The following is a 40,495-nucleotide window of genomic DNA, read 5'->3' as shown; positions in this document are numbered from 1 at the left end:
GGCTTATGATTTCGTCTCCCAAGAATTACGGGCGGCGGAAGACCCAGAGTTTGAAACTTTCTATACCAAAAACATTTTGCTGAATGAGGGTATCCGCGCTTGGATGGCTCCTCAAGATCAACCCCACGAACAATTTGTATTCCCTGAGGAAGTTCTACCTCGCGGTAACGCTCTCTAATATTAAAAGCCGACCATAACCTAAATAGGGTTGTGGTTGGCGAGAATTGACACCACCCAGATTAAATAATTTCTTGTTATGAGCCAAGAAGGTGTTAATCTTCCCCATTCTCCAGTAGTCTCCTGCCTTTTGGTGGGAGATTTTTTTATGTATATGGTTAACCTCTCTAAATTTATGTGTTATATTAGATAAAGATTATAAGCACAGAGCAAAATGCTCTTTTGAAACTAAGACCGCTTAGGCAACAAGGAGGTGATGCCCATGATAGAAAGTAGTATAACCATGGGTCATCAGGTTGCAGTTAGCCGGCTGTGCGCCGGGGCTGTTCTCTAAAAGTCAGCTTTAGTCATCTTGAGAGACTAAGTAAGCTCAAGTAGCTAGGCAAGCTCGGAGTTCCTTCCGGCAGTCTGGTTGCAACCTGAAGACCCGCTAGACCGCTCTAATTTAGATCATCTGATCTGAATTAGAGCGGATAGTTGTTTATAGGTGATTTTTGTTTTATCAATGGTTACTTTTGAAAACTTAGATAACGATGCCTGCGGGGCAAAGCCAACGCATTAAAGTTTTCTTAAAAAAAATATATTGCATCAAACCTTGGTAACTGGCCAGATGTGAGCAGTAGCGTCTATCTACCAAGTATGATTTAAATATGCATACACGCATTATGCCTCAACTTATACTCCCATACTTTCTGTGTGGAGAACAAAACGGATTTGGCTTTGTAAGATCCAAGATGTAATAACTATATAAAAAATAGGAATTTTTTGATATGGCACAACTATTGACTGAAGCGGAAATTCAAGAACGAGCAAAGGTTCTGTCAGGTTGGACTGTTGAAGACTCGAAGTTGCAAATCAGCCGCACATTCAAGAATTTTATCCAAGCAATAGAGTTTGTCAATAAGTTGGTAGAACCGGCTGAGTCAGCAGGACATCATCCAGATATAGAGATTTCGTATAACAAAGTGAAGATTGCACTTACAACACATGATGCAGGTGGGCTGACACAGAAGGACTTTGATTTAGCTGAGAGGATTTCCCAAATCAACTAAGTGATTTACTCTGACATCTTGTACTAGTACACAAACAAAACCAGCGTAGGCGGGTTTTAAATTCTTGGAGTCCGGGGGCTCAGAACTTCCCCCTATCGAACATACTACGTGAACGGGGCAGAATTCGTTTGTATAGGCGCGAATTCCATTCGTCAGGTATGTTTGCAAAATTGAGATGCTTCCGGTGAAGAGTGCTTGCTCCGAAAATTATTGAGTAGGGATTAGCGAATGCCCTAAACTTACTCCCTACTTAGATATTCAGATAACTATGTGTGACAGTTACTAAGGCGATCGCTTCAATCTTGCCATCTAAATTAAATGTTTTATAATCTTAGGATATAAAGATATGTTTTTGCATAAGTTAATCAAATAATTTTTTAACCCTGAGTTAATCGTTTATTAGCTTTGCAAAAACTAAAATTATAGTATAGGGCGCTATGCCTCATCGACAGGTTTCGCTAAGATGTCGCATTTTTGAGAATTAGGTGCAACGAAGAGAATTGTCTAAACAAGGTGTGAGGAGTAAAGAAAAGATGTCTAATCTATTGTGGAAATCCTTAGTGGTTAGCCCAGCAGTTTTGGGAGCAACATTGTTAGTTTCGGCAACAGCAATTGCTTCACCAAACAAAATCACTGAAATACCATCAGCCGAGCAACCTTCTGTGACTGAAGCTGCTCAACAGCCAGAAATATTGGCTCAAACAACGATAGATCAAGTTAATCGCTACAGTAACGAAGGCAACCAAAATAACTCGCAGTCCCAAGTAACATCGGTTTCTCAATTTTCCGACGTACAACCTACCGACTGGGCATTCCAAGCATTGCAGTCTTTGGTTGAACGCTATGGTTGTATTGCAGGTTATCCCAATGCCACCTATCGCGGTAACCGTGCTTTGACTCGTTATGAATTTGCCGCTGGTTTAAATGCCTGTTTGGATCGGGTTAACGAATTGATTGCAACAGCAACAGCTGACTTGGTGACCAAACAAGATTTAGCTACCTTACAACGGTTGCAAGAAGAATTTTCCGCAGAATTGGCAACCCTACGCGGTCGTGTCGATTCTTTAGAAGCGCGGAGTGCTGAATTGGAAGCTAATCAGTTCTCCACTACCACAAAACTAGTCGGTGAAGCTATTTTTGCCGTCACTGATGTTTTTGGTGGTAACACTGGTGATAACAATAATACTGTATTCCAAAATCGGGTACGTTTAGACTTGCAAACCAGTTTCACGGGTAGAGATGTTTTACATACTCGTCTCGCAGCAGGGAATGCAACAGCCTTTACACAATTTGATAACCTTGGTAATCAGATAGGTGCTGTTGAAGGTATACCAACTACTGCTGAAGGCACACAAACATTTCAAGTTGGTGCTGGCGATGGTAACAACAGTGTCAAAATAGATCGTTTGACCTATCAAGCTCCCATAGGCCCAGCCCAAGTTTACCTCGCAGGTAGTGGCGGACGACATAGCCATTATGCTGCTGTCAATAACCCTTACTTTTTCGATAAAACTGACGGTGGTAATGGTGCATTGTCTACCTTTGCTTCTGAAAGTCCCATCTATCGGATTGGTGGCGGTGCAGGTATAGCGCTCAATCTGCCCCTTGGTAAAGGTGGCGGCATTCTGGGAAATAGTTCAATCACTGCGGGTTACTTAGCATCGCAAGCTAATAATCCTGGTGTTGGTCAAGGTCTGACCAACGGTAACTATGCAGCTCTTGGACAGTTAAACTTTAGTGTAGGCGATCGCGTGGCTTTAGCTGCTACCTACGTCCACGGATATAGCGCAGGTGGTGCTTTATTCAACTCCGGTTCCACGTCAAACCCAGAAATTGTCGCTGTAGGTACTGGACAAGCTAACACTTTATTAGGTGCTGGTGCCAGCAACTCCTACGGTGTGTCGGCTGCATTTAGACCTAGCGACAAGCTGTCAGTTAGTGGCTTCGTCTCTTATCATGATGTCACCGGCTTTGGTGTAGGTGATGATTATGAAGCCTGGAGCTATGGTCTTGGAGTCGCCTTACCTGATTTTGGTAAAAAGGGTAACGTATTAGGTATTTTTGCTGGTGCAGAACCCTATTCCTTTAACCGACCAGGTTTTGGCGGTAATAATGATATACCCTATCACTTTGAAGGCTTCTACAAGTATCGTGTGTCGGATAACATCTCTGTAACCCCAGGTGTAATCTGGTTGACTTCACCTGGTCAGAGCAGCGATAACGATGATGCGATTATTGGTACGCTCAGAACAACTTTCACCTTCTAGACTGTTGACTATTTACCGATAATTTGGAATTTTTTTCCTCCCCGCCATCAGGCGGGGCTTTTTTGTCAGCAACAGCAAGGAGCAAACCCCAGTATTTAACCGGAGTATAATAGAAAAGTCAGGGTACAGACGCGATTAATCGCGTCTGTACCCTGACTCCTTCCTAACTTATTGCTGCTTGTGGAAATATCGTGTAAATCTGAATACGCAATTCTGGCCTTACTAGAGATGGCTACCCATTACGAAAGCGGCGAACCGCAGCAAATTAGACAAATTGCAGCCCAACAAAACATACCCGATCGCTATCTGGAACAGCTATTAGCAACCTTGAGGCGTGGAGGTATAGTTAAGAGTCAGCGTGGATCAAAAGGTGGCTATCTGTTAACGCGAGAACCTCGGAAAATCATCCTTTTTGAGATTTTGGAATGTTTAGAAGGGTTAGAGGTGCAAGCCTGTGAAGAAGACATTAATTCTAAAAGGGTAGACAGTTTTCTCATAGAAGAAATTGGGCAAGAAGCAAGTCGCGCCGCAAATTTAGTGTTACAAAAATATACGCTCCAGGATCTCTGTGAAAAACGAGATTCCCGGCAGCAGTTGGATATTATGTACTACATTTAGTCAAGAGTCAATTGTCATTAGTTCAGTTGTGAATTGTCTAATGACCAAGGATTAATAACTAATAACTAAGGACTAAATTATGCGAATTGCTCGTAACATTACAGAACTGGTTGGTCGTACTCCCCTAGTGCAGTTGAACCGTATTCCCCAAACGGAAGGATGTGTTGCTGACATTGTGGTGAAACTGGAAAGTATGAACCCATCGGCATCAGTCAAAGACCGGATTGGGGTGAGTATGATTAACGCTGCTGAAGAGGAGGGGCTAATTACTCCAGGGAAGACAGTGTTAGTAGAACCCACCTCTGGGAACACAGGAATTGCCCTAGCAATGGTAGCAGCAGCTAAAGGTTATCGGTTAATTTTGACAATGCCAGAGACGATGAGTGGAGAGCGACGAGCAATGTTGCGGGCTTATGGAGCAGAACTGGAACTAACACCAGGAATGGAAGGGATGAGTGGGGCGATTGGGCGGGCACAGCAGATAGTAAATAGTACACCAAATACTTATATGTTGCAGCAGTTCCGCAATCCGGCTAATGCAAAAGTGCATCGGGAAACTACAGCCATTGAAATTTGGGAAGATACCGATGGACAAGTAGATATGATTGTGGCAGGAGTGGGTACAGGTGGTACGATCACTGGTATAGCAGAAGTGATAAAAGCACGCAAGCCTAGTTGTAAGGCGATCGCTGTTGAACCAGCCAATAGCCCAGTTTTATCTGGGGGATCACCAGGTTCTCACAAAATTCAGGGAATTGGGGCTGGGTTTATTCCACAAGTACTAAAGATTAAATTGATTGATGAAGTGATTACCGTCACCGATGAAGAGGCGATCGCTTATGGTCGGCGTTTGGCAAGAGAAGAAGGACTACTATCTGGCATTTCCAGTGGAGCAGCTTTATGTGCAGCCATTCGTGTTGCTCAACGTCAAGAAAATAAGGGACGTTTAATTGTGGTGATTCAGCCCAGTTTTGGTGAGAGGTATTTGAGTACACCGTTGTTCCAAGACCTGGAGGCAAGGGTAGCCGCTAGCGTTAGTTAACGATACATTGAATTAATGATCAATTCTAAGCACGTTTCTAACCACTACGAAACGCTCAAAGTTAGTCCAAGTGCAAGCCTTGCGGAGATTAAGCAAGCTTATCGCCGCTTGGTTAAGTTGTTTCACCCTGACAGTAACGAGGAAACAGCCGATCACGAGCAGATTATCCGCATCAATGCAGCTTATGAGGTTTTAGGTGACAACCAAAATCGCCGTAATTATGACGAACAACTGCAAGATAACTCTCAAAAATTAAATAGCGATCGCCAACAGCGTACAGCATCAGCGCAAAAGCATTACCAGACAAGACGAAAAACCGGACGGGAAGTTGACGAGCAAGTTGAAGAATGGCTGCGCCAAGTTTACCAACCAGTAAATCGCTTCCTTTGTAACATTCTTTATTCTCTAGAAGAACAAATGGAGCAATTAGCCGCTGATCCCTTTGATGATGAGTTGTTAGATGAATTTCAGGAATACTTAAAAACCTGTAAAGATGACCTCAAGCAAGCACAAATTACTTTTCGCTCATTGCCGAATCCTCCCAGTTTAGCAAGAACAGCAGCTCACCTCTACTACAGCCTCGATCAAGCAGCAGATGGGCTCGAAGAGTTGGCTTATTTTCCTTTGAGCTACGATGAACGTTATTTGCACACAGGTCAAGAACTATTCCGCATAGCTACGAGATTACACTGTGAGGCGCAACAGTCTGTAAATAGTTAATAGTATATTGGGTATGGGGCATGGATGAATTTCGCTGGATGACTAAGGACGGATAACACGTAACTTAGGAATTAGTTTATCCTGGAAGCGGAGAAAGATTAAGAAATTTTAAATTCTGCTCCTAGTGTACTCATGCAATGTATTGTTAATCGCCGTGCCCAGTTTTCGGCAAGTCATCGCTATTGGTTGCCAGAACTGAGTGAAGCTGAGAATATTGAGAAATTTGGTGCTTGCTCTAGATTTCCGGGACACGGACATAATTATGTCTTATTTATCTCCCTAGCTGGGGAATTGGATAAATATGGCATGGTGCTGAACTTGTCTGATGTGAAACACGTAATTAAACGGGAAGTTACCAGTCAATTAGACTTTTCTTATCTCAACGATGTGTGGACAGAATTTCAAGAAACTCTGCCCACTACTGAGAATATTGCACGGATTATCTGGCAACGGCTAGCACCGCATTTGCCTCTAGTCCGTGTGCAGTTGTTTGAACATCCTGAACTTTGGGCAGATTATATGGGAAACGCAATGGAAGCCTATCTCACTATCAGTACTCACTTTAGCGCCGCCCATCGGTTAGCTCATCCGAACCTCAGTAACGAAGAAAATACTGAAATTTATGGTAAGTGCGCTCGTCCCAACGGTCACGGACACAATTATCATCTAGAAGTCACTGTCAAAGGGGAAATTGACCCACGCACTGGCATGATTGTCGATTTAGGTGCTTTGAATCAAGTGGTAGAAGATTATGTGTTAGAGCCATTCGATCACACCTTTTTAAACAAAGACATTTCTTACTTTGCTGAAGTTGTACCCACTGCTGAGAATATCGCACTTTACATTAGTAATTTAGTGCGATCGCCTATTCAGGAATTGGGAGCTAAACTTTACAAAGTGAAACTGATTGAAAGTCCCAATAACTCCTGCGAAATCTACTGTACTGAGTCAGAATCAAATTCAGTCAGCGTAGCCGTCAGTCAGCCAGTATTAGCACGAGTTTAGGCAATTGAAAATCTAGGCATAGGACATAGGGAATTTATATCATCCCCATGCTCCATGCCCAATGCCCAATGCCCAACTAAAAAAGTTTACTAACTAAGCAGTTGAAACCAGGTAGCAAAGGACTTGTCAATTCATCTTGACTAAATAAAGTAACTGCTAACTTTAATGCAGCCTGCTCACGACGATAAACTTCAACTTTCTTTTGTATAGAATCGCAAATCCAATATTCCTGAACCCCTTGCACTGAGTAAAGCTTTAGCTTTGTTTCTCGGTCGCGTTTCTCATTTTTTGCACCGGGAGATAAAACCTCTACTACTAACTCTGGTGCACCCGTCAGGTGTCCAGCTTCATCTAGCAGGTATTTTAAGCGTTCGTGACTTGCCCACACCACATCAGGGATCACATTGTCAGAATCTGAGAAAATAATTCCAGGTGCGATCGCAGCTTTACCTAAATCAGTTTCATCTGACCAATTATTAAGAACTGTAACAATATTGCCGCAGCTTGTTTGATGATCCCAGTTAGGTGCTTTAGTCACAAATAGCTCTCCATCAATAATCTCATAGCGATTCCTGCGATCGCTAGCAAAGAACTCTAGATCAGCAGTCGTCCAACGCACTGGAGTCGTTTGCATAGAAACCCCCTAGCATTTTCCTAAATCATATTTTAAAAATACCGACGACGGGCGGAATGTCGCAAATAACGATAAATGCCCCAAGCTAAAACTCCAAAAAAGAGATTTAGCAAAAACCGAGTAAGTATAAACCACAAAATATCACTGTCAAAAAGCTTCGACGGACTTAAAGGACTAAGAGTTCTGGCTAACAGAAATAGCCCAAAAATAGCATTTCCACCCAGCACGAGAGCAAACAGTACTAAACTCCTTTGTAAATAACGAAGCTGGGGTGTACGGTTTGAAATCAGGGTAATTACAGGTTTACCTTGCACTTTTCGCAGTAATTGTTCCAGTCGCCAAAACATCCACAATAGAAACGGAAATAAACCATAAGTAAGGAAACGTAGGGGTATTGAGTAACGTCCAGCACTAGATAGGACATTAACTAGGGCATGACAGATTACAGAATTTAGCCAAGCCCAAAAAATGAAATTCCTGTCTCGATTTAACCGAGTGTGGGAAGAAATATAGATTCCTAAAGCATATCCCCAAGGTGCAGAAAACATGACGTGGACTGGTGTGCCGATAATCCGGTCAAGAATTGATGCGGTATCGTGGAAAAGGTAAATCCAGTTCTCTTCGGCAGTGAATCCAAGGGCAACGGCTATGGTGAAAAGGAAAACAGTAGACTGAAATAATCTATACCTGCGTTGTAGATAACAAGTTGGGACAACAACTGCTGCCAATTTGCAGCCTTCTTCAATTGAACCTACTTCCACAAGCTGGCGCAAGGCTATACCAGGAAGCCAACGTTCGATCTGATGCCAGTCAACAAAAGAGTTGGCTACGATTTCAAAAATCCATTCGAGGCTAAGGGCTAAGATGCCAGATATTGCCCCGATGATCAAGAACATCAGTAAATATAACAGAGGTGGAGCGAATGCCACCCGGTAATAGTAGTAGCCTAGCAGCAGCAACGGTGGTGTTGCTGCCCACAGTAGTAGAGAAAAATCAACCACTCACCTGAGCGATCGCTGTACGATGACGGTGGCTATTGTTAGTGATAATAGGAGTTTGGAAACCCGCCTCAACAATAGTCTGCTCAATATCCAAAGCGAAATATTCATCTAAATACGGTTCAGTACTTTTGAGCAACGTCAAAATGTAAGCTGGCATCTTCTGGTAAACTTCAGATTTGGGATTCATGTCCATGATTGCCAAGTATCCACCTGGACGCAGCACGCGCCGCATTTCAGCTAAAATCTGTCGGGTTGCTGATTGCGGTAATTCGTGGCACATCAGGAAAATCGAGACTAAATCAAACGAGGCATCGGGTAGTCCCGTAGATTCAGCTTGGGCATGAAGCCAGTTTATTTTAGCTTGACGTTGTTGGGCGCGGTAATTGGCAACTGCTAAGAAGTAAGAAGATAAGTCCAAGCCGGTAATTTTAGCTTGAGAATAAACTGCTTGTAGGGCAAAACTACTCAAGCCAACACTACACCCGACATCTAAGATATCTTGCGGCTCATTCGGGATTTGACTTTTCAGGATATTGTGGTAACTTTGGCGCAGCATGGGATCACCCTGCGCTTGAGCGCCCTGCCAAATCTTAGCGTGAACAGCGTAGGCAGCAGGTTCTACCTCAAAAGCGGCTTGCCAACTGAGATTTCCGGTTTCGTAGGCATGGAATGAGCTGAGGTAGTATTCTGGGTAGGAAAGCTGAGGATTTTCTACTTGAGCTAGATCAGCCTTCCAATCACGCGCTTGTAGTGTTTCGACTTCTTGCGTCCAAGGCACACCAATTTTCTCGGCACGTTTAATCATCATTTGTCTAGCTTGATGCTTGGCTAGGTTGGCTAAAGGCTGGATTGCCAGTATGCCATTCACCAAGCGGGAAGCTAAACCAAGATTAGTGTTTACAGCAGCAGTCATAAATCAGTTTGCAGTTAACAGCCTTTTGTACTTATGACATACTTGCTGGACAGTAGTCTAGATGCAAATTGAAACTTGACATCTGGCGCGCCGAGCTTCGCATCTCCAAAGGCCGATACAACGGGATTGTTAGATCGTGACAGACTTCGCAATCTTCGCAAGCAATCGTAATGCTTCATTGACGGAAGCCGAATCTCGAAATATCTCTGCTACATCTGGATCAAGAACCACAACATTACTTGATTGCACATAAGCTTCATAGTACTTGCCACGAACACCGCCGGAGAAATCGTACTCAGCTCTCATCTCATCATTGGCTGTTATTTCAGGTTCCTGACTCATAGCTTCTTCTTTCCTGTCGAGTGGCTAAACGAGCACTAATTAATCGCACCTCACCCTCTCGCTCCGTGTGGGACACAACCAAAAGCCTTTGCAACCTCGACTGACCTGTCGTAATAAGACGGAATTCACCTATTGAGTGGTCAGGGTCAGGAATTGTAACAGCTAGTGGATCTCCGAAAATTGTGACAGCTTCTTCAAAAGACACACCATGTTTCTTGGCATTGCTACTTGCTTTGTCTGAATCCCACTGAAACTATTTTGGAGTATTCGGCTTGAGAGCTAACAACATCTCCAATTCACTAGTAGATTTATCGGGGCTAGTGGCGGTAACACCAAAACCACGAATGGAACCCAGGATGGTAATGGTATCGGGGTTAGATGAGATCAAACTATTGAGCATGGGTACAGTTTTAGTTTTGTCCATATCTAGATAGAAATAACCACCGTTGGGCTTTTGCAAAGAACCAGTAACGGCTTTGAAAGCGTCGCTATTGTCGAGAGATGTATTTTTGCCATCGCCCATCGCCTCAGCAATTGGGCCACCAACAGCTACAAATACAGTATCTTGATCCAGCCAACCATGAGCTAATAAAGCTCCTTGTCGGGGGATTTGCCATTCAGTTACGTCTTTACCACCGATACTTCTGTTGGCGATGTTGATTTGTTGGGTTTTGGCGAGGCTATCCAATTTTGTCAAGGTGGCTTCGGCAGTTTTGCGATCGCTAGTATCAAATACTAAAGCACCTCCAAAACCAACACTCGCTAACACTCCTTGATTTGATGGAATCGCCCCAAAGGCAAATTCTCCATTCATCCAGCCAAAAATGTCTTTATCTAGGTCAATATTGACAAATTTCAGTTGTCCGCGCACTTGTTCCAGAGCTTGCTTCATTTCTGGATAATCTTTTGACTGTTCTACTACCGTTGTCCAACCACGGCTGATGCCATTTCCGCTAATCAGAGCAAAGGTATCAATCGGAAATTGCCCAACTATATTCCCAGGACTTGATTGATACTGAAATTTATTTAGTTGCGGATCTAAATTAGCGATCGCTTTTACCCGCACTCCTGCATCATCAACCCCAACACCTGCCACCACAGATTTTATCTGCTTGAGTTGCGTCAAGGTTTGTGGGGGTAACTGCTTTGCCTGTGGACTTGCGGCGATTAATTGCTGTACCATCCCTGCATAGTCTGGTATATAAATTTGGGCGAGGCTGTTTTTGACATCCACTCCTTTGCTGAGAATAGTACCAGCACCTTCTTTACTAGCAAAAGAAGACTGTCCCTTAAATGTGTCAATTGCTTTTTCTACAGCTTGCTTTTCGGGGGCTAATACCAACTGGCTATTATTTAAAACTACGCTATACGTCGGCTTACCTTTTTCTGTAGTTTCGACAATTTTTTCACCTTGGTAGTCAGATTCCTGGAATTTCACCCCTTTTTGTGACTTCAATTTATTAGCAAAATTCAAGGCACTGAGTTTGTCCTTGATTCCCACCACGATCAGGATATTTGATTGCTGCTGTAAATTTGTTGGTACATTAGGTGTCTCAGACGGCACAGTTAACTGCGCCGGTTTGACAGGATTTGGTGGCAGTAGAGCAATCATTACACCACCAGCCCAAGGCTTTATGTCTTTTTCATAAGAAACGTTACTCTCACTGAACATTTGCTTATTGAAATCTTCCAGACCTTTTGCCACTAACTTTTGAGCTTCTGGAGTGCCAAACTGTTGTAACTTTGCCCAAGCTTCAGTATCAGTAGTAATATAAGCTGCCATCAACGCTGTTGAAGGTACTACTTTAGCACTGGCTAGAGCGTCTGAACTACCTGATGATGGGCTTTTAAAATATGTATAAGCCGCTATACTTCCTGCTACAACTACAGCAGCGCCAACAGCAGGAATGAGAAATTTTGATTTACTTTCAGGCATTTTATTATCCTCTTTTACTCAGATTGTCACCGAGATTTATACAAGTGTCATTGTAGAGTTTTCGGATTTATTAATAATTTTCGATAATCCATCGGTATTTACTGATAAAATTAGAAGTCCTATAAGTTAGCGGTCTAAAATTACTCCAAAAAATACTTTAATGGGATGAGGAGCCAGTCAGCAAATGATATGCTGTTCATCTTAAACAAATATGCTACTCAATAGCGACAAGCTATCCTAAGTTATAAGAATAATTAGGAGTATTTGTACTTAATGAGAATCTATCGAGGTGCAAGAGACTCTTGACTCGATGACAAAAAAGTGCAAAATATCAGGAAAAATGAAGAGTGCTGAGTTGAAAGACCGCCCACAAGGGGCTAAAACCAAAGTACACAAATCCTGGGTACTTCTTAATTCACTCAGGACTCAGGACTCAGCACTCAGGACTACATCCACCAGCCAAGCCAGACTTTTCAGGATTACAAGGTCAGTAAGGATCAATGTCGAAGTATTATTTTGATACAGATAATAACGAACAAAAAGCTTTTGAGTTACCGGGAGCAAGACCACACTACAACCCCGATCGCCCCGGACAGGTAGAGCATATTTTTCTCGATCTCAGCTTGGATATTCCAAAGCTTTGCTATCAGGGCAGTTGTAACATTCGCCTTTTACCAATTCGTAATGGCATTGATCGATTGATTTTGGATGCTGTCAGCCTGAATATCGAGTCTGTGCAGGTGGATGAAGTGCCACAAAATTTTGACTACGACGGGGAACAGCTTTCCATCCAACTTTCTGAAGCGACCCAAATTGGTAAACGCTTGCTGATTGCGATCGCCTACTCGGTGGCAAAACCACAACGCGGCATTTATTTTATTCAACCAGACAAGCACTACCCAAACAAGCCCACTCAAGTTTGGACTCAGGGCGAAGACGAAGACTCTCGCTTTTGGTTCCCCTGCTTCGACTATCCAGGACAACTGTCTACTTCGGAAATTCGCGTGCGTGTTCCCAACCCTCTCGTTGCGATTTCCAACGGCGAACTGATTGACACCACAGAAGATGCTGATTACAAAATCTACCATTGGTTACAGCAACAAGTTCATCCCACCTACTTAATGACTTTGGCAGTAGGTGACTTTGCGGAGATTCGGGATGAGTGGAACGGGAAACCAGTCACTTACTACGTAGAAAAGGGACGGGAAGAAGATGCTAAACGCAGCATGGGCAAAACTCCCCGCATGATCGAATTTTTGAGCCAAAAGTATGGTTATCCATATCCTTTCCCGAAATACGCCCAAGTTTGCGTCGATGACTTCATCTTTGGCGGCATGGAAAACACTTCCACAACTCTGTTAACAGATAGATGCTTGCTGGATGAACGCGCCGCCTTAGATAACCGTAATACTGAAAGTTTAGTCGTCCACGAACTCGCACACCAGTGGTTTGGTGATTTGGTGGTAATTAAGCATTGGTCTCATGCTTGGATTAAGGAAGGAATGGCTTCCTATTCTGAGGTAATGTGGACGGAACAGGAATATAGTCTCCAAGAAGCAGCTTACTATCGTTTATTGGAAGCTCGTCGTTACATTAGTGAAGATAGCAGCCGGTATCGCCGGCCAATGGTAACGCACGTTTACCGAGAAGCTATTGAACTTTACGATCGCCACATTTACGAAAAAGGGTCTTGTGTTTATCATATGATTCGATCCCAATTGGGAGATGAGTTGTTTTGGCAGGCAATTCAAACATTTGTCCAAGATAATGCCCACAAAACTGTAGAAACAGTAGACTTACTCAGGGCGATTGAAAAGGCAACCGGACGTAATCTTTTGTTTCTCTTTGACCAATACGTTTATCGTGGCGGTCATCCCGATTTTAAAGTGGCTTACTCTTGGGATGGGGATGCTAATTTGGCAAAAATTACAGTAACTCAAACGCAAGCTGCTGAAGATAAAAATGTCAGTAAGGATTTATTTGATTTAAAAATACCTATCGGTTTTGGCTATACCGAACAAGAAGCGAAAAGTGAGGAGTTAGAAGTTAAAAATAATTCCAAATTCAGCACTCAGGACTCACTACTCAAAACTTTTGTAGTGCGGGTAAATGAACGTGAACAAAGCTTCTATTTTCCTCTAGAAAATAAGCCCAAATTTATCAGTTTTGACGTTGGAAATAATTACCTGAAAACAGTAACTTTAGAGTATGCAATACCGGAGTTAAAGGCACAGTTAGAATTTGATCCCGACCCGATTTCGCGCATTTATGCAGCGGAAGCTTTGGCGAAAAAAGGCGGGTTAGAAGCTACCATTGCACTGTCTGCGTCACTAAAAAATGACCCGTTGCGGGGTGTACGTGTGGAAGTAGCGAAACAACTAGCCCAAATTAATTTAGACCAAGCCTTTGATGGCTTAGTTCCTGGGTTAAAAGATAAAAATGCTTATGTGCGACGATCTGTAGTAGAAGCACTTGCTCAAATCAAAACTGCTGAAAGCTATAAAGTTGTGAGAGGGCTGTTGCAAAAAGGCGATCCCAGCTACTACGTGGAAGCAGCAGCTTCTCGTGTGATCGGAGCAATCGCCTCATCAAACTTAGAAGAAAAACCCAAGGAAGACAAGGTATTAAAGCTGCTGAAAGGCGTTTTAGAAGAAAAAGCGGGTTGGAATGAAGTCGTGCGGAGTGGTGCAGTTGCTGGTTTAGCTGAATTCAAAACCTCGGAAGCAGCTTTAAATCTGTTGATCGAATACACCAAACTCGGTGTACCACAACCCCTACGTTTAGCCACAATTCGCGCCTTAGGAAAGATTTCTGTAGGTCAAAGTCCAGTTAATTTAGAACGGATTTTAGAAAAATTAACAGAACTAGCCAAAGAAACCTTCTTTTTAACGCAAGTGTCAGTAGCAGCAGCATTAGGACAAATGGAAACACCCAAAGCAGTCGGGATTTTGCGATCGCTAGTCGAACAAACAGCCGATGGGCGTGTACGTCGCTATGCTGAAGAAGAAATTTCCAAGGTGCAAAAAAACATTGGCTCAGAAAAAAACCTGCGTCAATTGCGTGAAGATTTCGACCAACTCAAACAACAAAACCAGGAATTGAGAAGCCGTTTAGAGAACTTGGAGGCCAAATCTAAATAGCAGCTAATTGGTAATTGGTAATTGTGGCAAAACCACTACCAATTGCCAAAGTTGTGCTTAACGCTGTAATTTTTATTATAAATTTGCATCACATAATCAATCAAAAAGCTTCTAAATATACACTCTTTGGCAAAAGTTTATTTTTATTTGATGGTTATTGTGGACACATAGAATATTTTATTTTCTACTTAAGTAGATAGGTGTAAATAAATATAATACCAAGATTCCCTGAGCGTTTTATGTTTAATTAAGTTGACCTACTTACTACTGCTATATGTAGCTAATAGCAAACATGGTTACTCAGTTATTACATCCTCCTTAAATTTGTATACATAGGTAAATATTTATATCTACATAAAATATAGTTAAGAAAATATAAAATCATCTGAAACTTGGATAAGTAGTTGTAGTTTTATAAAGTATAATTAAGAATAAAGATAAACAAATCTAGGCACTAACATAGGCTTTAATCGCCTCGAGCAGCATCCCAAAAGGGTAAAGTTCTAGTTGTTTTAGATAAAAGACTACCGTTATCCTGTAACTACAACTAATTTGTGGGGCAGGAGACAAGCAATCATTGTAAACTTCCCAGTTGAAGAGGCAAATAAAGGCGTGGGTCAGTATCAACCTGCCGAGCTAAAACTCTATAATCCAGATGCGATCGCTCGCTACTATAGTTACCGTCCCTGGCTAGCCTGGGGGCGACTGCTGAGAATTAGCTGGTCTTTTGCAGGATTTATATTCAGTCTCAAGTGGGACGAATGGCAAGATAAAGTTGAGCAAAACAAGGGTAAGCGAGCTATCCAGTTGCGAGAACTGCTCACCCGCCTCGGACCGACTTTTATTAAAGTTGGTCAATCTCTTTCCACCAGACCTGACCTAATACGCAAAGATTTCTTACAAGAGCTGGTGAAGTTACAAGACCAGTTACCAGCTTTCGATAATGCGATCGCTTACCAGATTATTGAAACTGAACTAGACCGTCCCATCCACGAAAATTTTAGTGAGTTGTCACCTAACCCAGTAGCTGCTGCTAGCTTGGGTCAAGTATATCGTGGTCGTCTGATCAGCGGCGAAGAAGTTGCAGTAAAAGTCCAACGCCCCAACTTACGCCCGCTCCTCACACGCGACCTCTATATATTCCGGTGGGCTGCGAGTTGGGTAGCTCCTTGGTTGCCTCTCAATCTTGGACACGACCTAACTTTAATCGTGGACGAGTTTGGCACGAAGTTATTTGAGGAAATCGATTATATTAATGAAGGCCGCAACGCCGAAAAATTTGCTAGCAACTTCCGCAACGACCCCCAAGTTAAAGTTCCAGGCATTTACTGGCGTTATACAAATACCCACGTTTTAACCCTGGAATGGATTAATGGCTTCAAGCTGACAGATACTGAACGCATCCGCGAAGCAGGTTTAGACCCAGAGACGATCATCCAAATTGGCGTTACCTCAGGATTGCAACAGCTTTTAGAACACGGCTTCTTCCATGCTGACCCCCATCCAGGCAATTTGTTTGCTGTACCTGATGGTCGTATGGCCTATATTGACTTTGGCATGATGGATCAGTTGGACGAAACCACCAAAGAAACACTGGTGGATGCGCTAGTACATTTGGTGAATAAAGACTACACCGACTTAGCCGAAGATTTTGTAAAATTAGGGTTTTTGGCTCCAGACACAAATATTTGCCCGATTGTGCCAGCATTAGAAGCGGTGCTAGGAAACGCCATTGGTAAAAACGTCAAGGATTTTAACTTCAAAACTATTACCGATGAGTTCTCGGAACTGATGTACGAATATCCTTTCCGAGTCCCGGCGAAGTTTGCTTTGATTATTCGTTCCCTTGTTACGCAAGAAGGTATTGCCCTTAGCCTCAACCCAAATTTCAAAATTGTTGAAGTGGGTTATCCCTACATAGCACGGCAGTTACTGACAGGAGAATCGCCCCAATTACGGCGACGATTATTGAATGTGTTATTCAAAGATGGTAAATTTCAGTGGCAGCGATTAGAGAATTTGATTGCGATCGCTCGTAGTGATAGCAACTTTGATGTGTTGCCCACAGCACAGATGGGGTTCCAATATTTAATGTCGGAAGAAGGCAAGTTTCTCCGGCGACAACTAGTGCTTGCTATTACCGAAGATGACCGCCTTCACACCGAAGATATCCAACGTCTGTGGAACCTGGTTAAAGATGACTTAAAACCGGATCGTTTATTAAATATAGCGATCGGTATTTTGACAGAGTTATCTAGAGAAGGCGCAGCGGTTATCCTCCCAAAAGCTCCATTCCTTGAGCCTTTTGCTGGAAACCAGTCAGCAAACAAAAAGTAAAAAATCTTTAATATAAATCAGGAGTTTTAATGTACTATTTTCCTCTGCAACCACCTTATTTTCTGTTACTTGTTGGCTTTCTAACAGCATTAACATCTGGTTTGGCATTATCTGGTACTTTGAAAGTAATTGTGCAGGAATGGCCAAGCGAGCGCACAGAAAATACTAAACCGCGTTCTTCGCTGAAACAATTGTTGGTGCCATTTATCGGCATAACTGGCGGTACTTGTCTATTTCTCTCTTCAGGCTTAGAGATATTTGGCTTTCCTTCCTCATTGGCTTTAGGAGTAGGTCTACCAATTAGTCTGTTTACTTGTTTATTAGTGTGGTTGCAGTTGGGAAGTATGATGACATTTATAGAACGCGAAGGAATGCAATCTCTAGACTTAGATTCAATGTCATAGATTTAAAGCAATATGGTTAAGTTCTGATTAACTGAACTGTATTCATATCTATGACACTTTACTAATATACAAATCGACTCAAATGCTCACTATTAATGGTGAGCATTCACATTTTTTGAATGAGGATTTGTCAAGGCTTTGTAAAGATTCCATTAATCACGTCCTTACATCTATTATGGCTTGGATGGGATTTAGTAATCCGACAAAAACAAGTATTATTACGGTAGTCAGTACCCATATTGTGTATGTAAATATAGTGTTTGATTAAAATCGGAACAAGCAGTATGATTCTGCTGTCTTTAAACGTATTCTTGAGCTATTTTTTTAAACATATTATTTGTAACTAAAGATTAAAATCATGAAACTTAAAGTCTTTTTGATATGTACAGGTCTTGGTCACGTTATGCGGGGATATGAGTCTTTTGCTGAACAAGCATTTCAGACACTATCAAAAGAACCTTCTCTAGATATAATCCTTTTTAAAGGTGGTGGAAAAGCAAAAGCAAAAGAAATTCCTTTGTGGAATTTACCCCGTTATACTACAACAGCCTGTCGGATAGCTAAGTACACTAAAACTAGTTCCTATATTGTAGAGCAAATATCCTTTTTTTTCAGTCTTATACCACACATCCAAACAGAGAAACCAGATGTAATTTACTTTAGTGATAACGATATTGGTGATTTCCTCGCACATTGGCGGCGTTTTACCAAACAAAGCTATAAATTACTCTTTTGTAATGGTGGCCCACTCGGATCAAAGTCTCCCATTTTTGCCAACTGTGACCTAATACAACAAGTTGCTCCTCAGCATCTTCAGAATTGTTTAAAAGCAGGGATACCTGCTCAAAAACAAACTCTAGTTACTGCTGGGATGGAAATACCTGCTGAGTTACAAATACTTTTGCCTGATCAAAAAGAGGCTTTAAGAAATAAACTAGGATTACCTGAGAAAACACCTTTAATTCTTTCAGTAGGTTATATCAGCAAAAAGCATAAGCGCATGGATTATTTAATTCGTGAAGTTGCTAGTTTACCTGAACCACGTCCTTACCTTTTGCTGCTAGGACAACAGGATGGAAGTACACCCGAAATTATTGAACTGGGTAACAGCTTATTGGGTGCTGAAAATTTTCAAGGCAGAAGCGTAGCCTCTCATGAAGTTGCAGACTACTATAAAATTGCAGATGCTTTCGTGTTAGCTTCCCTCCACGAAGGACTAGCAAGGGTGTTTTTAGAGGCAATGTCATACGGCTTACCCTGTATAGTTCATGATTATGGCGTCACCCGTTACACCTTTGAAAATGAAGGGTATTTTGGCAATTTTAAACACGAAGGAAGTTTGGCAGATTTAATTAGTCAAGTACTATCTAAAAATGGAGATAAATCTGAATTTTATCAGCGTCATCGTTTCATTTATGAGCGTTTTAGCTGGGATAAATTGCTGTCAAGCTATGTTGAGATGATTCACATGGCAGCTAATTGAATAAAAAACTTTTAAGTTAATTTTTGCTTAATTATTTAGTAATTCTATCCTTGAAGTTACGATAGTTAAGCTTAATATTGTTGACTTTTTGATTTAAAAAACTTGTAGTAGTCTTTTGCAGACGAATTAGTGGACTCTCACGCTTAAAGCTTTTGGGTCTTTTTTCTGGCGACTTTAAATATCTATAATGCAAAAACACATCTCGATATGGAATATTAACATCTTCACCAGCGCAAAGCCTCGTAAAATCTGAAGAAGATACACTCATATAGTGAATGTAGGTCAGAGGTTGTCCTTGGTCGTAAAGAATATTATCTATCACATCAAATTTAGAAGTCCAGTGGTTACCAGTCGCTGAACCGTGTTTGGCGTAATTATAGTAAGAGATTCTACTTCGTAAAACTAAATAGTTGAGAACTGTTTGATCGGAATCTGCCCACGCCAGTGCATCAGCTTCACCTGCTTCTAAGTTTTCTAGTAGGTTTGCTAACATTGCATCGTCAAAAACACCCTTTTTAGAAGCAAACCAACCAGAACAAAAAATATGCTTACGAATGTTTTCTAGGGAAAAAACTTTTTCTAGCTTATCTTCTGTCCAGTTAAAAATATAATCCAAATCCGATTTATATTGAAAGTCATTTGTGACCCAATCATATTCATCTAACTTTTGATAAATATCATCGAGTGGTTTCATCAACAGCGTATCTCCGTCAAAGAAGATAAACTTGTTAAAAGGACCATCCAGACAGCAAAGTTTTCGATGCCTTTCTATGCGATAGTTTTCTGGTAAGCCATATTCTTGCCACAGTTTTAACGCTCTTGGATGAGCTTTCCAGATCCGAGTGCCAAAATTCTCCCAGCGAGCTATGGAAGCAGAGTCTTCAAATAAGGTGACATTATCTCTAGCTGCAACCTCTGCCTTTACCTTGTCTAACCGCTCATTATATGGAATTACACAAACAGGAATTTGTCTACCAGCATTAGCTTCTATACTATTAAGTAAAGCAACTAGTTGGTCATACACAACATCATTCGCTAGGACGTAAATGCCATCAATCATTGGGATACTCCTAATATTAAGTGCGGGCAGGAACAAAAGGAAAGAAACGGCGAGTTAGTTTAGAAAAGAAAGCAAATTTACCCTCATGGAGATAGCGATAGTGTTCCCACAATTGCCAGTAGGGACTACCAGCTTTCATCCGCGTACCAGCCCAGTGCAGATATTTTAGTCGTTGTCCTCGGTCATAGAGAGCGTATTCTTGCTGTTGAAAACTTTGCGAACCTGCCCAACTACCAGGTCCTCCCCCAGGGATTTTGACGAGATTACCACGTTTGGAAATTAGTTTGAGTACAATATAATTTATAATTGGTTGATCTGTAACTCCTTCAGAAAAATCGAAATATTCGCGGTGTATTGCACATTCGCGCAAAGCTTCATCCATCTGTTGTTCGGTAATTGTCCCTTTTCTCGAAGCCCAAAAGCCGCTGTTGAAAACGTCTTGAAGTTGAGCATCTGAAAAAATTTGCTGCTCTTTCACAAATGGGGAAAAGATATTTCGCAGTTTGTCATTGGCATGATGGTAATCACAACAGAAGAAATCGACTTCTGAAAGTTTGTCTAAATTGTCGGCAATTTTTTCAAAAACGACAATATCCGTATCAATATAAATAAATTCATCTAAAGGACCAAACCACGCCACCAGTTTACGCATTTTGTTGGGTAAGGCAAGGAAATCTCGATCAAAAATTTCTCCGATGCGTTTGGTAAATGTATCAATAAGATCCAAATCTGGGAAAATTTGGACGTTGTGTAAAGTAGCAAGCTGTTGTGCTACCTTGTGATAATTGTCATTAAAAGGTATAAGATAAACGGTTACTTCTGGGTCAAAGTAACGAATGCTATTGAGTAAAGCGATCGCATTATCGATAACACGATCATTGGCAACAATATAAATTCCTCTGCTCATAAATTATCCTTGGTTAATTAATTTAAGTTTTTGCAAAGCTCTTGTAAGTAAATTTGGTGTTGGAGCGTTATTATAACTCTTAGGAGGATTTTTAAAGACTGGACGCTTCTCTGGTTCGTGCAAATAACGATAGTAGAGAAATAAATCTCGATAGGGAAATTCAATATTTTCTCCAGCACAGACTGCTTGATTGATATTAGGAGGAATACCAATGTAATGGAGATAAGTTAGTCGATTACCTTTGTCATAAAGAAGATGTTCTCGTTCCTCGAAGTGCTTAGAGGTGGCAGAGCATCCTGTTTTTTCATTATCTGGTAGTTGCCGAGCAAAGTTATAAATAGAAAGATTAGACCTCATTACCATGTAATTTATTAGTGGTTGTTCGCCAGCCCCACTATACAAAATTTCCGCTTCACCATTTTGTAAATTTGATATCAGCCAATCTCTTTGTTCAGAGTTAAAAACTCCCCGTTTTGCGCCATAGAAGCCTGAGCAAAATATTTCAGAATCAATGCGTTTTTGCTCGAAAAGTTCTAGTAATTTTGGAGAATTAACATTATATATTTTACTAACGTCTTTAAATTGGAAATCGTAGACAACAAAATCATAACTATCTAGCTTTTCAAACACTGTCGCTAGTGAGTCCATCACCAAGGTATCTGCATCTAAATAGATAAACTTATCGAAAGGCCCATCAAAAGCGCAAAAACGACGGTGAGCGCCATAAAGGCGGGATTTACTGCGATTCAATCGTTCTGGTGCTGCTGTCAGCATAAATTGATCCCAGCGGTTGATTGATTCTTGATTATCGTAGAGAAATACATTAGGACGTTTAGCTATTTCATCAGCAATTCGCTGTGTCTGATCATCGAAAGGATAGATACAAACAGGAGTTTCTGCGCCCAATATTACGTCAATACTGTTGAGCAAAGCCACCAGTTGATCGAAAACATAATCATTGCCAAGGGTACAAATACCATTCATAATTTATGAGTGTTGATCAACAAAGTTTGACAACCAGTTAAGCAGGTTTAATTTGTGTAAGATGATTTGACGTGCTTCGGCGATCGCATCTTTGGCAGCATACCAAGCATCAGGTGTAGCTGTCACTTCTTGGATGTAAGCAATGCCTTTTTCATCTAAACTTGGCAACCGCAAAAAACTCCCAGGTGGCAATAATTTATCAGCAGCCGGGCCACCATAGTAAATTGGTAGACACCAAGCAAGCAAACTATCCCAAAGTTTCTCACTCACATACCAATTATTATCAGCATAATTTTCAATTGCCAGATTGTAATAGTATGGTGCCATGCCATACCATTTGTTACCTAGTTCTCCCGACTTTTTAGCCCATTCTGGTAAGTTACGCCCATACAAATCAAATTTCATGCCACTAGATTGTAGAGACTGCAAAAAGTCTAAACGCTGGCGATGGTTGACTGTGCGGCTAATTCCTGAAGTAATCCAACTACATGGGGCAACCTTTTGGGGCGGTGGCATTTCATTTAAATCTTGAAATGAATTTGAGTGATACCAAATAGCAGGCATATAGTTGGGAGTGGGAGCAAAGTCATCTGGGCCAGAAACATAGCCACAATACTTCTGGGCTTGTTGGTAATTATAATTAGTTGTTTCGACAACTTCATCTAAAGGCGGTTCTCTTAGTGAATAAATAATCCGTTCTTTGTTGACACCACGCAGTAGAGAATCAACATTTACTACTGATTTTTGCTGCCGTTTGCGAAAACTATCTAACCAAGATTTTTGTGGCGATGCTTGGGGAAAATCAAATTGATACATCAGCAGAAAATCTGGTTTGTCTGCTAGTGCTTGCATTTGGATATTGCCCCAAACTCCAAATTGATTTGGGGTTTGTTGCCATAGCCAATCGGCTCTGGTTTCTAAACCTTGATAGCTGCTAATCATACCTACTGTTTTCATAGTCATTTTAGTTATTATTTTTCATGAGTTATTTTCCCTAATCTCACCGATTTTTCCTTACGCAATAAGTTGGGGAAGTAGAGATTCATCAACATAACTAAGGATTTTTGCCGCTCGATTTTCCCAAGAAAACTGCCTGACAAATTCGATACTATCTGGATAACCTTCTATCTTTCTGGGATGAGTTTCTAAAACCCGCTTTAGACATTCGGCAAATTTGCTGGGGTTATCTGGCTCACACCAAGCAGCGATCGCCTGAGTATCTTGAAATTCAACTAATGATGGAATTTCCGTCGAGACAATGGGAGTTCCAGAAGCGAAGTAGTCAAATAGCTTTAAGGGAGATGTAAAAGTTGCCGCTTTTCCCGAACAATGAGGGTGAGCTAAAATATCGGCTGCTTGTAGCAAAGATGCTAACTCATTATGCAATACATAACCCAAAAACTTAATATTATGAACCTGTTTTTCTTTTACCAATTGCTGATAATATTCGACTTCTGTTGGCTTACCACCTGCACAGGCAAATTGCACATTAGGCATTTTATTAGCCACATCAATTAGTAAATCAATACCTTTAAATTGTTGTAGCGCCCCCGCATATACTACCAAATATTGATTTTCGTCTTGTAATAGTTTTTTACGCCATTCTGCTGCTTTTTCTGGTTGTCTCTGCATAAATAATCTATTAAACCCATTGTGCAGCTTAATTACTTTTTCTGGTGGCATACCATTTTTAATCATGCTTTCACGAATGGTTTCTACAACGGTGACAGCAATTTGCAGCAGCGGATTTGTGACAATTTCTGGCTCAAATGGCTTGTCTTCGTGGTGGTGGTGTTCATAAATTGCCGGAACGCCATTTTTAATCGCAGCTTTTACAAAATTCCAGTTGCGACTGTGGACTAGTTTGGTAGTTGGAAGAATGTGAAATGGTAAATAATACTTGCTGGCAATGGTGTTAGAGTCAGTAAATTTACTCCGAAAATGGTCAATTGGCCAAGGCATCGGTAAAGGTGCAACTTTTAACTTGTCATGGAGGTTGTAATATTTAATAAGTTCTATTGGTGTTTTTCTCGGTTGAAAAGGCCGAGCTAGATTAGCTATATTAATCGCTTTTGCTCCTTTATCAGGGTATACCAAAACTGTTGAATATCCCAAGTTGGCAGCGGCGTTAGCTGCATTTGTAGACTGCACTAGGTGAGCCTCTGGCTGGGGAAGCTCTTCACCGATGAAAAAAATATAGTGTTTTTTTAAAGCAGGATTTTTCATAACTTTAGACATCAAGACTATTCTCAAATTTTTCTAAATTATCGAGCAGACATATAGCAGATTCATAACTTTCAGTAATTAATCCATTTTGTTCTTCTGTGGTGGCTATCAAATTATCAGATAGAGAGCGGAGAGAGCTAATGATCAGGTTAAGAGAAGTCCGAAAATCAATGGAGATATGATTAAATTTTTGATAAGAGTTACTCATAACATCTTGGTGTTGCTCAGAAATTGAAATGAATCGTCCCTTTATTTGCAAGTTAATAACATCCTCAAAAACATCTATGGTGTTGAGAATTCTCCAGGCTGATTTGTAAGATTGTTCAATTAATTCCTGCCGTTCCTGGGAATTGTCTACCAGATCATCGAGTAATAAGCGCAGGAATCCAATCATCGAGTTCAGCTGCGTCCGCATTTCGTGAGAGATGCGGAGCCAGCTTTGATTGTGTTTAGTAGCTTCAAGATATTCAGCAAGTTTTCTAGAGTTTAGACGCATTGCCTTAATGATTTTTGTCTGCATCAAATTTTTATTAGGGCGATCGCTAAATTGCATTGAGTACAAGCGTGAGTAGTAAGCACCCTTTTGTAAAAGTTCTTCATGGGTTCCCACCTCTACTACCTGTCCATGATCTAATACGGCTATTTGATCGGCTTTTTGGACTGTGGAAAGGCGGTGAGCAATTACTAGGGTGGTACGATCGCGACTCAAATTATCGAGTGCAGTTTGGACTAACCGTTCAGAAACGGTATCTAAAGCGCTGGTGGCTTCATCTAAAATTAGAATTTCGGGATTTTGGAGGAGTGCGCGGGCGATCGCTAATCTTTGCCTTTGTCCACCAGATAACATCACGCCGCGATCGCCAATCAAGGTGTCAAATCCCTCAGACAATTTGCTAATAAACTCGTAGGCATTTGCCCGCTTGGCTGCTGTCAAAATTTCATCATCAGTAGCCTCTGGTCGCCCATAGGCGATGTTGTTGTATACCGAGTCATTAAAAAGAAAGGTGTCTTGACTAACAATTCCCATCCGCTTACGCAGGGATATAACATCAAACTCCCGCAAATCGGTGCCGTCAATGGTAATACTGCCAGCTATGGGGTCATAGAATCTGGGTAAAAGGTCTGCCAAAGTAGATTTACCAGCACCAGAACCGCCTACTAATGCTAAGGTCGTGCCACGCGGTAAATATAAATTCACATCTTTGAGTACCAATTTGTCATGACTAGGGTAGGCAAAGCAAAGAGAATTAAAAGACACGCCCTTTTCTAATTTTGTGTAAGGAAGCTTACCTTCGCTCATGAACGGCTTATCGTCCAGGTTTAAAAACTCATTTGCCACATCCACACTGGCGGCAATACTCGCAAAGTTACTGCGAATAGTATTTAGCTGAGAAATCAACGGCAGCAATCGTAGCAGCACTAATAAATATGTCAGGAGTACAGTAGAAAGAGAAGAAACCTGTGCAGCAAAGAAGGTTTTGCTCAAAAGTACAATTAGCAGTAAAGCTGTAATACCCATCACCTCACTCAGAGGTGCGATCGCTTCCGAATTAACCTGAGATTGGAAATCTGCTTTTTCGCGATCACGAATTAATTTTTTAATCCGTTGATATTCTTTTTTTTCACTTCCCGTCGCCTTTACCAGCCGAATTCCGTTCAAAGTCTCCAGTACTGAAACTGAATATGCTTTAGACATCTCGCTGAGCTGTTTACCAAAATTCTTAGATCGAGAAATGGCAAACTGATTTACTAACGTCACCAACGACAACAAAAATGTAGCAACAATTGTTAACTGCCAAGAAATTGACAGCAACAAACCGATAAAAACTAAAATTGTGATTATTAAGATAACTATCTTGACTATAGTACCTATAGCACCTGCGGCTCGGCCAATTTCTCCACCAAGACGGTTTATTAAATCACCAACCTTCGTCTTTGTATAATAATCTATATCAATTTCTAGTAATAGCCTTAATCCGGCTTCTCGCATATCCGCTGTCAGCTTTCGGCTTAAAGAACTCGATGCTAAGGAACTGGCATAAGTAGCTAAGTTTTTTAAAATAATTGTGAATATAATTGCCCCAGCCATTACTCCTATACGGTAAGTCTCTGGAGTATTTTCAAACGGCGAAAGCATCGTTTTAAGGATGGAAGGAGCGGTACTTAAATCTACTTCTTGCCCCACAATTTTTAAAACTACTGGCACAATTAGAGCTGTGCTGATCCCATTAAATAAAGCTCCAGAAAATCCTAACAGTATGGTCAGCAGAATTAAACCTGGATAGGGTTTAGCGAATCTTAGTAGTAGTTTTTTGGTAGACATTGGGTATTTTTATGCCAATTTCACTTAATTATTAATATTATTCACAACTGAGCAATTACTGACTTGAGTGTAGAAGCCATAGCCTCTATGCTATAGTGTTCCACACATCTTTCTCTTGCCTTGATACCCTGCTGGTTCGCTGACTCTAAATCTTGAAATATCAATTGAATTTGTTCAGCAATTTGTTCAGGACAAGCAGGCTCGACTAAATAACCAGTATCACCTAAAATTTGGGGAATATCTCCAACGCGCGTTGATAATATAGGTTTAGCCATTGCCATACCATCTGTCAACTTTAGGGGAAATTGAGCGCGAGTTTCTGGGGTATCTCGCTGGGGAACAACCACAATGTGAGCTGCTGCTACCAAATCAGGCATAACATCGGCTGGATACTTTGGTAATTTGATAATCCAACGTCCCCATTGTTGTTGAAGTTGCTGATCATAATCATCATAAGGACTACCACCTACAATCACTAATCTTAAGTCTGGCTGATTAATTTTATCGAGCGCTATGAGAACATCTTCTAAACCTTTATAAGGTCTTGGCGCACCAGGAAACATTAAAATCCGATATTCAGCTAAACCATAACGATTTCTGCTGGACTCAGCATCATATTGAGCAGGATCAAATAAGGAAGTATCTTTGCCATTAGGAACAAATGTACCGCCAAAACGTTGCTGCAAAAATTTGGTATGCACCGTCACAACATCAGCGCGACTTACCAAACCTTCCATCCATTTCACATATAAAGGATGATGAGGATTTTTGAGTGCGCCGTCTGGTTTCAACAAGTCTCTAGCTAATTGTTTGGGTGTAGGACGATAATGCCAGTTATCACCACCATGCCAGCTAAGTTCCCAATCATCTATATCTAAAATTAAAGGTTTTCTACTGAATATTTTCTTTAATAGGGCAACTCCAAAACTTGCTATTTGTGGTTTGATAGCATAAATTATATCTCCATTTATTTTTGGCAAAATTTTATTAATTTCTCCAAAAAACTCGGGAAAGTTTTTACCTGGTAAATTATAAACGTTTAATTCGGATGGTAACTTTCGATATAAGTCATCTCCAAATAAAAAACCCATGATTTCAACTTCATATTCTAAACTTTTTAGGGCTGTTGCTATTAAGTATGCACGCAAAATAGCTGCACTTGATAAATCTGAAACTAGCAGTGATATCTTAGAAAAATTTTTCACTATTTTTATACTGATTTTTATTTAGTGCGCCAAGGATTTGTAACTTGATTCGGTAAAAACACTTTAGCGAATCGGTCAAAAATCCTTGTGTATAATGAACGTGTAATATTTTTAGCATATTGAGGTCGATAAGGATAGGTACAGTGAAGAACTTTAATTTTATCCTGAATATTATAAGCATCCTGCCATTTACTGAGATAATTATAGGTAGGTGGTAGGATTTTCAGATGAGGGCGTACAGATGCGATCGCAGATGCAAAAGCCCCTTGATCTTTTAAAAGTAATTTATCTTGATTATTTTTAACAATTTCAAAATATCGTTTAAATTCGTCAAAAAATATCTTGGTTACTTCTGTTTTTCTAAAAGCTATGAAACCGCCATTGTACTGGATACTATCTGCTTGTAATGGTAAACCTACAGATTGCAGAATTAGTAAAACATTCGGCAAAAGGTCTTCTTGCTTTCCACGCAATAAATTTGTAGCTTTCAGAATAGAAGGTTGCACATCTTCAGTTAATAGAAAATCATATTCATCCAAATACTCAAATACATCGTTGATATCGGAAAGTAAGCAAATATCTGAATCTAGGTAAATCGTTTGATCAAACTCAGAGGCTGCATATAAAGCCAGTTTTGCTTGCCGTGATGCTAAAACAGTATTTTCATTTGGAGGCGCCGGCTTTAAAATTACATTTTTAAAAGCCTTTAATAACGGATAGAGAACTACCGGAACTTGGTCAATTAAAATAATTATCGGCTCTTGATGAAACTTCCTGATCGCCGCTAAAAAATGAATACAATCTTGAAAAGAGTAAAGTCCGGTTAGAATGGTAATAAATCCTCTTGTTGAATTCATAAAATGGTTCCTATAAACACTTAACTTAATGTAATAAATTTTGTACTTGTAAAGAAAAATTTTCCCAACTTAAACTCTCAACACTTTTACTGATATCATGTTGAATATTAAAGGCTTGTTCGATTAAGTCGCATATTACTTCACAGGGTCTATCAGTATCAAATATAAAGCCAGTTTTTCCGTGATTGATAATATCAGGAGCAAACCCTGTTCTCCTGGCAACTGGTACAATATTACACATCATCGCTTCAATTAAAGCTATTAGACCATCTTCTAATTTTGCGGGTGAAACAAAAACATCCATCTGAGCATAGTACTTAGGGTAATCTGAATAGATAGCTTCAATGTAAGATAGGTTTGGTAAAGCAAGTAGTTCTTCAAATTTTTCGTACTTATCCCAATTTCTCTCCAGGAGAATAAACTTTCTATGGGGCATTGATTTGATAATATTGAATATCATATCTGGAGATTTTCTGGGATAGTATGCTGTACAAAAGCTAACACTACCATTTGAGCGTTGATGAGGTTGAAAAATCTTCGGATCTGCACCACCTAAAATAAAAGTCGTTTTTTCTTTGTTTACTCCTTCACTATTAAGTAATTCTAAAAATTGGGAACAAGTATATATAGCTTTCTACTCGACTTGCACTTAAAATTTTAAAGAATATCTTTTTAATTAATTTTTGGTCTAAAAAATGCATTTTTGACGGCCAATTTTGTGGAAAGAATAAAATAAATCTAGCTTTGTCTTTGCGGTTATTACCAGAGAAAATTCACTGATAAATTCCGATTGATTTTGCTTTTTTAAGTGTATTTACTGTATAATTATAGCAGGACATTATTATGCTCAATAATAAATTACAGTTATACTGAAATAAAGTATAAATACTTGATGTAGCTTATGCAAGTAGCCTTGTGACTCAATGAGTCTTAAAATTGTTACTGAATACCAAACATATATGTTGTGAGGGAGGCAGAGGTAATGCAGGTAATCCGTTTGGAAGCACTCTCAGACAACTACATATTTTTGTTACACGACTATAAACAAAATATCGCCGCTGTTGTCGATCCAGCGGAGGCTCAACCAGTATTAAAGAAACTGGTTGAGCTAAAAGCTGAGTTGGTAGCCATTTTCAACACGCACCACCATAACGATCATGTGGGTGGTAATAAACAGTTAATAGCACAATTCCCTAAAGTGATAGTTTATGGAGGAGCCGAGGATCATGGTAGAATTCCGGGACAGCAGGTGTTTTTGCAACAAAGCGATCGCGTTCAGTTTGCAGACCGCATAGCTGAAGTTATCTTCATTCCTGGACATACCCGCGCTCACATCGCTTACTACTTTCCCCCTGAGAAAGCTGGAGAGACAGGAGATTTATTTTGCGGTGATACCCTATTTTCTGGCGGTTGCGGTCGCTTGTTTGAAGGAACACCGACCCAAATGGTGGACTCTTTAAGCAAACTGCGCTCTCTAGCCGATGATACACGCATTTGGTGTGCCCACGAATACACCTTAAAAAATCTGCAATTTGCCTTAACTGTGGATGGCGACAACGCCGACTTACAAAAGCGCTTCAATGAAGTGAAAGCTTACCGTAGTCGAGGAGAAGCTACCATACCCTCACTGCTGGGAGTGGAGAAGCGCACCAATCCCTTTTTACGTTGGGATCAGCAATCGTTACAATCGGCTGTCAAGAGTAGCGATGCAGTGCAAACCTTTGCGCGGATACGGGAGATGAGAAATAACTTTTAGGCATTGGGATTGGAGAATACCCAATCCTCATCAATTTTTTAGCGCTAATAGTTGCGATCGCCCCCTTCCTTTCGCTAGGATCTGTAAGCTTTAGGGTATAGGCAAAGAAACTTGGAATACAGCACTGACATTATGAGCTATTCTGCCCAAACCCAAATTAATCAGATTTTATAGGAAAAACGATGGCGAAACGCGTGCAGTTAGTTTTAAATCAGGATATTAGCAAGCTGGGAAAATCTGGCGATTTAGTGGAAGTAGCTCCTGGCTACGCTCGTAATTATCTAATTCCCCAGAAATTGGCAACCCATGCCACTGCTGGTATTCTCAGGCAAGTAGAACGCCGTCGTGAGCAAGAGCGTCAACGGCAATTAGAACTCAGACAACAAGCTCTTGAGCAACAAGAATCTTTAGAAAAAATAGGCAACTTGACAATTGCCAAGCAACTTGGTGAAAATGAAGCAATTTTCGGTACTATCACCACCCAAGATGTTGTAGATGCAATTAAAGCAGCAACAGGTCAAGAAATCGATCGGCGTGGCGTTACCATCCCTGATATTAACCACCTTGGTACTTATCAAGCCGAAATCAAGCTGCATTCGGAAGTAGCAGCAAAAATCAATATTCAAGTCGTCGCTAGCTAAGGCTTCTTGGTTTTTGATTATTTTTTACCACAGATGCACACAGACTCATTTATCTGTGTGCATCTGTGGTTTTCAATCTCTTCTTTTTGAAGCTTAGAGGATGTTGAAATGTTAATTCGGGGGATTGGGCGAATTGAATCTATTGAAGAATTACAGCAATCAGTAATTACTGCTCGTAATGGTACGCCAATCAATATCTCAGATATTGCTGATGTGCAAATTGGTGCAGCTATTAAACGGGGTGAGGGCAGTTTTAATGGTCAAAAGGCGATTGTTGTGATGATTAACAAACAGCCTTAAGCCGATACTCCTACTGTTACCCGTGCCATAATATCTGAGTTAAAAACTGCTGAAGTTCCTTGTAATCCTACAACTTCCAACAAAAGAAGGAAGTCTAACCCCCACTCGTAACCAGTCTGCGATCGCATTGTGCCAAGTGAGTTTGAGAGAAGCTGAACAAGGGTGTATTTTCTTATACATGGCAACTAAGTATGAAAAGTGATTACTCAAATTCCGGAATGGCAACTGTTGAGCATCACAAGGTGTAGTCTTAAGACTTAGTATGATTAGCAGAATGTTACCTGAACAAACAGATATTGACCGGATCAGAGAAAAAATTAGACTCCGCCAATACGATATGTCAGCCCATGCAATGAAAGAAATGGCTAAAGCGATCGTTATTTTCGATATTGATGGCGTTGTGCGCGATGTTAGCGGTTCCTATCGCCGTGCGATCGCCGATACCGTAGAATATTTTACTACCCAAGCATATCGACCAACCCCACTAGATATTGACCAACTAAAGTCTGAAGGTGTGTGGAATAATGATTGGGAAGCATCGCAGGAATTAATTTACCGCTACTTTGAAACCCAAGAGCAGACCCGTGAACAACTGCAACTAGATTATGATGCGATCGTTGCTTTTTTTCAATCCCGCTACCGAGGCACAGACCCCAACAATTTCACGGGGTATATCTGTAATGAACCTTTGTTATTACAACCTAGCTATTTAGAGCAACTTACTCAAGCCGGGATTGCTTGGGGATTTTTTAGCGGTGCGACTCGTGCTTCCGCTAACTATGTATTAGAAAAACGCCTTGGTTTACAATCTCCGGTGTTGATTGCGATGGAAGATGCGCCCGGAAAACCTGACCCCACTGGACTTTTCGCCACAGTTCGCTTACTAGAGAATGGAATTGAGCAAAAATCAGCGATCGTCTATGTAGGAGATACGGTCGCAGATATGTATACTGTCGAGAAAGCGCGGAATCTAGATTCCGCTCGTAGTTGGATTGGTGTAGGGGTTTTACCGCCCCATGTGCAGGAAACAGCAGCCCGTGCTGATGCCTATGGTGAGACACTGCTAGCAGCAGGAGCATCGGTAGTTTTAAGTAATGTTCAAGAATTGACCCCAAGGCAGATTCAAAAATTGACCAGTTCATCTACCCGAACTGTACTCTAAGATCAATCAAGCTACAGGTGCATGAATAACTGGCTGATCACAATCTTGCTGCAATCATTGGGAGGATTAATAAAAATGTCTACATTTAAACTGCCTAACGGCCCTCAAACTCACCCCTGGATACAGACATTTCAATGGCTGACTAACCCATTGGAATACATGGAAGATTGTGCTAAACGCTATGGTGATATCTTCACCCTTCAGCTCGGACAAAATTCTCCTCCTCAAGTTTTCATCAGCAATCCTCAGACGATTCAGCAGATTTTTACCACAGATCCAAAAAAGTTAGACTCTGGTGGGTCAGCAGGGATTAAATCGCCTTTATTAGGACAGCAATCCCTACTAGCGTTGTCAGGAAAGCCTCATCAGCGACAACGAAAGCTATTGACACCACCTTTGCATGGGGAACGAATGCTAGCTTATGGTGAGTTAATCAGCGACATCACTGAGCAAGTGACTAATCAGTGGCAGGTTGGAGAAACCTTTGCAGTTCTGCCATCAATGCAAGAAATCTCTTTCCAAGTGATTTTGAAGGCTGTATTTGGTCTAGAAGATGGGCTACGTTACGAGAAACTTAAGGAACTCCTGATTGCAATTCTGAATCCCAAAATCCCGATCTTAAGAACACTTATGCTGCTTTTCCCATCAATGCGACAGGATTTAGGAGCGTGGAGTCACTGGGGGAAATACTTACGTTTAAAGCAGCAAATTGATCAACTCATTTACGCTCAGATTCAGGAGCGCAAAGCCCAACCCGATGCATATCGGACTGATATTCTATCTTTGATGATGGCTACTCGTGATGAAGCGGGAGAGCCGATGACAGACCTGGAATTACGTGATGAACTGATGACCCTGTTAGTGGCAGGTCACGAAACTACTGCAACTTCTTTATCATGGGCGCTGTACTGGATTCATCATCTACCAGAGGTGCGGGAAAAACTACTGCAAGAACTAGATAATTTGGGCGAACAAGCAGATCCTAACGCCATTTTGCGTAGGCAAAGCCCGCCGGAGGCATCGCCTTATTTAAATGCTGTCTGTTCGGAAACGCTACGCCTTTACCCAGTGGCGATATCGGCACTAAATCGACTGGTCAAATCACCGCTACAAATTGGGGAATACAACTTTGAGCCTGGGACTATGCTCATTCCTTCTATTTATTTGACCCATCATCGAGAAGATTTATATCCTGAGTCGAAGCAATTTAAGCCAGAGCGGTTCCTGGAACGGCAATTTTCTCCCTATGAGTATTTACCCTTTGGTGGCGGGAACCGTCGCTGTATTGGTATGGCATTTGCCATGTTTGAGATGAAACTGGTGTTGGCAACAGTGCTATCTCACTGGCAAATGGAACTGGCTGATAGCAAACCAGTGCAGCCAGTGCGTAAAGGCATTATATTTAGCCCAGCAGGTGGTGTGCAGATGGTGGTGAAAGGGAAGCGTAAGCAAAATCAGCCTATGCTTCAGACTAGCTCTAGTTCAGGGTGAAGAGTGAGAGAATGGGATGGCATAGGGTGGAAGCGATGTCTACGACGGGCGTAGATACAGCAGATAGCCTCTTAGGCTCGACTAGATAAAATAGGTTTCCCTGTAGCAACGACCTGTTCGACAATATCAGCGGCTCGACTCACGCCACCGCCTCTGTTTATGGCTTCTTGTAACCTAACTGCATTCTGTTTATAAGAATCTTCCTTCAATACCCGCTTAATGGCGTTTCTGAGGTTGGAAACATTCAGCTTTGCTAGAGGTACAACTTCACCAGCTCCCGTCCAAGCCAAACGTGCTGCGACTCCTGGTTGATCATTGGTAATAGGAATGGCAACCATAGGCACACGATTAGCCAGTGATTCCAAAGTAGTATTTAGTCCCGCATGAGTGATTGTGAGGCTGGCTTTTTTCAGTAATTCTAGTTGCGGTGCGTATTTGACCACCAAAGGTTCTCCGGGAAGGCTTGGTAGCAATTCTGGGCTGAGAGCGCCTCCCAAAGAAATCACAAGTTGAGTATCTAACCCCACACAAGCTTCTGCTATACACTTAAAAATCTCCATCTGGCGATTTTGTAAGGTTCCCATCGAAGCGTAAATTAGGGGTTGTCCAGTCAACTTTTCAAATGGGAAATACACAGGTTCTCGACTGGCTGAATTAATAAAGGGACCTGTGAAATGGAAGCACTGAGGCAAATGTTGCCTTGGGAATTCAAACTCAGCAGGCTGTTGACTTAATTGAGCTAATTTGGAATAGTAATCGTTGGGGCTAGAGTAGAGTGGCAACTTCCACTGCTGACGATATTCATTCACTAAATTTTGGAAAGGTTGCGAGAGGTACGAGATTAGAGAGTAGCCCATTTGGTTCCGTAAGTATGCTAACCATGATGGTTTATAACTCCAGTTTGTAAAGAGAGGGGGAATGTTAGTTTCCCTATTAAACAGCAGGGCATTACAGACGCTAATAAACGGAATACTCAGGTATTCTGCAACAGATTCACACCCTCGCGCTACCTGATCCACCAAGAGCGCATCTACACCAGCTACTTTGATGATGTGAGGCAATTCACGAAGGTTCATAGCAGCTACCTGTTGCATAAATTGGATTGAGTAGCGTACCGCACTAAGCCCACTTAATTTTCCTAACTCAGCATATCTTTGGGACATTGAACCTATGGGAAATTCAGACTCCCCAATTAAATGGCAGTTTAGTCCAGCTGAGAGTACCTTTTGCTGGGCATCAGGAACCTGAAAAAAGGTGACTTTATGACCACGCTTTTGAAGTTCACATCCCAACGCAATCATGGGAGTGATGTGACCTGTTTCTGAAGGAGAGGGAATACCAAAATGAGTCATTTGGGCGTTTTTACTATGCAACCTGTTTAAAAGAACCGATCGTTGATGCTAGAGTTGTCTTCGAGGCTAAAAAATATCGTTATTGCTGTGTTTGTCTGAGAACAGGCTTCCCTGTAGCAACAGCCTGTTCGACAATATCAATGGCTCGACTCACACCCCCGGCTAGTTGAATTGCCTCCTGTAACCTAACTGCATTCTGTTTGTAAGAATCTTCCGTTAACACCTTGTGTATAGCAGTTCGTAACCGGGGGACACTCAATCGAGCCAGGGTAACCACTTCACCAGCACCAGCCCAAGCTAAACGTGCTGCTACACCTGGTTGATCATTGGTAATTGGTATTGCCACCATCGGTACAGCATTACTCAGAGATTCCAAAGTGGTATTCATCCCCGCATGAGTAATGGTGAGAGTTGCTTTTTGAAGCAATTCCAGTTGGGGTGCATAACCAACAACCAAGGGATTTCCAGGCAGCCCTTGTAGAGACTCTGGAGTTGTAGAACCACCTAAGGAAATCACTAGTTGAGCATCTAACTCTTTACAAGTTTCGGCAAAAAAATTGAAAATTTTCAATAGGCGATTTTGTACAGTCCCCATCGAAGCATAAATTAATGGTTGTCCAGTCAACTTTTCAAATGGGAAAGATACGGGTTCCCTAGTGGCTGTGTTATGGTATGCCCCTGTGAAATGAAAACTTTTGGGTAAATTCTTCCTTGGAAATTCCAACTCGGCAGGCTGTTGACAGATCTGAGCTAGTTGAGAGTAAGAGTCGTTGGGACTAAAGTGAGGGGGTAACTTCCATTCTCGGCGATACTCATCTATGACCTGCCTAATTGGTCGCCCAACACGGTTCAACAACTCATAACCTGCCCTGTTGCGTAAGAGCGCCCACCATGTAGAACTATAGCTCCAAGAGGTGTTAAAAGGTGGAACGCTGACATCCCGATTAATCATCATGGCGTTGCACACGCTGACAAAGGGGATGCCTAAGAATTCTGCAATTGTTCCTCCTTCGGGTGAAACCTGGTCTACGAGCAGTGCCTCTACCCCAGCTTCTTTAAGGGCTTGTGGAGCTTCCCTAAGAAATGTAGCCGCCATCTTCTGTATCCAAGCGATCGTATACCGCAATGCAGGTAATCCACTAAGTTTTCCTAGTTGGGCAAACAATTGCGCCATTACTCCACGGGGAAACTCAGACTCGCCAATTGCCCAAAATTCCAATCCAGCTGCTAGTGTCTTAGATTGAGCGTCGAGTATACCGAATAGGGTGACGCGGTGACCACGTTTTTTAAGTTCGTACCCTAACGTGGTCATGGGGTTGAGGTGACCAGTTGCTGCTGGGCAGATCAGTCCATAATGAGTCATAATTTCTGTTTCTGGCTAATTACAATGATGTATACCAGAAAACAGGTACATAGGAACAAAAAAGAGGAATTTTTGTTGAGATGGAAGTTCCTACTGGAGTTTCAAGAATTTATCTAAAGCTGATACCATACTGGAAGGCCAACGGCGGATATTTGTTACCCAGTTAATATCTTTATAACGGCTATCTAATCCATAAGCTGCTACCCAGTTACTTTCGGCTTCGCCTTGTTCTCCATTTACCCAGTAGGCAGCTGTGAGGGCGGCACGCATATCGGCAAACTTGGGATATTTGCGGACAATATTTCGCATTTCACGAATTGCTTGCTCTTTTTGACCAGTTTCATAAAGGGCGAGGGCGTAGTTAGCACGGGCAAAGGCAAAATTTGGGGCTATCTCATTAGATTTTTTGTAGTCCGCGATCGCATCTGACCATTTTCCTAAACCAGCTGTAGCATTGCCGCGATTATTATACGCCATCGCATCATTAGGATCGAGTTCTAAGACATGATTATAATCTGCGATCGCATCTGACCATTTTCCCATCCCTTCCAACGCCGCCCCCCGATTCAAATAAGGATCGGTGACATTCGGCGCTAGTTCTATGGCTTTGTTATAATCTGCGATCGCCTCTGGTAATTTATTCTGGCTTACCCGCGAATTTCCCCGGTTACTCCACGCCCCAGCATTTGTCGGAAATTGCTCAATAATCTTTGTCCAGTAAGTTTCAGCCGTAGCAAAATCACCTTGATTCGTCGCTGTGAACGCTTGATTTGCCCATTCATCACCTTGTTTTAACTGTTCTTGAGTAATGGGCAGTTGAGATTGTGCCATGACTGGTGCACCCCAGCCAAACATCAGTAATAGACTCAAAAAAATACAAATCAACTTAATCATTTAGGTTTACCTGTCTATCTTGAAAATGGGGAGTGGGGAGTGGGGAGCAGGGGGGCAGAGGAAGCAGGGGAGACAAGGAGAATAACTATGCCCAATGCCCAATGCCCAATTTCCCATAATTACAACAATGACAACTGTTCATTAGGCGGCGTGAATCCCAAATGCTTGTATGCTGCTTTAGTCGCCATTCTGCCGCGATGAGTCCGAGTTAAATAGCCAATCTGCATGAGGTAAGGTTCATACACTTCTTCAATGGTTTGGGTATCTTCACCCGTTGTTGCTGCCATTGTTTCCAACCCCACTGGACCACCGTTAAATTGTTCAATTATCACACTCAGCATCTGGCGGTCTGTCCAATCTAAACCGCAGGGATCTACTTGGAATAGTTGCAATGCCTCAGATGCAACGCTTTCATTAATCTCCCCACAGATTTTCACCTCAGCATAATCACGCACTCGTTTAAGTAGCCTATTGGCAATACGTGGTGTTCCGCGTGAACGACGGGCAATTTCTGTGGCACCATCTTCTGTGACGGGGGTTTTGAGTAATTGAGCAGTTCGCAGTACAATTTTAGTCAGTTCGTCAACTTCGTAAAATCGGAGTTTTTGAATTAAACCGAAGCGATCGCGCAGTGGTGAAGTTAAAGCACCCACACGGGTTGTAGCTCCCACTAGAGTAAACTTTGACAGAGGCAAACTTCTGATCCGAGCGCCCGAACCCTTACCAATGGTAATATCTAAGCGATAATCTTCCATCGCCGGATAGAGAATTTCCTCTGTCATCCGCGAGAGGCGATGAATTTCATCTACAAATAAAATATCACCTGGCTTCAGGTTCACCAGTAGCCCGACAATATCTCGTGGACGTTCTAGGGCTGGCGCACTGGTAATTTTGTAATTTACTCCCATTTCCGATGCTAAAATCATAGCCATTGTGGTTTTGCCCAATCCCGGCGGCCCATACAGCAGCAAGTGATCCAACACCTCATCACGAGACTTGGCTGCTTTGATGGCAATATCTAGCACATCCTTTAAATCTTTTTGCCCAATGTAATCGGCAAATCGTTGTGGTCGAATTCCCTCTTCCTGCTTATCTTGTTCATCAGTAGCGGCTTCAGGTTGCAAAATATTGTCTGTGGAAGGTGCTTTCGCCGAATCTCGAAGCTGCTTTGGTTCTCCGTTGGATTCTGGAGGCTGTTTTTTCGAGGAGATTATCGCCATAATTCAGCTATCTACTTTTAAAGGAACAGAATAATTCGTAATTCGTAATTCGTAATTTGTAATTTATGGAGTGGGGGAAGGCAGAAGGAGAAAAAATAACCAATGCCCAATGCCCAATGCCCCATGAATAATGCCCGTGAAAATTTTAGTTTGAGAATACCCGCGCCAATTTAAAATTTAAATTCGGTCAATTACCCAGAAGTACAAAAATTATTATGTTATCTAAAAGAATCTTACCGTGCTTAGATGTCAAGGCGGGACGGGTTGTAAAAGGAGTTAACTTTGTCAACCTCCAAGATGCAGGCGATCCGGTAGAACTAGCAAAGGTTTACAATGAAGCCGGTGCTGATGAGTTAGTGTTTCTGGATATTACAGCCACTCATGAAGACAGAGCTACTATTTTGGATGTTGTCTACCGAACTGCTGAACAGGTCTTTATTCCATTGACTGTGGGTGGTGGCATTCAATCCTTAGAAAATATTAAAGCTTTGTTACGAGCGGGCGCAGATAAGGTTAGCATTAATTCTGCGGCAGTGCGGGAACCAGACTTGATTAATCGGGCAAGCGATCGCTTTGGTAATCAGTGCATAGTTGTTGCTATTGATGCCAGACGCAGAAATAACTCGGAAAATCCAGGTTGGGATGTGTATGTACGAGGTGGCAGGCAAAATACAGGCTTAGATGCCCTACTTTGGGCACAAGAAGTTGAAAAACGTGGGGCTGGAGAACTGCTAGTTACAAGTATGGATGCTGATGGAACCCAAGCCGGGTATGACATTGAAATAACACGGGCAATTGCCGATGCTGTAGAAATTCCAGTCATTGCTTCTGGTGGTGCAGGTAATTGTGAACATATATACACAGCCCTAACTGAAGGTAAAGCTGAAGCCGCATTACTGGCATCCTTATTACACTATGGACAATTGAGCGTAGCAGAAATCAAAAATTATTTGCGCGATCGCAACGTGCCAGTAAGAACATTCCCTTAAGCTCCTATTTAGCATTTAATGACATCTATCTGAGGTTAGACACACTTCCTTAAAAGGGTGTTAATATTATTTTACAAGTATTAATAAATATTAAAAAATATGTTGATTCCTATTTTACTTTTTGATGTAGCCCTGGTGGCGTGGTCGCTGCACTTAATGGAAAAAGCCTACGAAAGTAAAGAATTTTCTTTAATGTTGGCTGGTACATTAGTTGCTCTGGCTGCTGCTGCCATGCTGGTAGTTTACTTTTTGATGGGGCACTGTATGACCTATTTGTTGAAGGTGTCGTAGAGAGTGGTGAGTGCTAAAGGAGATATTTAAAATTTAGTTTCTACAAAAATCTTGACAAAGTACTAATAACTAAGCGATTATATCTGATGTATTTTAAGGGGTTATAGAGTTGGTAGCGCACCTCAATGGCATTGAGGGCAAAAACCCTAGAAAGCTTATTCTTACGTTAGTTTAAATAAGTTGTCTTAGCGAAGTTGCATAAACTTGCATAAGACAATGAGACAAATACAGGTCAGAAAGAATGGTAATAGCTGCCTACTTAGCAGGGTAAGCGCATCTCAAACCCTATTGACAAGCGGGTTTAGAAATATCATCATGTTGGGAGAAACAAGCAGCAAGAATAGTAAGCATATAATTATTATCCATTGCGGCTCGATTCGATTTTTGGCGATTACTACGTTTT

General features: G+C 41.5%; 34 protein-coding genes and 3 pseudogenes. 18 read left to right on the top strand and 19 right to left on the bottom strand.

Going from position 1 to position 40,495, the window contains the following annotated elements:
• The 7 genes and pseudogenes from ACEW80_RS08270 to ACEW80_RS08240 all read left to right on the top strand — a co-directional run.
• Positions 1-178: pseudogene (locus ACEW80_RS08270) on the top strand (photosystem II D2 protein (photosystem q(a) protein)); the annotation flags it as partial.
• A 769-nt stretch (positions 179-947) separates the two neighbouring features.
• Entirely contained in the window at positions 948-1,229 is a 282-nt protein-coding gene (locus ACEW80_RS08265; protein WP_373526128.1) for a 4a-hydroxytetrahydrobiopterin dehydratase, read from the top strand.
• Positions 1,230-1,762: 533 nt separating this feature from the next.
• Positions 1,763-3,496 (top strand): iron uptake porin, encoded by a 1,734-nt coding sequence (locus ACEW80_RS08260; RefSeq protein ID WP_373526127.1) that lies wholly within the window; start codon positions 1,763-1,765, stop codon positions 3,494-3,496.
• Between the two features lie 180 nt (positions 3,497-3,676).
• Entirely contained in the window at positions 3,677-4,114 is a 438-nt protein-coding gene (locus ACEW80_RS08255) for an Rrf2 family transcriptional regulator (protein ID WP_373526126.1), read from the top strand.
• A 79-nt stretch (positions 4,115-4,193) separates the two neighbouring features.
• Complete coding sequence (gene cysK, locus ACEW80_RS08250; protein WP_373526125.1) at positions 4,194-5,156, top strand: cysteine synthase A; 963 nt, start codon at positions 4,194-4,196, stop codon at positions 5,154-5,156.
• A 15-nt stretch (positions 5,157-5,171) separates the two neighbouring features.
• The gene (locus tag ACEW80_RS08245) at positions 5,172-5,876 is read left to right on the top strand and encodes a J domain-containing protein (protein WP_373526124.1); all 705 of its coding nucleotides are present in this window, start codon (positions 5,172-5,174) and stop codon (positions 5,874-5,876) included.
• A gap of 132 nt (positions 5,877-6,008) precedes the next feature.
• Positions 6,009-6,881, top strand: coding sequence for a 6-carboxytetrahydropterin synthase (locus ACEW80_RS08240; RefSeq protein ID WP_373526123.1), 873 nt, complete (start codon positions 6,009-6,011; stop codon positions 6,879-6,881).
• Positions 6,882-6,957: 76 nt separating this feature from the next.
• Here the strand turns inward: ACEW80_RS08240 and ACEW80_RS08235 are convergent, their stop codons facing one another.
• From ACEW80_RS08235 to ACEW80_RS08210, 6 genes and pseudogenes are all read right to left on the bottom strand, one after another.
• Positions 6,958-7,515 (bottom strand): Uma2 family endonuclease, encoded by a 558-nt coding sequence (locus ACEW80_RS08235; RefSeq protein WP_373526122.1) that lies wholly within the window; start codon positions 7,513-7,515, stop codon positions 6,958-6,960.
• Positions 7,516-7,547: 32 nt separating this feature from the next.
• Positions 7,548-8,516 carry a PrsW family intramembrane metalloprotease gene (locus ACEW80_RS08230; RefSeq protein ID WP_373526121.1) on the bottom strand — a complete coding sequence of 323 codons (969 nt, stop codon included), beginning with the start codon at positions 8,514-8,516 and terminating at the stop codon, positions 7,548-7,550.
• Complete coding sequence (locus tag ACEW80_RS08225) at positions 8,509-9,429, bottom strand: class I SAM-dependent methyltransferase (RefSeq protein ID WP_373526120.1); 921 nt, start codon at positions 9,427-9,429, stop codon at positions 8,509-8,511. Before ACEW80_RS08225 ends, ACEW80_RS08230 begins: the two co-directional genes overlap by 8 nt.
• Before the next feature lie 129 nt (positions 9,430-9,558).
• On the bottom strand, positions 9,559-9,735 hold the full coding sequence (locus ACEW80_RS08220; protein ID WP_373526119.1) for a hypothetical protein: 177 nt from the start codon (positions 9,733-9,735) through the stop codon (positions 9,559-9,561).
• A gap of 19 nt (positions 9,736-9,754) precedes the next feature.
• A pseudogene (locus tag ACEW80_RS08215) lies at positions 9,755-10,006 on the bottom strand (BrnT family toxin); the annotation flags it as partial.
• Between the two features lie 18 nt (positions 10,007-10,024).
• Positions 10,025-11,707, bottom strand: a complete 1,683-nt coding sequence (locus tag ACEW80_RS08210) for a DUF3352 domain-containing protein (protein WP_373526118.1) — start codon at positions 11,705-11,707, stop codon at positions 10,025-10,027.
• Positions 11,708-12,207: 500 nt separating this feature from the next.
• On the opposite strand from ACEW80_RS08210, the gene ACEW80_RS08205 reads away from it, so the two are divergent.
• From ACEW80_RS08205 to ACEW80_RS08190, 4 genes are all read left to right on the top strand, one after another.
• Positions 12,208-14,847 carry a M1 family aminopeptidase gene (locus tag ACEW80_RS08205; protein WP_373526117.1) on the top strand — a complete coding sequence of 880 codons (2,640 nt, stop codon included), beginning with the start codon at positions 12,208-12,210 and terminating at the stop codon, positions 14,845-14,847.
• Positions 14,848-15,459: 612 nt separating this feature from the next.
• Positions 15,460-17,184: an ABC1 kinase family protein gene (locus ACEW80_RS08200; protein ID WP_373526116.1), complete on the top strand. Its 1,725-nt coding sequence runs from the start codon at positions 15,460-15,462 to the stop codon at positions 17,182-17,184.
• A gap of 29 nt (positions 17,185-17,213) precedes the next feature.
• Entirely contained in the window at positions 17,214-17,588 is a 375-nt protein-coding gene (locus ACEW80_RS08195; protein WP_373526115.1) for a hypothetical protein, read from the top strand.
• 358 nt (positions 17,589-17,946) lie between these two features.
• The gene (locus tag ACEW80_RS08190; RefSeq protein WP_373526114.1) at positions 17,947-19,071 is read left to right on the top strand and encodes a glycosyltransferase family 4 protein; all 1,125 of its coding nucleotides are present in this window, start codon (positions 17,947-17,949) and stop codon (positions 19,069-19,071) included.
• A 31-nt stretch (positions 19,072-19,102) separates the two neighbouring features.
• Here the strand turns inward: ACEW80_RS08190 and ACEW80_RS08185 are convergent, their stop codons facing one another.
• From ACEW80_RS08185 to ACEW80_RS08145, 9 genes are read right to left on the bottom strand one after another with little or no spacing between them, the layout of a single operon-like run.
• Positions 19,103-20,131, bottom strand: coding sequence for an Npun_R2821/Npun_R2822 family protein (locus tag ACEW80_RS08185; RefSeq protein WP_373526113.1), 1,029 nt, complete (start codon positions 20,129-20,131; stop codon positions 19,103-19,105).
• Positions 20,132-20,147: 16 nt separating this feature from the next.
• Positions 20,148-21,038, bottom strand: coding sequence for an Npun_R2821/Npun_R2822 family protein (locus tag ACEW80_RS08180; protein ID WP_373526112.1), 891 nt, complete (start codon positions 21,036-21,038; stop codon positions 20,148-20,150).
• A gap of 3 nt (positions 21,039-21,041) precedes the next feature.
• On the bottom strand, positions 21,042-22,022 hold the full coding sequence (locus ACEW80_RS08175) for an Npun_R2821/Npun_R2822 family protein (protein ID WP_373526111.1): 981 nt from the start codon (positions 22,020-22,022) through the stop codon (positions 21,042-21,044).
• Positions 22,023-22,025: 3 nt separating this feature from the next.
• Complete coding sequence (locus tag ACEW80_RS08170) at positions 22,026-22,985, bottom strand: glycosyltransferase family 10 domain-containing protein (protein WP_373526110.1); 960 nt, start codon at positions 22,983-22,985, stop codon at positions 22,026-22,028.
• Between the two features lie 51 nt (positions 22,986-23,036).
• Positions 23,037-24,248, bottom strand: coding sequence for a glycosyltransferase family 4 protein (locus tag ACEW80_RS08165; RefSeq protein WP_373526130.1), 1,212 nt, complete (start codon positions 24,246-24,248; stop codon positions 23,037-23,039).
• 4 nt (positions 24,249-24,252) lie between these two features.
• A complete protein-coding gene (locus ACEW80_RS08160) occupies positions 24,253-26,571 on the bottom strand; it encodes an ATP-binding cassette domain-containing protein (RefSeq protein ID WP_373526109.1) in 2,319 nt (772 codons plus the stop codon).
• A gap of 41 nt (positions 26,572-26,612) precedes the next feature.
• The gene (locus tag ACEW80_RS08155; protein ID WP_373526108.1) at positions 26,613-27,776 is read right to left on the bottom strand and encodes a glycosyltransferase family 4 protein; all 1,164 of its coding nucleotides are present in this window, start codon (positions 27,774-27,776) and stop codon (positions 26,613-26,615) included.
• A gap of 17 nt (positions 27,777-27,793) precedes the next feature.
• Positions 27,794-28,633 carry a hypothetical protein gene (locus ACEW80_RS08150; protein WP_373526107.1) on the bottom strand — a complete coding sequence of 280 codons (840 nt, stop codon included), beginning with the start codon at positions 28,631-28,633 and terminating at the stop codon, positions 27,794-27,796.
• A 25-nt stretch (positions 28,634-28,658) separates the two neighbouring features.
• Positions 28,659-29,093 carry a glycosyltransferase gene (locus tag ACEW80_RS08145; protein WP_373526106.1) on the bottom strand — a complete coding sequence of 145 codons (435 nt, stop codon included), beginning with the start codon at positions 29,091-29,093 and terminating at the stop codon, positions 28,659-28,661.
• A 522-nt stretch (positions 29,094-29,615) separates the two neighbouring features.
• Here ACEW80_RS08145 and gloB point away from each other — a divergent pair.
• From gloB to ACEW80_RS08120, 5 genes and pseudogenes are all read left to right on the top strand, one after another.
• Entirely contained in the window at positions 29,616-30,389 is a 774-nt protein-coding gene (gloB, locus tag ACEW80_RS08140) for a hydroxyacylglutathione hydrolase (protein ID WP_373526105.1), read from the top strand.
• Between the two features lie 182 nt (positions 30,390-30,571).
• Positions 30,572-31,030, top strand: coding sequence for a 50S ribosomal protein L9 (gene rplI / locus ACEW80_RS08135; RefSeq protein ID WP_373526104.1), 459 nt, complete (start codon positions 30,572-30,574; stop codon positions 31,028-31,030).
• Between the two features lie 99 nt (positions 31,031-31,129).
• Positions 31,130-31,327, top strand: a pseudogene (locus tag ACEW80_RS08130) (efflux RND transporter permease subunit); the annotation flags it as partial.
• 355 nt (positions 31,328-31,682) lie between these two features.
• A complete protein-coding gene (locus ACEW80_RS08125) occupies positions 31,683-32,492 on the top strand; it encodes a TIGR01548 family HAD-type hydrolase (RefSeq protein ID WP_373526129.1) in 810 nt (269 codons plus the stop codon).
• A gap of 75 nt (positions 32,493-32,567) precedes the next feature.
• The gene (locus ACEW80_RS08120) at positions 32,568-33,983 is read left to right on the top strand and encodes a cytochrome P450 (protein ID WP_373526103.1); all 1,416 of its coding nucleotides are present in this window, start codon (positions 32,568-32,570) and stop codon (positions 33,981-33,983) included.
• A gap of 71 nt (positions 33,984-34,054) precedes the next feature.
• Here ACEW80_RS08120 and ACEW80_RS08115 read toward each other — a convergent pair whose 3' ends face one another.
• From ACEW80_RS08115 to ruvB, 4 genes are all read right to left on the bottom strand, one after another.
• The gene (locus tag ACEW80_RS08115) at positions 34,055-35,335 is read right to left on the bottom strand and encodes a glycosyltransferase (RefSeq protein ID WP_373526102.1); all 1,281 of its coding nucleotides are present in this window, start codon (positions 35,333-35,335) and stop codon (positions 34,055-34,057) included.
• 79 nt (positions 35,336-35,414) lie between these two features.
• Complete coding sequence (locus ACEW80_RS08110; protein WP_373526101.1) at positions 35,415-36,698, bottom strand: glycosyltransferase; 1,284 nt, start codon at positions 36,696-36,698, stop codon at positions 35,415-35,417.
• A gap of 90 nt (positions 36,699-36,788) precedes the next feature.
• The gene (locus ACEW80_RS08105) at positions 36,789-37,592 is read right to left on the bottom strand and encodes a tetratricopeptide repeat protein (RefSeq protein WP_373526100.1); all 804 of its coding nucleotides are present in this window, start codon (positions 37,590-37,592) and stop codon (positions 36,789-36,791) included.
• A gap of 119 nt (positions 37,593-37,711) precedes the next feature.
• Complete coding sequence (gene ruvB / locus ACEW80_RS08100) at positions 37,712-38,812, bottom strand: Holliday junction branch migration DNA helicase RuvB (RefSeq protein ID WP_373526099.1); 1,101 nt, start codon at positions 38,810-38,812, stop codon at positions 37,712-37,714.
• A 215-nt stretch (positions 38,813-39,027) separates the two neighbouring features.
• Between ruvB and hisF the strand changes: the two genes are divergently transcribed.
• Positions 39,028-39,801 carry an imidazole glycerol phosphate synthase subunit HisF gene (gene hisF, locus ACEW80_RS08095; RefSeq protein ID WP_373526098.1) on the top strand — a complete coding sequence of 258 codons (774 nt, stop codon included), beginning with the start codon at positions 39,028-39,030 and terminating at the stop codon, positions 39,799-39,801.
• A gap of 99 nt (positions 39,802-39,900) precedes the next feature.
• Entirely contained in the window at positions 39,901-40,092 is a 192-nt protein-coding gene (locus tag ACEW80_RS08090; RefSeq protein WP_335092712.1) for a hypothetical protein, read from the top strand.
• Positions 40,093-40,495: the final 403 nt, after the last annotated feature.

This window comes from Nostoc sp., assembly GCF_041747015.1.
Classification (GTDB): Bacteria; Cyanobacteriota; Cyanobacteriia; order Cyanobacteriales; family Nostocaceae; genus Nostoc.
The sequence above is the reverse complement of the archived record's forward strand: the minus strand, read 5'-3'. Positions and strand labels throughout refer to the sequence as shown.

Coding starts and splice junctions, on each gene's coding strand:
- ACEW80_RS08265 (WP_373526128.1), top strand. CDS start 948: ATGGCACAACTATTGACTGAAGCGGAAATTCAAGAACGAGCAAAGGTT.
- ACEW80_RS08260 (WP_373526127.1), top strand. CDS start 1,763: ATGTCTAATCTATTGTGGAAATCCTTAGTGGTTAGCCCAGCAGTTTTG.
- cysK (WP_373526125.1), top strand. CDS start 4,194: ATGCGAATTGCTCGTAACATTACAGAACTGGTTGGTCGTACTCCCCTA.
- ACEW80_RS08245 (WP_373526124.1), top strand. CDS start 5,172: ATGATCAATTCTAAGCACGTTTCTAACCACTACGAAACGCTCAAAGTT.
- ACEW80_RS08240 (WP_373526123.1), top strand. CDS start 6,009: ATGCAATGTATTGTTAATCGCCGTGCCCAGTTTTCGGCAAGTCATCGC.
- ACEW80_RS08235 (WP_373526122.1), bottom strand. CDS start 7,515: ATGCAAACGACTCCAGTGCGTTGGACGACTGCTGATCTAGAGTTCTTT.
- ACEW80_RS08225 (WP_373526120.1), bottom strand. CDS start 9,429: ATGACTGCTGCTGTAAACACTAATCTTGGTTTAGCTTCCCGCTTGGTG.
- ACEW80_RS08220 (WP_373526119.1), bottom strand. CDS start 9,735: ATGAGAGCTGAGTACGATTTCTCCGGCGGTGTTCGTGGCAAGTACTAT.
- ACEW80_RS08210 (WP_373526118.1), bottom strand. CDS start 11,707: ATGCCTGAAAGTAAATCAAAATTTCTCATTCCTGCTGTTGGCGCTGCT.
- ACEW80_RS08205 (WP_373526117.1), top strand. CDS start 12,208: ATGTCGAAGTATTATTTTGATACAGATAATAACGAACAAAAAGCTTTT.
- ACEW80_RS08195 (WP_373526115.1), top strand. CDS start 17,214: ATGTACTATTTTCCTCTGCAACCACCTTATTTTCTGTTACTTGTTGGC.
- ACEW80_RS08190 (WP_373526114.1), top strand. CDS start 17,947: ATGAAACTTAAAGTCTTTTTGATATGTACAGGTCTTGGTCACGTTATG.
- ACEW80_RS08185 (WP_373526113.1), bottom strand. CDS start 20,131: ATGATTGATGGCATTTACGTCCTAGCGAATGATGTTGTGTATGACCAA.
- ACEW80_RS08180 (WP_373526112.1), bottom strand. CDS start 21,038: ATGAGCAGAGGAATTTATATTGTTGCCAATGATCGTGTTATCGATAAT.
- ACEW80_RS08175 (WP_373526111.1), bottom strand. CDS start 22,022: ATGAATGGTATTTGTACCCTTGGCAATGATTATGTTTTCGATCAACTG.
- ACEW80_RS08170 (WP_373526110.1), bottom strand. CDS start 22,985: ATGACTATGAAAACAGTAGGTATGATTAGCAGCTATCAAGGTTTAGAA.
- ACEW80_RS08165 (WP_373526130.1), bottom strand. CDS start 24,248: ATGAAAAATCCTGCTTTAAAAAAACACTATATTTTTTTCATCGGTGAA.
- ACEW80_RS08160 (WP_373526109.1), bottom strand. CDS start 26,571: ATGTCTACCAAAAAACTACTACTAAGATTCGCTAAACCCTATCCAGGT.
- ACEW80_RS08150 (WP_373526107.1), bottom strand. CDS start 28,633: ATGAATTCAACAAGAGGATTTATTACCATTCTAACCGGACTTTACTCT.
- ACEW80_RS08145 (WP_373526106.1), bottom strand. CDS start 29,093: ATGATATTCAATATTATCAAATCAATGCCCCATAGAAAGTTTATTCTC.
- gloB (WP_373526105.1), top strand. CDS start 29,616: ATGCAGGTAATCCGTTTGGAAGCACTCTCAGACAACTACATATTTTTG.
- rplI (WP_373526104.1), top strand. CDS start 30,572: ATGGCGAAACGCGTGCAGTTAGTTTTAAATCAGGATATTAGCAAGCTG.
- ACEW80_RS08125 (WP_373526129.1), top strand. CDS start 31,683: ATGAAAGAAATGGCTAAAGCGATCGTTATTTTCGATATTGATGGCGTT.
- ACEW80_RS08120 (WP_373526103.1), top strand. CDS start 32,568: ATGTCTACATTTAAACTGCCTAACGGCCCTCAAACTCACCCCTGGATA.
- ACEW80_RS08115 (WP_373526102.1), bottom strand. CDS start 35,335: ATGACTCATTTTGGTATTCCCTCTCCTTCAGAAACAGGTCACATCACT.
- ACEW80_RS08110 (WP_373526101.1), bottom strand. CDS start 36,698: ATGACTCATTATGGACTGATCTGCCCAGCAGCAACTGGTCACCTCAAC.
- ACEW80_RS08105 (WP_373526100.1), bottom strand. CDS start 37,592: ATGATTAAGTTGATTTGTATTTTTTTGAGTCTATTACTGATGTTTGGC.
- ruvB (WP_373526099.1), bottom strand. CDS start 38,812: ATGGCGATAATCTCCTCGAAAAAACAGCCTCCAGAATCCAACGGAGAA.
- hisF (WP_373526098.1), top strand. CDS start 39,028: ATGTTATCTAAAAGAATCTTACCGTGCTTAGATGTCAAGGCGGGACGG.
- ACEW80_RS08090 (WP_335092712.1), top strand. CDS start 39,901: ATGTTGATTCCTATTTTACTTTTTGATGTAGCCCTGGTGGCGTGGTCG.